Source organism: Polaromonas sp. P3_B1, assembly GCF_056402935.1.
Map to the genome: position 1 here is coordinate 1 of NZ_JBFUGK010000031.1, position 55,874 is coordinate 55,874.

At 64.2% G+C, this 55,874-nt stretch carries 55 protein-coding genes and 1 pseudogene; 33 read left to right on the top strand and 23 right to left on the bottom strand.

Annotation, left to right across the window (positions count from 1 at the left end; genetic code table 11):
- From AC1DXS_RS17385 to flgL, 4 genes are all read left to right on the top strand, one after another.
- On the top strand, window positions 1-472 hold a 472-nt coding region (locus AC1DXS_RS17385), incomplete at its 5' end, for a methyl-accepting chemotaxis protein (RefSeq protein ID WP_477738725.1).
- Window positions 473-595: 123 nt separating this feature from the next.
- Window positions 596-958, top strand: coding sequence for a methyl-accepting chemotaxis protein (locus AC1DXS_RS17390; RefSeq protein ID WP_477738726.1), 363 nt, complete (start codon window positions 596-598; stop codon window positions 956-958).
- A gap of 495 nt (window positions 959-1,453) precedes the next feature.
- On the top strand, window positions 1,454-3,439 hold the full coding sequence (flgK, locus tag AC1DXS_RS17395) for a flagellar hook-associated protein FlgK (protein WP_477738727.1): 1,986 nt from the start codon (window positions 1,454-1,456) through the stop codon (window positions 3,437-3,439).
- 10 nt (window positions 3,440-3,449) lie between these two features.
- Window positions 3,450-4,667 (top strand): flagellar hook-associated protein FlgL, encoded by a 1,218-nt coding sequence (gene flgL / locus AC1DXS_RS17400; protein ID WP_477738728.1) that lies wholly within the window; start codon window positions 3,450-3,452, stop codon window positions 4,665-4,667.
- A 15-nt stretch (window positions 4,668-4,682) separates the two neighbouring features.
- Here flgL and AC1DXS_RS17405 read toward each other — a convergent pair whose 3' ends face one another.
- From AC1DXS_RS17405 to fliF, 19 genes and pseudogenes are all read right to left on the bottom strand, one after another.
- The gene (locus AC1DXS_RS17405) at window positions 4,683-5,198 is read right to left on the bottom strand and encodes a hypothetical protein (RefSeq protein ID WP_477738729.1); all 516 of its coding nucleotides are present in this window, start codon (window positions 5,196-5,198) and stop codon (window positions 4,683-4,685) included.
- 84 nt (window positions 5,199-5,282) lie between these two features.
- Window positions 5,283-11,912: a calcium-binding protein gene (locus AC1DXS_RS17410; RefSeq protein ID WP_477738784.1), complete on the bottom strand. Its 6,630-nt coding sequence runs from the start codon at window positions 11,910-11,912 to the stop codon at window positions 5,283-5,285.
- A gap of 384 nt (window positions 11,913-12,296) precedes the next feature.
- Window positions 12,297-12,575, bottom strand: a pseudogene (locus AC1DXS_RS17415) (DUF6973 domain-containing protein); the annotation flags it as partial.
- Between the two features lie 3 nt (window positions 12,576-12,578).
- On the bottom strand, window positions 12,579-13,079 hold the full coding sequence (locus tag AC1DXS_RS17420; protein WP_477738730.1) for a hypothetical protein: 501 nt from the start codon (window positions 13,077-13,079) through the stop codon (window positions 12,579-12,581).
- Between the two features lie 72 nt (window positions 13,080-13,151).
- On the bottom strand, window positions 13,152-13,451 hold the full coding sequence (locus AC1DXS_RS17425) for a hypothetical protein (RefSeq protein WP_477738731.1): 300 nt from the start codon (window positions 13,449-13,451) through the stop codon (window positions 13,152-13,154).
- Entirely contained in the window at window positions 13,451-14,071 is a 621-nt protein-coding gene (locus tag AC1DXS_RS17430) for a hypothetical protein (RefSeq protein ID WP_477738732.1), read from the bottom strand. The genes AC1DXS_RS17425 and AC1DXS_RS17430 overlap by 1 nt, the downstream gene beginning before the upstream one ends.
- Window positions 14,072-14,325: 254 nt before the next feature.
- Entirely contained in the window at window positions 14,326-15,120 is a 795-nt protein-coding gene (gene fliR / locus AC1DXS_RS17435) for a flagellar biosynthetic protein FliR (protein WP_477738733.1), read from the bottom strand.
- Window positions 15,121-15,142: 22 nt separating this feature from the next.
- The gene (fliQ, locus tag AC1DXS_RS17440; protein WP_477738734.1) at window positions 15,143-15,412 is read right to left on the bottom strand and encodes a flagellar biosynthesis protein FliQ; all 270 of its coding nucleotides are present in this window, start codon (window positions 15,410-15,412) and stop codon (window positions 15,143-15,145) included.
- 161 nt (window positions 15,413-15,573) lie between these two features.
- On the bottom strand, window positions 15,574-16,350 hold the full coding sequence (fliP, locus tag AC1DXS_RS17445; protein WP_477738735.1) for a flagellar type III secretion system pore protein FliP: 777 nt from the start codon (window positions 16,348-16,350) through the stop codon (window positions 15,574-15,576).
- Window positions 16,347-16,823, bottom strand: a complete 477-nt coding sequence (gene fliO / locus AC1DXS_RS17450; protein WP_477738736.1) for a flagellar biosynthetic protein FliO — start codon at window positions 16,821-16,823, stop codon at window positions 16,347-16,349. Before fliO ends, fliP begins: the two co-directional genes overlap by 4 nt.
- Entirely contained in the window at window positions 16,820-17,260 is a 441-nt protein-coding gene (fliN, locus tag AC1DXS_RS17455; protein ID WP_477738737.1) for a flagellar motor switch protein FliN, read from the bottom strand. The genes fliO and fliN overlap by 4 nt, the downstream gene beginning before the upstream one ends.
- Entirely contained in the window at window positions 17,253-18,257 is a 1,005-nt protein-coding gene (gene fliM / locus AC1DXS_RS17460) for a flagellar motor switch protein FliM (protein WP_477738738.1), read from the bottom strand. Before fliM ends, fliN begins: the two co-directional genes overlap by 8 nt.
- Before the next feature lie 21 nt (window positions 18,258-18,278).
- On the bottom strand, window positions 18,279-18,767 hold the full coding sequence (fliL, locus tag AC1DXS_RS17465; protein ID WP_477738739.1) for a flagellar basal body-associated protein FliL: 489 nt from the start codon (window positions 18,765-18,767) through the stop codon (window positions 18,279-18,281).
- Window positions 18,768-18,880: 113 nt separating this feature from the next.
- Window positions 18,881-20,257, bottom strand: coding sequence for a flagellar hook-length control protein FliK (locus tag AC1DXS_RS17470; protein WP_477738740.1), 1,377 nt, complete (start codon window positions 20,255-20,257; stop codon window positions 18,881-18,883).
- A gap of 20 nt (window positions 20,258-20,277) precedes the next feature.
- Window positions 20,278-20,736 (bottom strand): flagellar export protein FliJ, encoded by a 459-nt coding sequence (fliJ, locus tag AC1DXS_RS17475; protein WP_477738741.1) that lies wholly within the window; start codon window positions 20,734-20,736, stop codon window positions 20,278-20,280.
- 62 nt (window positions 20,737-20,798) lie between these two features.
- Window positions 20,799-22,217: a flagellar protein export ATPase FliI gene (gene fliI, locus AC1DXS_RS17480; protein ID WP_477738742.1), complete on the bottom strand. Its 1,419-nt coding sequence runs from the start codon at window positions 22,215-22,217 to the stop codon at window positions 20,799-20,801.
- Window positions 22,210-22,971, bottom strand: a complete 762-nt coding sequence (fliH, locus tag AC1DXS_RS17485; protein ID WP_477738743.1) for a flagellar assembly protein FliH — start codon at window positions 22,969-22,971, stop codon at window positions 22,210-22,212. The genes fliI and fliH overlap by 8 nt, the downstream gene beginning before the upstream one ends.
- Window positions 22,964-23,959: a flagellar motor switch protein FliG gene (gene fliG, locus AC1DXS_RS17490; protein WP_477738744.1), complete on the bottom strand. Its 996-nt coding sequence runs from the start codon at window positions 23,957-23,959 to the stop codon at window positions 22,964-22,966. Before fliG ends, fliH begins: the two co-directional genes overlap by 8 nt.
- Window positions 23,949-25,676: a flagellar basal-body MS-ring/collar protein FliF gene (fliF, locus tag AC1DXS_RS17495; RefSeq protein WP_477738745.1), complete on the bottom strand. Its 1,728-nt coding sequence runs from the start codon at window positions 25,674-25,676 to the stop codon at window positions 23,949-23,951. The genes fliG and fliF overlap by 11 nt, the downstream gene beginning before the upstream one ends.
- A 347-nt stretch (window positions 25,677-26,023) precedes the next feature.
- Here fliF and fliE point away from each other — a divergent pair, with 347 nt between their 5' ends.
- From fliE to AC1DXS_RS17590, 19 genes are all read left to right on the top strand, one after another.
- Window positions 26,024-26,347 carry a flagellar hook-basal body complex protein FliE gene (fliE, locus tag AC1DXS_RS17500; RefSeq protein WP_477738746.1) on the top strand — a complete coding sequence of 108 codons (324 nt, stop codon included), beginning with the start codon at window positions 26,024-26,026 and terminating at the stop codon, window positions 26,345-26,347.
- 158 nt (window positions 26,348-26,505) lie between these two features.
- Complete coding sequence (locus AC1DXS_RS17505; RefSeq protein ID WP_477738747.1) at window positions 26,506-27,816, top strand: FliC/FljB family flagellin; 1,311 nt, start codon at window positions 26,506-26,508, stop codon at window positions 27,814-27,816.
- 137 nt (window positions 27,817-27,953) lie between these two features.
- Window positions 27,954-28,325 (top strand): flagellar protein FlaG, encoded by a 372-nt coding sequence (locus AC1DXS_RS17510; RefSeq protein WP_477738748.1) that lies wholly within the window; start codon window positions 27,954-27,956, stop codon window positions 28,323-28,325.
- A gap of 102 nt (window positions 28,326-28,427) precedes the next feature.
- Entirely contained in the window at window positions 28,428-29,873 is a 1,446-nt protein-coding gene (gene fliD, locus AC1DXS_RS17515; RefSeq protein ID WP_477738749.1) for a flagellar filament capping protein FliD, read from the top strand.
- 16 nt (window positions 29,874-29,889) lie between these two features.
- The gene (gene fliS, locus AC1DXS_RS17520; RefSeq protein WP_477738750.1) at window positions 29,890-30,411 is read left to right on the top strand and encodes a flagellar export chaperone FliS; all 522 of its coding nucleotides are present in this window, start codon (window positions 29,890-29,892) and stop codon (window positions 30,409-30,411) included.
- 3 nt (window positions 30,412-30,414) lie between these two features.
- Window positions 30,415-30,762, top strand: coding sequence for a flagellar protein FliT (locus tag AC1DXS_RS17525; RefSeq protein ID WP_477738751.1), 348 nt, complete (start codon window positions 30,415-30,417; stop codon window positions 30,760-30,762).
- Window positions 30,759-32,099: a flagellar hook-length control protein FliK gene (fliK, locus tag AC1DXS_RS17530; protein WP_477738752.1), complete on the top strand. Its 1,341-nt coding sequence runs from the start codon at window positions 30,759-30,761 to the stop codon at window positions 32,097-32,099. Before AC1DXS_RS17525 ends, fliK begins: the two co-directional genes overlap by 4 nt.
- Complete coding sequence (locus tag AC1DXS_RS17535; protein WP_477738753.1) at window positions 32,092-32,397, top strand: EscU/YscU/HrcU family type III secretion system export apparatus switch protein; 306 nt, start codon at window positions 32,092-32,094, stop codon at window positions 32,395-32,397. The genes fliK and AC1DXS_RS17535 overlap by 8 nt, the downstream gene beginning before the upstream one ends.
- A gap of 239 nt (window positions 32,398-32,636) precedes the next feature.
- The gene (gene flhD, locus AC1DXS_RS17540) at window positions 32,637-32,984 is read left to right on the top strand and encodes a flagellar transcriptional regulator FlhD (RefSeq protein ID WP_477738754.1); all 348 of its coding nucleotides are present in this window, start codon (window positions 32,637-32,639) and stop codon (window positions 32,982-32,984) included.
- Window positions 32,985-33,029: 45 nt separating this feature from the next.
- Window positions 33,030-33,659, top strand: a complete 630-nt coding sequence (flhC, locus tag AC1DXS_RS17545) for a flagellar transcriptional regulator FlhC (RefSeq protein ID WP_477738755.1) — start codon at window positions 33,030-33,032, stop codon at window positions 33,657-33,659.
- 54 nt (window positions 33,660-33,713) lie between these two features.
- Window positions 33,714-34,577 (top strand): flagellar motor stator protein MotA, encoded by an 864-nt coding sequence (gene motA, locus AC1DXS_RS17550; RefSeq protein WP_477738756.1) that lies wholly within the window; start codon window positions 33,714-33,716, stop codon window positions 34,575-34,577.
- A gap of 33 nt (window positions 34,578-34,610) precedes the next feature.
- Window positions 34,611-35,543 carry a flagellar motor protein MotB gene (motB, locus tag AC1DXS_RS17555; protein ID WP_477738757.1) on the top strand — a complete coding sequence of 311 codons (933 nt, stop codon included), beginning with the start codon at window positions 34,611-34,613 and terminating at the stop codon, window positions 35,541-35,543.
- On the top strand, window positions 35,543-35,923 hold the full coding sequence (locus tag AC1DXS_RS17560) for a response regulator (RefSeq protein ID WP_477738758.1): 381 nt from the start codon (window positions 35,543-35,545) through the stop codon (window positions 35,921-35,923). The genes motB and AC1DXS_RS17560 overlap by 1 nt, the downstream gene beginning before the upstream one ends.
- A gap of 37 nt (window positions 35,924-35,960) precedes the next feature.
- On the top strand, window positions 35,961-38,033 hold the full coding sequence (gene cheA, locus AC1DXS_RS17565) for a chemotaxis protein CheA (protein ID WP_477738759.1): 2,073 nt from the start codon (window positions 35,961-35,963) through the stop codon (window positions 38,031-38,033).
- A gap of 249 nt (window positions 38,034-38,282) precedes the next feature.
- On the top strand, window positions 38,283-39,206 hold the full coding sequence (locus AC1DXS_RS17570) for a hypothetical protein (RefSeq protein ID WP_477738760.1): 924 nt from the start codon (window positions 38,283-38,285) through the stop codon (window positions 39,204-39,206).
- A 13-nt stretch (window positions 39,207-39,219) separates the two neighbouring features.
- The gene (locus AC1DXS_RS17575; protein WP_477738761.1) at window positions 39,220-39,675 is read left to right on the top strand and encodes a hypothetical protein; all 456 of its coding nucleotides are present in this window, start codon (window positions 39,220-39,222) and stop codon (window positions 39,673-39,675) included.
- A gap of 313 nt (window positions 39,676-39,988) precedes the next feature.
- Window positions 39,989-41,767, top strand: a complete 1,779-nt coding sequence (locus tag AC1DXS_RS17580) for a cytochrome c biogenesis protein DipZ (protein WP_477738762.1) — start codon at window positions 39,989-39,991, stop codon at window positions 41,765-41,767.
- Between the two features lie 15 nt (window positions 41,768-41,782).
- Complete coding sequence (locus tag AC1DXS_RS17585) at window positions 41,783-41,914, top strand: hypothetical protein (protein WP_477738763.1); 132 nt, start codon at window positions 41,783-41,785, stop codon at window positions 41,912-41,914.
- A 286-nt stretch (window positions 41,915-42,200) separates the two neighbouring features.
- On the top strand, window positions 42,201-42,626 hold the full coding sequence (locus tag AC1DXS_RS17590) for an organic hydroperoxide resistance protein (RefSeq protein WP_477738764.1): 426 nt from the start codon (window positions 42,201-42,203) through the stop codon (window positions 42,624-42,626).
- A 64-nt stretch (window positions 42,627-42,690) separates the two neighbouring features.
- Here AC1DXS_RS17590 and AC1DXS_RS17595 read toward each other — a convergent pair whose 3' ends face one another.
- The 3 genes from AC1DXS_RS17595 to AC1DXS_RS17605 all read right to left on the bottom strand — a co-directional run bounded on the left by AC1DXS_RS17595 (window position 42,691) and on the right by AC1DXS_RS17605 (window position 45,364).
- The gene (locus AC1DXS_RS17595) at window positions 42,691-44,028 is read right to left on the bottom strand and encodes an ATP-binding protein (protein WP_477738765.1); all 1,338 of its coding nucleotides are present in this window, start codon (window positions 44,026-44,028) and stop codon (window positions 42,691-42,693) included.
- Window positions 44,025-44,768 (bottom strand): response regulator, encoded by a 744-nt coding sequence (locus AC1DXS_RS17600; protein ID WP_477738766.1) that lies wholly within the window; start codon window positions 44,766-44,768, stop codon window positions 44,025-44,027. Before AC1DXS_RS17600 ends, AC1DXS_RS17595 begins: the two co-directional genes overlap by 4 nt.
- Window positions 44,769-44,830: 62 nt before the next feature.
- Window positions 44,831-45,364 (bottom strand): thioredoxin family protein, encoded by a 534-nt coding sequence (locus tag AC1DXS_RS17605; RefSeq protein WP_477738767.1) that lies wholly within the window; start codon window positions 45,362-45,364, stop codon window positions 44,831-44,833.
- Between the two features lie 271 nt (window positions 45,365-45,635).
- Between AC1DXS_RS17605 and AC1DXS_RS17610 the strand changes: the two genes are divergently transcribed.
- Together AC1DXS_RS17610 and AC1DXS_RS17615 are read left to right on the top strand one after the other, a co-directional pair.
- Window positions 45,636-46,199 (top strand): RNA 2'-phosphotransferase, encoded by a 564-nt coding sequence (locus AC1DXS_RS17610; protein ID WP_477738768.1) that lies wholly within the window; start codon window positions 45,636-45,638, stop codon window positions 46,197-46,199.
- A gap of 62 nt (window positions 46,200-46,261) precedes the next feature.
- Window positions 46,262-46,807, top strand: a complete 546-nt coding sequence (locus AC1DXS_RS17615) for a DUF4291 domain-containing protein (protein ID WP_477738769.1) — start codon at window positions 46,262-46,264, stop codon at window positions 46,805-46,807.
- Between the two features lie 8 nt (window positions 46,808-46,815).
- Here AC1DXS_RS17615 and AC1DXS_RS17620 read toward each other — a convergent pair whose 3' ends face one another.
- On the bottom strand, window positions 46,816-47,532 hold the full coding sequence (locus AC1DXS_RS17620) for an NUDIX hydrolase (RefSeq protein WP_477738770.1): 717 nt from the start codon (window positions 47,530-47,532) through the stop codon (window positions 46,816-46,818).
- Window positions 47,533-47,652: 120 nt separating this feature from the next.
- Between AC1DXS_RS17620 and AC1DXS_RS17625 the strand changes: the two genes are divergently transcribed.
- The 8 genes from AC1DXS_RS17625 (at window position 47,653) to AC1DXS_RS17660 (ending at window position 55,776) form a co-directional block, all read left to right on the top strand.
- On the top strand, window positions 47,653-48,708 hold the full coding sequence (locus AC1DXS_RS17625) for an SPFH domain-containing protein (RefSeq protein ID WP_477738771.1): 1,056 nt from the start codon (window positions 47,653-47,655) through the stop codon (window positions 48,706-48,708).
- 24 nt (window positions 48,709-48,732) lie between these two features.
- The gene (locus AC1DXS_RS17630; RefSeq protein ID WP_477738772.1) at window positions 48,733-49,665 is read left to right on the top strand and encodes a diacylglycerol kinase catalytic domain-containing protein; all 933 of its coding nucleotides are present in this window, start codon (window positions 48,733-48,735) and stop codon (window positions 49,663-49,665) included.
- An 82-nt stretch (window positions 49,666-49,747) separates the two neighbouring features.
- On the top strand, window positions 49,748-50,611 hold the full coding sequence (locus AC1DXS_RS17635; protein WP_477738773.1) for a cysteine hydrolase family protein: 864 nt from the start codon (window positions 49,748-49,750) through the stop codon (window positions 50,609-50,611).
- A 70-nt stretch (window positions 50,612-50,681) separates the two neighbouring features.
- Window positions 50,682-51,173: an NADAR family protein gene (locus AC1DXS_RS17640; RefSeq protein ID WP_477738774.1), complete on the top strand. Its 492-nt coding sequence runs from the start codon at window positions 50,682-50,684 to the stop codon at window positions 51,171-51,173.
- 69 nt (window positions 51,174-51,242) lie between these two features.
- Window positions 51,243-52,436, top strand: a complete 1,194-nt coding sequence (pncB, locus tag AC1DXS_RS17645; RefSeq protein ID WP_477738775.1) for a nicotinate phosphoribosyltransferase — start codon at window positions 51,243-51,245, stop codon at window positions 52,434-52,436.
- 7 nt (window positions 52,437-52,443) lie between these two features.
- On the top strand, window positions 52,444-54,144 hold the full coding sequence (locus AC1DXS_RS17650; protein ID WP_477738776.1) for an NAD+ synthase: 1,701 nt from the start codon (window positions 52,444-52,446) through the stop codon (window positions 54,142-54,144).
- A gap of 15 nt (window positions 54,145-54,159) precedes the next feature.
- A complete protein-coding gene (locus tag AC1DXS_RS17655; protein WP_477738777.1) occupies window positions 54,160-55,218 on the top strand; it encodes an NUDIX domain-containing protein in 1,059 nt (352 codons plus the stop codon).
- A 78-nt stretch (window positions 55,219-55,296) separates the two neighbouring features.
- A complete protein-coding gene (locus AC1DXS_RS17660) occupies window positions 55,297-55,776 on the top strand; it encodes a nucleoside 2-deoxyribosyltransferase domain-containing protein (protein ID WP_477738778.1) in 480 nt (159 codons plus the stop codon).
- Window positions 55,777-55,874: the final 98 nt, after the last annotated feature.

Consider the following 55,874-nt stretch of genomic DNA (forward strand, 5'->3'; position numbering starts at 1 on the left):
AGGTCGAGGAGGGCAGCAGCCAGGTCGCCGAAGCCGGCAAGACCAGGTCGAGGAGGGCAGCAGCCAGGTCGCCGAAGCCGGCAAGACCATGGACGAGATTGTCGACAGCGTTAAACGCGTGACCGACATCATGGCCGAGATCACCGCGGCCAGCCAAGAGCAGACTTCCGGCATCGAACAGATCAACCAGGCGATCACGCAGATGGATCAGGTCACGCAGCAGAATGCGGCGCTCGTTGAGCAAGCTGCGGCCGCGGCTTCGTCGCTGCAGGAGCAGGCCGGCGGGTTGTCGGACGCGGTCAGTGTCTTCAAGCTGGAGGACGGTGTTGTGCCGCAGAACCCGCAGCCCACGCCGCGCGCGGCCAATCCTGTCCGCCCGATGTCAACGCCGAAGCAACCACCCCAGGCCCGGCAGGCCATCGCGCCTCCGCTGGCGGCCGGCGCGGCCGGTGGCAGCTGGGAAACCTTTTAAGGCATCCCGGAAAGAAACCTCAAGTTTTGCCAGGACAGGCCGATAAGCAGGGGGAGGCGTGCCGTGGGCAGAGCCTTTCCTGCAAGCCATTGGCCCAACACCATTGATTTCCAAGGAGTGCGCATGCACGCGACCACAAGCCATCCGGTATCCCATGTTGAAACTTCGCCGGGCGCCACATCCGGCACCGGCCCATTGCCGCCTGAAAAAATCGCCGATCTCATCGGCATGATCGACGGCATCGCGCTGCGTACCCGCGCACTGGCCCACGCGGCGGCCGAAGCCGCCCACGCGGGCGAGCAGGGCCGGGGTTTTGCCCTGATGGCCGCCGAAGTCAAAAGCCTGGCCCAGCGCAGCGCAGCGGCGGTCCGGGAAATCAAGGGCCTGATTGGCGACTCGGTGTACAAGGCCGGCCAGGCCGAGGAAGAGCGCCGGCAGCAGTTTGAGGAACGCGCCAAGCGGTGGCAACGCTCGCTGACGGCTTGAGCCGGGTCTTGCTCCCTCTCCCTCGGGGAGAGGGCAGGGGCTGAGCGCTGCGGCTCCGGATGCGCCTGCGCGCATCTGGACAGCGCGAAGAAGCCCAGGCTCTGCCTGGGCTGCGGTCTGCAAGACAGGGCCGGCGGCGTACCAAACATTAGCCATCTCTCCAGACCCGGAGAGCCCTCACCCTAACCCTCTCCCAGAGGGAGAGGGAATGGGGATGGGGAAAAGAGCGCGCGTGCGTGGCATTTGTGTCTTGCTCCCTCTCCCCCTGGGAGAGGGTAGGGGTGAGGGCCAGCGGCATACGAAACATGAGCCACCCCTCCAGACCAGGAGAGCCCTCACCCTAACCCTCTCCCAGGGGGATAGGGAACAAGAAGGCACTTGATTGGAAATAAAGCTCAAGTTCCTCCAGGCCCAGCCGTTATCTCTCTGTATATAGACATCCATGATGCGCCACCCGCATTCCCCAGGGGAGCGCCGCCGTGAAAGACCCGATTTATGTCCAATAGCATGTTTTACACCGGGCTGAGCGGCCTCAACGCCGCCCAGGCCGCGCTGGTGACCACCGGCCACAACACCGCCAACGTCAACACGCCCGGCTACAGCCGCCAGTCCGCGCAGGTCGCGACAGCCGGTGGCGTGTACCGCGCCAGCGTCGGCTTCTTCGGCAGCGGCGCCAAGGTGGTCGACGTGACCCGCAGCTACGACGCCTACCTGGCCTCGCAGCTCAACCAGGCGCAGTCGCTGAACCAGTCGCTCACGACCTACTACACGCAGATCAGCCAGATCGACAACCTGCTGGCCAACCAGAAGGCGGGCCTGGCGCCGCAGCTGCAGTCGCTGTTCACCAACATCCAGGCGGTGGCCAACACGCCGGCCGACCCTGCCGCGCGCCAGCAGCTGATCAGCTCCGCGCAGGCCGCGGCCAACCAGTTTCGTTCCATGGACCAGTACCTGAGCGGCCTGAACAACACGACCAACGACCAGATCTCGGGCACCGTCGACCAGATCAACAGCTATGCCGAGCAGATCGCCAGCCTCAACAAACAGGTGGCCCTGCTCAGCAATGCTTCTGGCGGCCAGGCCCCCAACGACCTGCTGGACCAGCGCGACCAGCTGGTGAACCAGCTCGGCTTGCTGGTGGGCACCAAGCTGGTGGTGCAGGACGGCGGCCAGTACAACATTTCCATCGGCAACGGCCAGTCGCTGGTGCTGGGCGACAGTGCCGCCAAACTCGCGGCGGTGCGCTCGGCCGCCGACCCCAGCCGCATGGCTGTCGCCGTGGTCAACGCGGCCGGCGTGGCGGTGCAGATGCCCGACAGCATGCTCAGCGGTGGCATGCTCGGCGGGCTGATGCAGTTCCGCAGTGAAACCCTGGCCCCCGCGCAGAACGCGCTGGGCCGCATCGCGATCGCGCTGTCGGACGCCTTCAACAGCCAACACAAGCTGGGCGTCGATTTGAATGGCGTGCTCGGCACCAACTTCTTCTCGCAGGCCAGCCCCAGCGTGTTGTCGAACAGCCGCAACACCGGCAACCTGGTGCTCACGCCAACGTTCTCCAACACCAGCCAGCTCACCACCAGCGACTACCGCCTGGACGTGGGCGCCGGCCCCAGCTACACGCTGACGCGCCTGTCGGACAACCAGGTGATACCGATGACCGCCGGCTTCCCGGGCGCCGCGCCCGCCAACACCACGACCTTTGACGGCGTCACGCTGACACTGGCCAGCGGCGCCGGCACGCCCGGCGATTCGTTTTTGATCCAGCCCACGCGCACCGGCGCGCGCGACCTCACGGTGCTGGTCAGCGACCCGGCCAAAATCGCGGCGGCTTCGCCCATCGTGACCGGCAACACGGCGGCCAACCAGGGCAGCGGCAAGATCAGCGCCGGCAAGGTGGACGCGGCCTACCCCGCCACGCCGCTGGCCGCGAAGGTGACGCTCACTTACGATGCGGCCACCAACCAGCTGTCGGGCTTCCCGGCCGGCGCGTCCGTCACCGTGACGCGCGCCGACGGCACGCCCGACCCGGCCAGCCCGTATGCGCCCGGCGCCTCCGTCAGCTACACACCGGGCGCGACTTTCAGTTTTAACGGCATCAGCCTCACGATCAGCGGCGCGCCGGCCAACGGCGACAGCTTTACCGTCGACAAAAACACCGGCGGTATCTCCGACGGCAGCAACGCGCTGCTGCTGGGCGCGCTGCAGAACAAAAAAACCATGGGCGGCGGCACGGCCAGTTTTACCGACTCGTACGCGCAGCTGGTCAGCAGCGTCGGCAACAAGGCCAGGCAGATCCAGATCGCCGGCACGGCGCAGACCAGCCTGGCCACGCAGATACGCTCGGCCCAGCAGTCGGTCTCCGGCGTCAACCAGGACGAGGAAACCGCCAACCTGCTGATGTTCCAGCAGATGTACCAGGCCAATGCCAAGGTCATACAGACGGCATCGACCATGTTTGACGCGGTCCTCGGGATCAACTAAGGAGCCCATGATGCGTATCAGCACCCAGTCTTTTTATGAACAAAGCCAGAGCGCCATGGGTTCGCAACAAAGCAGCCTGCTGCGCGTGCAGCAGCAAATCGGCGCCATGACCAAAATCCTCGCGCCCTCGGACGACCCGCTGGGCGCCACACGCGCACTCGCGGTTTCGCAGTCCATCGCGCTCAATTCGCAGTACGCCACCAGCCGCAAGCAGGCCGAGCAGATGCTTTCGCTCGAAGAGAACTCCCTGCAAAGCGTGACCACCGTGCTGCAGAACGTCAAAAGCCTGCTGGTCGAGGCCGGCAACGGCACCATGACCGACGCCGACCGCGCCACCCTGGCCACCACCTTGCAAAGCGCGTTTGACCAGTTGCAGGGCCTGGCCAACACCGACGACGGCAACGGCCAGTTTTTGTTTGCCGGCTTCAAGACGGGCAGCCCACCTTTTGTGAAACAGCCCGACGGCAGCATCCTCTATGCCGGCGACCAGGGCCAGCGCCTGATGCAGGTCGACGTCTCGCGCCAGATGGCCGGCAGCGACGACGGCCGCAGCATTTTCCAGAGCGTGCAGGGCGGTGCGGGTTATGTCACCCAGGCCCAGGCCGGCAACACCGGCAGCGGCGTGTTCGGCGCGACCTCGGTGACCAACATCGCCGACCCCAACTACGGCAAAGACTTCGTCATCACCTTCACCACGCCCACCACCTACCAGGTCGACACCAACACCGTGCCGCCGGTGGCCATCGTGCCCTCCACCACCTTCACCGCCGGCAGCCCCATCCAGTTCGGCGGCCTGCAGCTGAGCATCACCGGCACGCCCGCGGCCGGCGACAGCTTCCATGCTTCCACCGCGAAGAACGCCGGCACCGACGTCTTCGCCGCCATCAGCGACGCCATCACCGCGCTGCGCTCTCCGGTCGACGGCGCCGGCCCCGCCGCGCAGTCCAAGGTGCTCAACGCCTTGAGCACCGCCAACCGCAAAATCACCAACGCCCACGACAACGTGCTCACGGTGCGCGCCTCGGTCGGCACCCGCCTGCAGGAACTAGACGCCCTGGGCGACACCGGCGACAGCCGCGCCCTCTACGACAAAAGCTACCTCTCAGACCTGCAGGACCTGGACTACGCCAGCGCGATTGCCGAGTTCTACCAACGCCAGACCGCACTGCAGGCCAGCCAGCAGACTTTTGTGCGGATTCAGCAGATTGCTTTGTTTAACTACCTGTAGGCGGGGTAGTTTCGATCAGCTGGAAATAGCCTGGGCGGCCGCGCGGAACAATCTCAGCACCAGAACGAAAAAAGCCGCGGCCACCAGACCACCGACGCCGGCTTGCATCCAGAAGTCGGTGGTCAAGCTGCAGCTTTCAAGCTGAAAGGCCTTCGCGAGTGCAGACCCCACGGGGCCGGCTTTGCAAAATTCCTCCTGCGGGTTGTGAAGCAAGGCTGCAATCGCCAGAAAAAAAGCAAACGCTTGGGATAGCTCAATGGCCATCATGTCGGCCAGTGTTGGCCTTTTGCTGCTCAGTACGGCGATGACCAGGCAGATCGCCATGCCTATCACCACGGCCAGCAAGGCCGCAACAATCATTTCGGGCGATGTGACCAAACCAGGAAAGCGTGTGAACACCAACGTCAGCTCTACTTGAGGTAGCAGGCATAAGGATGCGAACGTCACGATGCCTGGCGTTAGCAACAGCGCCAGGCCCATGAAAAACAGCGGCTTGAGTGGCCCGGTGGGGCTATCTGGAGGTTTCGCCATGATCGATTCTTTCCCTTTTTCTTGGATTCAAGCGCTAGCTTGCTCCGGTTCTGAGTTCCCGGAGCGAGTCTTTCGCACGCGAGCCTAGTGCCAGTTTGCCGCCAACACCGGCGCGAGCGCCGTTTGCTGTGAAGCCGTCAAGCTGGTCTGGCCCATGGCCGGCGGCGCGAAGGCTGCCATGGCGCTCACCAGCTTGTCCACGTCGGTGTGCTGCAACACCTTGCCGTCGCCGCTCTTGACCTGCTCGACATGGTAGGGATCGCCCAGGTACCAGTTCTGCACGATGGCTTTGTCGGCCGTGCCGATGATGCTTACTTCCAGATCGTTGCCGGTGTGGCGGAACCACAGCTGGTCGTTGGCGATGCCGGCGCCGAAGGACAGCACGTCGGTGTTGCCTGCGGTGGCGTCGTTTTCAACAATGCGGTCTTGAGCCATGCCGCGGTAGGCCACATACGTATCGCTACCGCCGCCACCGGCCAGGGTGTTGTTGCCGGCATTGCCGCCGAGCACATTGGCGAGGGCATTGCCCGTGCCGTTGATGGCGGTGCTTCCTGTCAGCGTGAGGTTTTCGACATTGGCGCCCAGCGTATAGCTGACGCTGGCCTGCACGGTATCGCTTCCTTCACCGGCCAATTCGGTCACCACGTCACCCGCGTCATCCACGAAGAAACGGTCATTGCCCAGGCCGCCCACCAATTGGTCCGCGCCCTGGCTCAGCAGGGGAACGTCGCCGGGCCAGGTTTGCGTGCCACCCGTGAGCCAGCTTTGCTGGATGGGATGGAACACAAAGGTGTCGAGGTCCAGCAGGCGCGCGTCAGTGAGGCCATTCAAGCCAATGCTGCCGTCGGCAAAATACAGGCGGGTGTCCGCATCGGACACGGTCACCATCGCGCTTTCACTCTGCCCCGCCGGCAGACCCGCAATACGGGTGAAGGTATAGGTACCCAAGTCCTGGTCAATCGTCTGGCTATAGTCCGCTAGCTTCCCGTTCAAGTAGATGCGGTCCCCTGACGCAACAAGGTTGCTGGCGTCCATCTGGCTGCCCGGAGTGACATACACCTTGACAGGATTGATACCGTTTTTGACCGTCAAGGACTGGCCTGCCGATACGCCGGGCACAATGCCGTCCGCGAGCGAAAACACAGTAGCCGGCCCACCGTTCACGGAATATTTCGCGACCGCAGCACTCGTCATATACACCACCACCGACGCACCCAATGCCGGAACGAGGCCATCAAGCACATCGTCGCCGTCACCGCCTATCAAAGTGTCCGCACCGAAGCCGCCTATCAGCACGTTATTGCCGCTGTTGCCGGTCAGTGTGTTGTCCAGAGCATTGCCGGTGCCGTTAATGGCGGCCGCGCCCGCCAGCGAAAGATTCTCGACATTGGCCGTCAGGGTGTAGTCCAGGAAGCTCGTGACGGTGTCGGTCCCTTCATTGAGATTTTCCACTACCACATCGCCCGCATCGTCCACAAAGAAACGGTCATTGCCCAGGCCGCCCACCAGCCGGTCGGCACCCTGGCTCAGGAGAGGAATGCTGGCGGGCCAGGTTTGCGCGCCGCTCGTGAGCCAGCTTTGCTGGATGGGATGAAAAACAAAGGTATCGAGGTCCAGCAGGCGTGCGTCGGTGAGGCCGTTCAGTCCTATGCTGCCGTCGGAAAAATACAAGCGTGCATCCCCATCTGACACCGACACCATGGCACTTTCGCTCTGCCCGGCCGACAGGCCTGCGATGCGGGTGAAGGTGTAGATACCCCCGTCCTGGTCAATCGTCTGGCTGTAGTCCGCCATTTTCCCGCTCAGGTAGATGCGGTCTCCGGTCGTCATAAGTGCACTGGCGTCCACCCGGCTACCGGGCGTGACATACACCTTGACGGGATTCACGCCGGTGTGGATTTTCAGCTGCTGGCCGGTTACGACCGCGGGGAGGATGCCGTCCGTGAACGCAAGAGAGCCGGTAAGCCCACCGTCCACGACATACTTAGCGCTGGTGGTGCCCATGACAAACAGTGTGATGGAGGTAGCTGCGATAAGACTGTCGAGCACATCGTCTCCTCCCCCGCCTGTCAAGGTGTCCGCGCCGAAACCACCCGTCAGCAAGTTGTTAGCGCTGTTGCCGGTGAGCGTATTGGCCAGCGCATTGCCGGTTCCGTTGATTGCCACCGCACCGGCCAGGGCGAGGTTCTCGACGTTGGCCGGCAAGGTGTAGTCCACGAAGCTGGTGACAGTGTCAAGGCCTTCGTTGAGGTTTTCGACAATCATGTCGCCCGCGTTGTTGACGGTATACCCGTCATTGCCGGCCAGGCCTTCGAGGCGATCCACGCCTGCGGTGCCGGCCAGTGTGTCGGCGCCCGCTGTGCCGAGCATGCGGTTGACCGCTGCGGTGGCTGCCGAGTTCAGGTTCTCCACAAAGCCAAAGCCATCGGTATAGCGGACAGTCACGCGTATGCTCTGGCCAGCCAGGGTGGGCGTGAGCCCGAAGCTGCTGGCGGTGGCGCCGCTGATCGCGCTCCAGTTGAGGCCGTCCACCGAGCTTTGCCATTGGTAGCTCAGCGCGCCCAGGCCATCGGCATCGGCCAGGGTGCTGGCGATGCTCAGGGTGTCGCCTTGCTGGACGGTCGTGACGGTGTTAAGAGCGACGCCGCCTCGCTGCAGGGTAACCGCGCCGGTAGGGGCGTCGTTGATGTTTGCAACTGCCGCGGTGGCTGCGCTGGTCACGCTTTCCCCAGTCCCCTTCAGGTCGGTGTAGCTGGCTTTGACGCTGATGGTCTTGCCCACCTCCGCCTGGGTAAGGATCAGGCTGGAACTGTTGGCGCCCGCAATGGCCGTACCGCCCGCAAGCCACTGATAGCTGATCGTACCGAGGCCGTCCACGTCGAGCAGTGTATTGGTCGCTGTCAAGAGCTGTTTTTGGATTGGCGTACCGCTGATCGTTACCGCCCCTGTGGGCGCATCATTGACCGAAGTGACATCGAAGGCCAGCGTGTTGGGTACTACGTCAAAGGCACCGAATTGGTCTTTGGTTGAGAACGTCAGGCTCGCGTAGTTGTAGCCGTTGGTATTGGCGGCCGGACTGAACACCAGCCTACCAGCCACCAGGTCGGCAGCACTGACGACTTGAGCCGTCGTGACATTGATGCCATTGAGTTTCAAGCTACCGGCTCCTGGCAGGCTGTCGATGCGTACCGCGCTCAGGCTGTCGCCGGGATTGGCATCGCTAAAGCCCAGGTCGATAGCGGTGATGGCATAGCTGCCATCTTCGTTGAAGGTCAGCGTTTTGTTGGCGCCGGTAGGGGCTACGTTCAATAAACCATTGAGCCAGGCGGCATCTTTCACGCTGCCATCGGAAAACTCAAATTTCTCGACCGCGTAGCTATTGATGGCCGGCGCGGCAAAGCTCACGCTATCGCCAAGTGCTGCGGACAGGGTGACTTGGCCATTGACCATGCTGGCGGTGATCTGCGCAGCGCCAATCCCAGTACCAAACACAATACGGTCATTGCCGCTGGTGTCCACAATGGAGTCCTTCCCACTACCCGGACTGAAGCGATATCGGTCGTCCCCGGCACCGCCACTCAGCGTGTCCGCACCCCCGCCACCGTCCAAGGTGTCATTGCCCTGCCCGCCATCCAGCACATTGGCCGCACCGTTGCCAATCAGAACATTGTTCAATGTGTTACCGGTGCCATTGAGGGCCGCAGCGCCGGTCATGGTCAGGTTCTCAACATTGGCGCTTAGGGTGTAGCTGATGCTGGAAAGTACCGAATCCGTACCTTCATTGGCGTTCTCCAGCACGCTATCACTCGCGCTATCGACCACGTAAAAATCATCGCCGACGCCGCCGCGCATTGTGTCTCCACCGGACCCACCGTTGATCACATTCGCCGCCGCCGTGCCCGACAAAATATCTGCGCCCGCTGTACCAAACACCAAGTCTTCAATGGCGTACTTCTGCCCATCGGAGAACTCCACGGACTCGATGCACGCCTTGCTATTGGTCTGGTTTTCCAGTGTGATTCGGTCACCGCTCGCTATGCCGTTGTTGGCGATGCTGAAAATCCAGTCGGAGCCGGTAGTCGTCAACGCCAAGTCTTCCCGGCCGATACCCGCACCAAAGCGTAAGGCGTCCTGGCCGGCATCGATTTCTACTTCTGTCGTGCTAGTCGTTTCTGTTGTCCGGCTGGCCGTGGTGTATTGCCAATAGCGGCTGGATCCCAAAACCATCGTAAGAATCTGAGAATAAGCCGCGCTCCCGACGGGCTCTGCGCCAAGAATCCTGACTGCCTGGTCAAGACTTTGCTGGTAAAGAGCGTTTCCAACTACCGGCCCCGCCAACACGGCCACCGGGTAATACTCGACCCGTGTGGTGACGGTCGTAGCCATCGTCGTAGCTGCGTCGACGATCGTGTCGTTGCCGTCGCCTCGATTGAAAACGTACACATCGTTGCCTCGTCCGCCTTTAAGCGTGTCATCGCCGGTGCCGCCATACAGCAAGTCGCCTGCTACGCTGCCAGACAAGCTGTCGCTGCCAGCCCCGCCGGCCAGAATCACCCGGCCTGTGCCGCTGGTACGCAGGTTGTCATTGCCGGCGCCGCCTACTGCTGCTTCTATGCCCGCCGCTCCCAGGTCCAGTGTCACGGCGGTGTTGCCGGCCACCACCGTCATATCGAAGCCTGACCCGCCGTTGAGGTTGGCTTGCGCATCCTGCGCGTCGATCACCAAGGTATCGTCGCCGTCGCCGCCGGATAGCGTGTCCGAACCGGCGTCCCCCGCCAGCCAATCATCGCCGGCACCGCCGGTGAGTTTGTCGTCACCCGCGCCACCTTCCAGCAGCACGGCTATCTTGCTGCCGGCCGATAGTGTGTCGCTGCCGGTGCCTCCTATGGCTGCGTCCAGGCCCTGTGCGCCTAAGTCAAGGGCAAGCGCATTGTTGCGTGCAATGCCATAAACGAGGCCACCGCTTTCCGTCATGCGTAACAGGTTGCTTTCCACGCTGGCCTTCCAGCCCTGGGTGTCATAACCGAGCCCGACGTCTGCAGCCCAGCCTCGCGTGTCGTTGGTTTTTTCGTAAGTGGCAAAGCCAGCCACGCGGTTACCGCCGCTGCTCCAGTCGGTTTGAGCCACACTGAGGCCTATGCTTTTGATACTGGCCTCGGCCAGGGTCTTGAGCTCGCCCGCGTCGCTCACGCCGTCGCCGTTCTTGTCCTGCCACACCCTCAGATCGACGAAGCGTGAATCTTGGGCATCGAGTTTCTGGTCATGGTTGGTGTCGAAGGCCGTCCTGAGGGCTTGCAAGTCAGTGTCACCGGTATCCGCCGTCCACATCGCAAAAGACAATTCCCGGGCATCCGTGATCTTGCCGTCGTGATTTTCATCAATGGCCAGGAGCGCGTCGTCGCTGCCGATCCAGCCGATGTTGCGCCGGTAACCATCACCCTTGACGTCGTACCACGCATGGCTGTCCTCCTGGGTTACCAGCTCAACACCGTCGCCGTCCATATCCAGTGCGACGGGCCACCAACTGCTCCAGCCATAGTCGTAGCTGCCGTAGTTGTAGGCGCTGTAGTCATAACTGTCATAGGTATAGCTGCTGTAGCTATAGGCGCTGGTATCGTAGGTATAGCTGCTGGCATAGTCGACCACGCTGGTGTCATAGCCCCAATCGATGTAGTCGATGCCACCGGCAGAGTTGTTCAGGTAGTTCCAGCTGGCAGAGGCATCGCTGCTGATGCCGTCCAGCACGCTCGCGCCGTTGCCAAGGTCAAACCCGCCTAGCAAGCCCAAGCCCTGGGTTTCCGGGTTGTCGAGCTGCAGGGGAATAGCGGCGCCAGTCTGGATATCGTGGTGATGGCGATAGTAGTCACCCAGCGTGCTGTCTCCCAGCGTCAGCAAGCGGGCGCCGCCCCAGGCCTCGCCTTCGCCCTGGGAGCCGCTCAGGGTGCGCAGTTCGGCTGCATCCAGTACCAGGTCATCCAGATCACCCGTCGCACCGCGCAGGCTTTGCAGCATGTTGGCCAGACTGTCATTGGTGGGAGAACCGTCCGACTCATTTAGCGTCTTGCTGCGTCCGGTTAGAGTTCCGCCGCCGTCATAGAAACTGCTGGTTTCTACGCCGCCCAGTTTCTCTGTCACCAAAACAGGATTGATTTCGGCCGTCAAACTGGCTTGATGACCGGTGAAGTCAAGCGTCACGTTGCCTTCCTCGTCGGTACTGATTTGGCGAACGGTATAGCCTGCGTCTGCGTCGGCCTTGCGCTCATAGATCGTCTTCCCACCTTCTGCATTCGAGACGGTTATGTGGTAATCATTCAAAGCGACGCTATTGTTGGTGACAAAGAATTGGGTAACTTGTCCATCGACCGTAGCGTTTAGTACACCGCTGTTGCTGCTGTAGTTGAGCTGACCTGCACTGTAGTGGGTATCGTTGCCGTCTTTGCCAATTACAAACCCGGCGCCATTAGCATCGATTTGTGCAACCATACGTCCGGTATTGAGGTCATACACCTGCCTTGATGTGCCGACATCAAAGGCTATCGTGTTGTTTTGTGCGACGGAGTAATTACCACCGCTGGCAACAGGATTGCCTTCAGCGTCTTTGAGTTGGTATGTGGTTGTGCCCGTTGAAGTTTGAGTGGTCGCAATGACGCTGTAACCAGATGAGGCACCTTCAGCGCCGAGCTGAAAGGTTTCGGTCGTAGATGCGTCAACCATTGCAGGTAGGTACGTGCTTTCCGTTTCGAATCGATTAATTAAATCTGAGATGGTCCAATTACCCCAGCGGAGGACGAATTGCTTGGAGGCAGGGTCCCACTCAAAATTCGGCCTTTCAGCTTTCTCGTCCCAAGCTGTATCAGAAGGAAATTTTGGAGGTCCCCAGTTTGCTAGCGCAATTGGCGCCTCTACTCCACCAATAACAAATTTCGGATTGACTTTCCAATCCGACTGATTGGTGGCCCACGTAGCGCCTCCATTAGGACTAGGTAGTGAATTTACATTTTGGACATCCGTAAGGTTCGGGTTTGAATATGCTGCGAGTATTAGTGATCGTGCTCCTTGAACCACTTCATACCAAGTACCTCCGGCTTCTCGAATCTTCATGCCTAACTTAATACCCAACTCGTTGTTGTGATAGTCAATTGCATGTTGTGCGGCGTTTTGAGGAGCAGTCCCAAAATCCATGAACTCATGCCCATCGAGAACTGCTCTTGCTAACGGCTGTCCAAGCCGTCTTGTTAGTTCTGCCGCCCAAAGCAGATGTCGATATGCATCTGCAGGACCATCTGTCCGTCCAGGTAGCCCTGAGTAGGACATTTCTTGGATGGACTGCTTGGCTGCGGGGGTAAGAACCGTTAGATATTTATCAAAGATTGCCATCTTCTACTCCAAAAAATTATTGGTTGGTTTAGTAGCGCACTTGAGCGCCTCTTTAGAACCGGAGAAATCAATAATTCCTCCAGTTGCGCTAGACCGCTCGATCTCCTCGTTATTCATCAATATTCGCCAAGTCGGCTTCGCTTGGGTCTGTGCAGAGATTGCGACTTCCGGATGTGCTGCATCAGAAAAGCGCAACACATAGAACGTCAACGCGTTTGGCGTTAGTGACGGCTCTTCAGTAACGCCCGACACGGGTGTGTAGAAAACAAGAATAAACTTGCCTCCTGGCTCTGTACGAATGGAGTGCAGTCGCATGCCACAGGTGCCATCTGCGCGTACAGTAAAAACATATGAATACCTGAGCGCCAGCCACATCGAGTACAACAACGCTGCAGTAGCTAGGTAAAGAAGTAAATATCCTGATTTGCGCTTCATACTCATTTGAATATCATCCTGTTGTGAAAAAAATGTTTGAAGTGTCTCGATACTTAGCGGGAAGAACACGCCAGGGCTAGCCGTCAGTGCTTGTGCTTGGTATCAGGCTTCGCGGCCCTGGGATGCGTACTCGACCCCAGGTCATTGGCAATGGCAGTCGTCCTGCGGCACCAGTACGCCGACCTGCATCTCGTGTCGCTTGATGGGACCCGGCATTCCCATCGCTGGAGGGTGGCGCTCTTCGTAGCACAGCGTGGTTTTTTCGAGCCGGTGGCCTGGCGGCACAGCGCTTGTTTGTGCTGCGGCGGGTTTGTTGTCTGGCCGGCTGGCCTGCTCGTTGGCGAGCGCCGGTAGCGCCGGTAGCGCCGGCAGCACCGGCAGTGCCACAAGAACCCGTGCCACATTGATCGCCGCGCGGATCAGGATTTTGTGCAGCTTCATCAGACGCGCTCCCCGTGGGTGCGCACTGGAGTTGGCGTGGGGCAGCCAAACAAGGTCAGGTCCAGCGGGTTCACCAATGTGCTGAGCGGTGTGTAGGACCGGTACTTTGCCGTCACGTCCCGAAGGACGCGGTCCAGGGCCTCATCAGCGCTGTTGCCGGGTAGCCAGCCATTGACCAGCAGGGTGTCGTTGCTGTTCTTGCCCAATACGGCGGAGACTGCGTAGAGCGTTTGCGCGGACTTCCTGGGCGAGCCCGGATGGCCGACGAGGCACGTGCCTAGCGGCAGGACGATGTCCGTCACTGTGGTTTGTGCAACCGCGTAGCCTGGATATTTCTCAAGCGCCAGGCGCGTGAATATGCCGGTCACTTCGTCCACGCCGGCTGCGGATTGCACGGAGTGAACCAATCTGAAAGTGAAGTCCTGCACGCCTTCGCGCAGGACGGCTGAGACCAGGTAGTGGGTTTTGGGTGCGGCTTTTGTTGGGGGTTTCTTTTTGTCGGGGCGGGCTGTCCGGCCGACACCCGGCAGGGCCAAGCCCATGCCCAGGCAGGCCGCATGTGCGAGCCAGACTCGCCTGGAGTTTGTGGCTTGTTCCCCGCTGCTTGTGTTTTTCCTCATGGCTCCCCTGTTTCTCGGAAAACTCCCGCCAGCTTTGCCGCTGGGCAGAGCCCATGACGATCAGGTGTAGGGGAGGTGTTTGCGCGGTGCCAATGGCTGTCCGCCGTGTGGGCGAGCCAAGCTTCTAGTGGCGACGCTGAACGGTATGCGAGCTCGCAGGGGAAATCCGCGCGGATTGTCCGCGCGTGGGCATTGTCTGTGGGATTTAGGCTGTTAAAGCCTGGTCCGTGCTCGCGGACACTGCCTGCCGCCCGCTAAGGCCGCAAGCCCTGCAAAACCCCCAGCGTCCCCGCAAACGCCGCCGCGAAGCGTGGCTCGAGAAAAGGCGCGAGGTATTGCATCAGCAGCTGCAGCATGGCAATGCCGGCCAGCAGGGTGATGGGGAAGCCGACGGCAAAAATGCTGAACTGCGGTGACACACGGTTCAGGATGCCCATGGCGAGGTTGAGGGTCAGCAGGGTGGCGATCAAAGGCAGGGCCAGCATGAGGCCGCCGGCCATGATCTCGCCGCCGGCGTTGGCCAGCAGGAACCAGCCGCCGGCCGCCAGGGGCGCGTCGGAGATCGGCAAGGCCTGGAAGCTTTCGGCCAGCACCATGACCAGCATCAAATGGCCGTCGACCGCCAGAAAAATCAGCATGGCCATGACGTTGAGCAGGCGCGCGACGACCATGGTGTTGCCGCCGCTGGTGGGGTCGAAGAAGGACGCGAAAGACAAACCCATTTGCAGGCCGGCGTATTCACCGGCGGCCTGCACGGCCGCAAAGACGATGCGCATGGAAAAGCCCATGGCCGCGCCTATCAGGATTTGCTGGACCAGGATCCAGAAGCCGGCCGCGGAAACGATGGGCACGGCCGGCATGGCGCCCAGCGTGGGCGCGACGACGATGGCCAGCAGCGCGGCCAGGGCGACCTTGGCGCGGCGCGGTACGGCGTGTTCGCTGAACAGGGGCGCAGTGCTGACCAGGGCCAGCATGCGCACAAAAGGCCATAAAAAAAACACCAGCCAGAGATTGAGCTGGCCCGAGGTGGCCGAAAAAACCGGCTGCATGGGTTTCTTTGCTTGCCTGGCCTCAGCCCACCAGCTGCGGGATGGAGGAGAACAGGTTGCGCATGTAGTCCAGCACGATGCCCAGCATCCAGGGCCCGGCGATCACCAGGGTGGCGAAGACGGCGAGCAGCTTGGGGATAAAGGACAGCGTCATTTCATTGATCTGCGTGGCGGCCTGGAACAGGCTGATCAGCAGGCCGGTGACCAGGGCCACCAGCAGCAGCGGCGCGCCCAGCAGCAGGGAGAGCTTCATGGCCTCATAGCCCAGCGCCATGACGGATTCGGGGGTCATGTGGTTTCTTTGCGTGAAGCCCCAACCCGTTCGGGCTGAGCTTGGCCTGTCCTGAGCCTGTCGAAGGGTCGAAGCCCTTCGACAGGCTCAGGGCGAACGGTGGTGGGCACAGGCTCAAGGCGAACGGTGGTGGAGGTGGCCATGGTGTTGCTGGGTGCTCGCTAGAGATAAAAGCTCTGCGCCAGCGCGCCTATCAGCAACTGCCAGCCGTCGACCAGCACAAACAGCATGAGCTTGAAGGGCAGTGAGATGGTGGCGGGCGGCACCATCATCATGCCCATGGACATCAGCACACTCGCGACGACCAGGTCGACGATGAGGAAGGGGATGAAGATGGTGAAGCCGATCTGGAAGGCGGTCTTGAGTTCGCTGATCACAAAAGCCGGCAGCAGGATGCGCAGCGTCACCTGCTCGGGGCCTTCAAGTTTCTCGATATGGGCGAGCCTGGCGAACAGGGCCAGGTCGGCCTCGCGGGTCTGTTTGAGCATGAACTGCTTGAAAGGCTCAACGCCACGCTCCAGGGCCTGCTCGGCGCTGATCTTGTTTTCGGAAAAAGGTTGGTAGGCGGCGCTGTGCACCTTGTCGAAGACCGGCGACATGACAAAAAAGGTCAGGAACAGCGAGAGCCCGACCAGCACCTGGTTGGGTGGCGAGGACTGCGTGCCTATGGCGGTGCGCAGCAAGCCCAGCACGATGAGGATGCGGGTGAAGCTGGTCATGGACAGCAGCAGTGCCGGCAGGAATGACAGCGAAGTCAGCAGCACCAGGGTCTGCACGCTGAGCGACCAGGTCTGGCTGCCGCCCGGGCCCTTGGTGCTGGTGATGCCGGGCAGGCCCTGGGCCGAAGCCAGCGCGGGCAGCAGCATGAAGGCCAGCAAAAGCAGGGCCGGCAATAAGGCATCCGCGCGGCGGCGCAGGCCGGAAAGATTCGACTTCATCCCTCGCGCTTCTTGAGCTTGTTCAGGGATTCGAGCAGCTTGCCGGAAAACACGCCCGCAGCCGCGAAACCCGGGACAGTAGCCGCCGTACCGGGATCGGAGACAGCCTGCGCGGGCATGCTGTGCAGCGCATTGACCCGGCCCGCCGCCACGCCCAGCACCAGCCATTGGCCGCCCACTTCAACCACCACCACACGTTCGCGCTGGCCAACCATGGCGCTGCAAACCACTTTGAGCAGGCGGCCGTTGCCGCCGGGCTGCAGGCCGAAACGCCGCACCAGCCAGGCGCAGCCAAAAATCATCGCGAGCACCAGGCCCAGTCCCAGGCCGGCCTGCAGCAGGCCCGCGGCGCCGAAGGAGGTATGCACCGGTTCGGCGGCGGCCGTGGGGACGGTGGGCAGCGTGGCGGCAGCGGACAGGCAGCTGCCGGCCAGCAGCAAAGCCGCCAGACCACGCGAAAGAAGCGCTCTCATCGGTTGAGCTTCTGCATGCGTTCGGAGGGCGTGATGATGTCGGTCAGGCGTATGCCGAACTTGTCGTTGACGACCACCACCTCGCCCTGGGCGATCAGGTAGCCGTTGATGAACACATCCATGGGCTGGCCGGCCAGGCCGTCGAGTTCGACGACCGAACCCTGGGACAGCTGCAGCAGGCTTTTGATGGTGATGCGTGTGCGGCCCAGCTCGGTGGTCAGTTGCACGGGCACGTCGAGTACACGGTCTATGTCGCCGCGCGCAATGTCAAAAGCGGCGTTGCCTTGCAGCGGCTGGAACACGCGCTCGCCGGCCGCGGTGGAGGGCGGCGCGGGCGCTGGAGCAGGGGCCGGTGCGGTGGATTGCGCCTGCTCGGCCAGCGCGCTGCCCCAATCGTCAAGCTCGGCCGGCGGCGGCGCTTTGCTGTCGTCACTCATGGTCTTTTCCCTTGCTGGAGTCGCTGTCCTGGTGGTGGATCATTTTTTCCACGCGCAGGGCGTAGTGGTTGTTGGAGGTGCCGTAGCCGCATTCCATGACGGGCACACCGTTGACCTTGCCGATGATGGTTTCGGGGATCTCCACGGGCAGCACGTCGCCGGCCTTCAGCTTGAGCAGCTGGCCTATGCTCGATTGCAAAGTCAGGAAGTGGGCGCGCAGCTCGACCTCGGCGCTCTGCACCTGCTGCGACAGCTGTTTGACCCAGCGCTTGTCGACCTCGATCGCGTCCTGCAGCGGGTTGGACAGCAGGTCGCGTATCGGCTCGATCATGGAATAAGGGATGCAGACGTTGAGCGCCCCGCCCAGGGGGCCGAACTCGATCTGGAAGGTGGTGTTGACCACCACCTCGTTGGGCGCGACGATGTTGGCCAGCTTGGCATGCATCTCGGCGCGCACGTATTCGAACTCCAGCGGGTAGACCGGCTGCCAGGCGCCGCCGTAGCTTTCGAGCGTGAGGTTGAGCAGGCGCTTGATGATGCGCTGCTCGGTTTGCGTGAAGTCGCGCCCCTCGATGCGCACGTGGTAGCGGCCGTCGCTGCCGAACAGGTTGTCGACCACCAGGAACACCAGCTTGGGGTCGAACACGAACAGCGCCGTGCCCCGCAGCGGCTTCATGTGCATCAGGTTGATGTTGGCCGGCACCGGCAGGTGGCGTATGAAGTCGCCGTATTTCTGGATTTGCACCGAGCCGACCGAGATGTCGGCGCTGCGCCGCATGAAGGTCAGCAGCGCGCCGCGCAGGTGGCGCGCGAAACGCTCGTTGATGACCTCCAGCGTGTGCATGCGGCCGCGCACGATGCGCTCGTCCGTGCCGAGCTTGTAGGCCGGCGGGCCTGCGGGTGCGGGCGCCCGCGGGCTGGGCGCGGCGGCGTCGCCGGTGACGCCCTGCAGCAGCGCATCGACCTCGTCCTGCGAGAGCTGTGCTTCATAGGCCATGGGCGGGATTCTGGGTGCCGCTTACTGCAGCATGAAGGTGGTGAACATCACGCTGGAAATCTTCAGCGAAGGCAGGTTGGCCACCAGGGGCTGGTTCAGCGACGCCATGATGTCGGCGGCGAGTTTGGCTTTCTCCTCGGGCGTGATCAGCGCGTCGGAGGCGCGGTTGGACAGCACCGTGAGCAGGCGGCTGCGCACTTCGGGCAGGTACTGAGTGACCAGGGCTTGCGATTTGGCGTCCGGCACTTTCAGCGTGACGGCGGCATGCAGGAAGCGGCTGCGTCCGCCCGGCTGCAGGTTCACGGTCATGGGCTCCAGCGCCACGAACAAGGGAGCGGCCGGTAACGCGGCAGCGGGTGCGGTGTCGGCGGCGCGCCGGCTGCTCAGGTACCAGGTCGCGCCGGCAGCCGCGGCGGCGGCCAGCACCAGCAGGGAGAGCATCAGGGCGATGAGCCTGGGCGAGGGCGGGCGCGCGCTCGGGGGCTTCGCGGGAAGTGTGCTGGTAGCCATGGCTGTGTGCGATTGGGTTGGTCAATGGATTGTTGGATAAAAGGCCTGCCGGGCATCGCTGAAGCAGCAGGGGGAAAACGCTTCAACTTCGGCATTTGGCCCAGAGCGTTCGCTCAGGCGTAGGTATCTACCTTGCCGCGACGGGGTGCGGGCGCTACGGCCGCGGGAGTAACGCTTGCCGCATCGGCCGCGAGGTAGCCGGCCTGGCTGCGCTGGCCCGATGGGCCGGACTGGGCCTGGCCGTTCTGGCCCTGCTGGCCCTGTGCAAAGGCCGGCTGCTGCTGGCTGCCGGAATCGACCGAGGTGTTACCCAGGCTGATGCCGTTGTCGGCCAGCGTGCTGCGCAGCTGCGGCAGCGCGGCTTCGACGGCGGCACGCACCGAGGAATGCGCCGACACAAAAAATGCCTGGACCTGGTTGTCGTGAAGGCTGAGCGTGACCTTGAGCGGACCCAGCCCAGGCGGGTTGAGCTGCAGCTCGGCCACCGGCTCGCCGGCCTTGCCCATGTGCAGCATCTGCCGGCCCAGGGCTTGGCCCCATTCGCCGCTGCCGACTTCGGGGCTGAGTGCTGCCTGGTTGGGCGCGGCCGCTGCGGCCGGGCTGGCAGGCGCGGCACTGGCGTGCACTGTGGGGGCTGTTGCGCTGAGGGTGATGCCTGGGGTTGCGGCCGGCGTGCCGGCTTCGTGGTGGCTTGTGCCGGGGGCTGAAACCGGGGCCGCGTTGCCGGCTGCTTCGTCGGGTGCGTCCTTGGTGGTTGTGGTGGCGACCGCTTTGGCGGCAACGGGGTTTTGTTCCGCGCGCGTGTCCGTGCCCAGGATTTCGTGCGCCTCGGCGCCGGGCCGCTGTTCGTGTCCTGAAGAGGGTTCGGACTGGCCCTCATGTGTTGCGCCGGCAGGGAGACTCATTTTTCCGGCGGGCAGGGTGATGGCTGTTTCGTCGCCCGTGGCGGAGGGCGCGGTGGGCTCGGAGCTTTCCCGGCCTTTGGTGGGCGCGGCAGGCAAACCGGATGCGAACAGGGTTTGCGGCGCCTGCGTGTCGGCATCACCGGCGAGAGTGGCATCGCTTGCAGCCGTGGCCGTCGCTGCGGTGGATGCGGCGGGGTCCGCGGGCAGTTCCGCCGAAGGTGTGGCGCTGAGAGTCGAAGCCGTGGCGCCGGTCGGGGCGGGAGCGGCTGTGCCGCTGTCGGCACTGGCTGCCCTGGCGATACGCGTTTCGAGCGGCACAAAAAGCAGCGCCGCAGTGTTGATCACTTCAGCCGCGTCGGTTTTTTCATCGGCAAGGCGCTTCACGGGCACGGACGCGACTGGCTTGCCGCCGGGTTTGGCAGGTGACTCGCCCGAGGCCGCGAGCGAGCGCGAGAGCACGTCGCCAAAACTTTCGCTGTCGCCCTGGCTGGTTTCGTCGCCACGCGTGGAGGCTGCGCAAGAAGCGCCGCTGCTTGGGGCCGAAGCGGGAGTGGGGGAGGAGAGGGCGGGGGGTAAAAGTGACATGGCGGTTTCCAGTCCTGGATCTAGTGGCCCAGCAGGCCGGCGCGCGGATAAAAAGACTGGCGCGCGCTGCGTTCGTCGCTGTCGCGCTGTTCGCGTTTGTGCAGCATGGCCATTTCCTGCAGGCGCACGCGGCCGGCCAGTGTGTCGAAGGAGTTGAGGCGGCGCCGGCTGGTCTGCCAGTCGCCGCGCCCTGTGGCCAGCCTCGTGTCGGCCTGCTCGGTGATGGCGCGCTGCTGCTCGATGGCGCTGTCCAGCGTGGTGATGAAGTTGCGGAAATTGCGCATTTGCGCCGCTGATACGCCGGCGCCCATCTGTGCCTGCAGCTGGTCCAGGTATTCCTGGCGGTAGCGCTGCAGCATCTCGAGCTTGTCGGCCGCGCTGGTGCGCGCGGCCTGCAGCTGGCCGAGGCGGCGTGTGGCCTCGTCGGTCTTGTTCTGCGCCAGTTCAATCAGCGTGGCGAGCGGGAGCTTGGTGGCCATGATGGGGTTCCTGGTGTTGGGGATGTGGGTGGTGGTGAAAGACGGGCGATTCAAAGAGTGGATCAAGCCTGGAAGATGGCGTTGAGTTGCCCGGTCGCGGCGCCGTGGCTCACGCGCTCTTCCATGGTCTGCTGCAAAAACGCTTCCATGCGCGGATAGAGGGCAATCGCCTGGTCGAGCTGCGCGTCATGGCCGGGGGCGTAAGCGCCTACGCTGATCAGGTCGCGGTTGCGCTGGTAGCGCGACAAGGCCTGCTTGAAACGGCGCACTACCTGGAACTGCGCGGGCGTGATCAGCGCCGTCATGGCGCGGCTGATGGAGGCTTCGATGTCGATGGCCGGGTAGTGGCCTGATTCGGCCAGGCTGCGCGAGAGCACCACATGGCCGTCCAGGATGGCGCGCGCCGAGTCGGCGATCGGGTCCTGCTGGTCATCGCCTTCGGCCAGCACGGTGTAGAAGGCGGTGATCGACCCGCCGCGGCCTTCAGCGTCGCGCGCGCCGTTGCCGGCGCGCTCCACCAGCGCGGGCAGCCTGGCAAACACCGAGGGCGGGTAGCCCTTGGTGGCCGGCGGCTCGCCCACGGCCAGCGCGATCTCGCGCTGCGCCATCGCGTAACGCGTGAGCGAGTCCATGATGAGCAGCACGTTCTTGCCTTCGTCGCGAAAATGCTCGGCCAGGCAGGTGGCATAGGCCGCGCCCTGCAGCCGCAGCAGCGGCGAGGTGTCGGCCGGCGCGGCCACCAGCACGGCACGCGCCATGCCTTCCTCGCCCAGGGTGTTTTCGATAAAGTCCTTGACCTCGCGGCCGCGCTCGCCGATCAGGCCGACGACGATGACGTCGGCGCTGGTGTAGCGCGCCATCATGCCCAGCAGCACGCTTTTGCCGACGCCGGAGCCGGCGAACAGGCCCATGCGCTGGCCGCGCCCCACGGTCAGCAGCGCGTTGATGGCGCGCACGCCGACGTCGAGCACGCTGTCGATCGGTGCGCGGCTCAGCGGGTTGATGGGCTTGGCGGCCAGCGGCACCTCGCGTGTGAAGTCCAGCGGGCCGCGCCCGTCCAGCGGCCGGCCGGCGGCATCGACCACACGGCCCAGCATGCCGGCGCCCACCGGCAGCCGTTTGGTGCGCGGCCCCAGGCCGCCGGCATGGCCCGTGGGCGAGTCCAGCGCATAGACGCGTGCGCCGGGCAGCAGGCCGTCGACCTCGCTTTGCGGCATCAAAAAGATGCGGTCGCCGGAAAAACCCACCACTTCAGCTTCGGCGGTTTTTTGCGGGTAGCCGGGCGGCAGCTCGATCAGGCAGTCGCTGCCGACGGGCAGGCGCAGGCCGACGGCTTCGAGCACCAGCCCGACGGCGCGCGTGAGCCGGCCGTAGCTGCGCACCGGCACGCTTTGCGCGACTGCGCTGCGTGCGTCGTCGAGCACACTGTGCCAGGCGCGCAACGGGGGGGCAGCGGCAGTGGCGGCGCTTTGCTCAACCATGGACAAGGGTGGGGGTGTGCATGGCGGTCTTGACCAGGGCCGCGGTGACGCGCTCCCAGCGGCCGGGAATGCTTGCGTCCTGCTCGCCGCTGGCCGCCAGCACGCGGCAACCGCCGCGCTGGCAGGCGGCGTCGCTGCGTATGCGCCAGCCGGCGGCCTGTAAATCTTCGGCCAGGTGCTGCTGCACCAGGGCCGCGTCGTCGGGGTGCAGCACCAGCTGCGGCGCGCCGCTCAATGCCGGCTCGGCCTGCAGCAGCTCGCGCACCACCGGCAGGATGGCGCCGCTGTCGAGTGCCAGCGCCTGGCCCAACACCTGGCGCGCGATGTCCAGCGCCAGCGCCAGCAGGTTCTGGGCGATCTCGTTTTCGGCGCCGCGCAGCGCGTCGGGCAGGGTTTGCGCCAGCGCGCGCAGCTGCCGCGCTTCGGCCTGCACTTCGGCCATGGCGTCGGCGCGGCCCTGCGTACGGCCCTGGGCGTAGCCCTGGCGAAAGCCTTCGGCCTCACCGGCCTGCAGGGCCTGCAGGCGCAGCTGTGCCAGCTCGACGTCGTTGATCAGCACTTCGGGTTTGAGCGGCGCGACCACGGGCGCCGGCTTGGGTTCGGGGGGCAGGGCGGCCGGTGAAACCGGCTCTTGCCCGATGGCTGTCATCTCCCAGCGTTCCCAGGCGGTGAGCGCTTCCTTGGCGCCGTTGGCGCGGCGCGCGAAAGGCGGCCCGGACCGTGCTGCCGGAGTGTTGGCGGGCTTGTTATACATAGGAGTCGTTGCCCTGGCCGCCGAGCACGATCTCGCCCGCATCGGCCAGGCGGCGCACGATCTGCAGGATGCCTTTTTGCTCGGCCTCGACCTGCGACACGCGTACCGGGCCGCGCATCTCGATGTCTTCCCGCAGCATTTCGGCGGCGCGCTGCGACATGTTCTTGAGGAATTTGTCGCGCAGCTCCATGGGCGCGCCCTTGAGCGCGACGATCAGCGATTCCGATTCGACTTCCTTGAGCAGCAATTGCACGCTGCGGTCCTCGAGATCGAGCAGGTTCTCGAAGAGGAACATCTCGTCGATCATCTTCTGCGCCAGCGCTTCGTCATGCTCGCGCACGTGCTTGATGACGCTTTCCTCCTGTGCGCTGCTCATCATGTTGACGATCTCGGCGGCCGCGCGTATGCCGCCCAGGCGGCTGCGCTTGACACCCTCGCCGGACAGCATGTCGGTGAGCACGTCGGTCAGCTCTTTCAGCGCCGCCGGCTGCACGCCGCCGAAGGTGGCCACGCGCAGCACGGCGTCATGGCGCACGCGCTCGGGCAGCTGCTCCAGCACCTCGGCGGCCTTGTCGCGGTCCAGGTGCACCAGCAAGGTGGCGATGATCTGCGGATGCTCGTCGCGGATCAGCTCGACGACCTCGGTCGCTTCGAGCTGGTTCAGGCGGTCTATGCCGCTGGTCGAGCTGTCGGGCTGGGAAATGCTTTCCAGCAGGTCGGCCGCGCGGGTGTTGCCCAGGGCCTTGTTGAGCACGGCGCGCAGGTAGCTGCCGGCGTCCACGTGCGTGGCCGAGTACTGCTCGGTTTCCTCGCGGAACTCGCGCAGCACCTCGCTGACTTCGTCGCGCCTGACTTGCGCCAGGCCCGCCATGGCCTTGCCCAGGGTCTGGACCACATGCTGCGGAAGATGCTGCAGCACGCTGCCGGCGCCGGCCTCGCCCAGCGACATCAACAAAATGGCGCTTTTGCGCGTGCCTTCATCCACCATGCTTTTCCGTCCAGTGTTTGATCAGCATGGCCACCATGGCGGGTTCGGTGTTCGCCATTTCCTGGGCGTACTGAAGATCCGCCTGGTGCCGTTGCTTGCGCCGTTCCTGCTCTTCCCGGCTCAGGGCCTGCGCCTGTTCGTCGGCCGCTTCGCCGGAAGTTTCCCCGTCCGCACTGGCCGCATACGCCGCCGGCGATGGCTGCAGGTGCTTGCGCAGCAGCGGCCGCAGCACGGCCAGCCAGAGGTAGAGCGCCAGCAGCCCGAGCAGCAAGTACTTGCCCGATGACTTGGCGATCTCGATGCTCTCGGGCTGGCGCCACAGCGGCAGCTCGGGTGTATCGGCGTCGGAGGCGAAGAGGCTGTTGACCACGTTGAGCGAGTCGCCGCGCTCGGCGCTGAAGCCCATGGCCTGGCGCGCCAGGTTGCGGACCTGCTCGAGCTCGGCGGCCGTCAGGGCCGCGCGCTTTCCCGCGCCGCCGCCACCGGTTGCGCCGCGGTAGTTGACCACCACCGCGACCGACAGGCGCTTGATGCCGCCCGCGCCCTGCTGCGTGTGGCGTATGGAGCGGTCCACCTCGTAGTTGGTGGTGACGTCCTTGCGCGAATTTCCACTGATGCCTGCTGCGCGCGGCGAGGCGCCGGCGGAGCCGAGTTCGGCGCTCATTTTGAGCTGGGCCGCGGGCGCGGCGCCTGGCGGGCTTGCCTGTTTGGTTTGCGCCGGCGCCGTGATGGGCGCCACCGGCTCGGGCGGCGGCTGGTTGGTCAATGCGCCGGGCACGCCGGTGGCCGGGCCGCCGCTTCCTTGACTGGATTCGCTGGACTGCTGGCTGCGGATGGCGGCACTGCCCGGCTCCTGGTTGGGCCGGTATTTTTCGTCGGTGTTCTCGACGACGGAAAAGTCGATGTCGGCCGCCACCTGCGCATGCACATTGCCCGCGCCCAGGATGGGCTGCAGGATGGCCTCGATGCGGCGTATGTAGCCCTGTTCTATTTCCTGCGTGTACTTGAGCTGGCTCACGTCCAGCCCGCGCGCGCCGGCGTTGGCCGCCGACAGCAGGTTGCCGGCCTGGTCGACCACGGTGATGCTTTTGGCCGAGAGCTCGGGCACGCTGCTGGAGATCAGGTGCACGATGGCGCTGACCTGGCCCTCGTCGATGCTGCGGCCGCGGTGCAGGCTCAGCACCACCGAGGCGCTGGGTTTCTTCTGGTCGCGCACGAACAGCGACGGCTTGGGCAGCGCCAGGTGCACGCGCGCCGACTCGACGGCGGAAATGGCGTTGATGGAACGCGCGAGTTCGCCTTCGAGGGCGCGCTGGTAGTTGACCTGCTCGGCGAACTGGCTGGTGCCGAACTTCTGCGCGTCCATCAGTTCAAAGCCGACGGTGCCGCCCTTGGGCAGTCCCTGGGCGGCCAGACGCAGGCGCGCCTCGGGCACCTTGTTGGCCGCCACCAGCAGCGCGCCGCCGCCCTCGGTGAACTTGTAGGGAATGTTCATCTGCTGCAGCGAGGCGATGATGGCGCCGCCGTCGCGGTCGGACAGGTTGCTGTAGAGCACACCGTAGTCCGGTGCGCGGCTCCACAGCCACAGCGCCGCGATGGCGGCCACCGCGGCCGAGGCGCCCACCATCAGCGGCAGGCGCGGGGCGGCGCGCAGCTGCGCCAGCCATGGCGGCGCCTTGGGCAGGGACGTGCCTGCGCCCGGTGCGGCGGAGCTCATGGGGTCACCCGGCAACGGCCGTCATGCCGCATGCAGGGGCGGCGATGAAGCGAAGGCTGGGTGGAGGCCGGCGATGTGCGAAGGGCGCGGTGGCCGAATCAACGGTGGACATACAACAGGTCTTATTCAAAGGCGAAAGTGCAAGGGCGACTGGCGACTGGCGACTGGCGGCTGTCATGCGGGCATGTGCGGGCTGGTCCCTGGGAGGAATTGTCAGAGCCGGCCCGGCTTCCCTATCGGCTGAATAGCCGGGGCTTTTGCCGTCTTTTGGCCTGATGCGCGCGTGTGCCCGGCCGCTACGCTTCAGGCCGTCATCCAACAGGGCGCACGCGCCTGAAAGAAACACCATGGCCATTTCTTCGATCGAGTCCGTGCTGCAGCAAATGCGCGCGCTGGCCCAGGCGTCGGCGCCGTCCGCGGCGCAAGGCGGCGAGGCCGCCGCCGCCACCGGGGGCTTCGCCGGCGAGCTCAAAAAATCGCTGGACCGCATCAGCGAAACGCAGCAGAACGCCTACAGCCAGGCCGAGGCCTTCGAGCTCGGCAAACCCGGCGTGGCGCTCAACGACGTGATGGTCGACATGCAGAAGGCCAACATCGGCTTCCAGATGGGCCTGCAGGTGCGCAACCGCGTGGTCGCGGCCTACCAGGAAATCATGAACATGCCGGCCTGATGAGGGACGGGCGCGAATTATTTTGCGCCGCGGGTTAAAGATTTTCCGGAGCCGGCCGATAAGCTGGACAACGGTGGCTTGCAGACTGTCATGGCCCGCAAGGCCAGCGTGACGGCAAGTTAGCCGGAGTCCATAACCCAAGTAATCAGGAGTCCCTCATGGCCCAAGTCATCAATACCAACTCGCTTTCCCTGCTCACGCAGAACAACCTCAACAAGTCGCAGTCGTCGCTGAACACCGCGATCCAGCGCCTGTCCTCGGGCCTGCGCATCAACAGCGCCAAGGACGACGCGGCCGGCCAGGCCATCGCCAACCGCTTCACCGCCAACATCAAGGGCCTGGCCGTCGCACAGCGCAACGCCAACGACGGCATCTCGCTGGCGCAGACCACTGAAGGCGCGCTGACCGAAATCAACAGCAACCTGCAGCGCATCCGCGAACTGGCCGTGCAATCGGCCAACGGCTCCAACTCGGTCGCCGACAAAGCCTCCATCCAGGCTGAAATCACCCAGCGCCTCGAAGAAATCGACCGCACCTCGGCACAGACCGACTTCAACGGCGTGAAGGTGCTGGCCGCCAACAACAAGCTGAGCATCCAGGTCGGCGCGAACGACGGTGAGACCATCGACATCAACCTCAAGCAGATCGACTCCGCCAGCCTGAAGATGACGGGCTTCTCGGTTGCCAGCAACGCGCTGAACGTCAGCGCCGCCGCACTCACGGTCGATCCAGGCGCCGGCGCACCCGTCGCCACCGACCTGAGCGCCGTCGCCACGGCCCTGACCGCGGCCACCGGCTCCACGGTCAGCGCTTCCAACCTGTCCCTGCACAACGTGCTGACCGCCGCGGGCGCCCCGACGGCCAACTGGGTGGTCAAGAGCGGTGACGACTTCTACGCGGCTTCCGTGGCTCCCGCCACCGGCGCCGTCACGCTGAACACGGCCACGGTCGATTTCACCGACCCCGCCAACGGCGTCGCGGCTGCCGTGACCCTGACGACCCAGCCCGTCAAGGTCGGCACCGACGCTGCCGGCACCGTGACCGCCTTCGTCTCCATCCAGGGCAAAAACTACGGCCTGGCCGGCATCCAGGCCGCGCTGACCGACACCGGCGCCGCCGGCAGCAACACGGTTGACGGCACCGACATCATCCTGAGCGGTGCAACGCCCACGGCCGAATTCGCCGGTGCCGCCACCGGCAACGCGCTCAAGAAGATCGACGCCGCCCTGAAGGTGGTGGACGACCTGCGCGGTTCGCTGGGTGCGGTGCAAAACCGTTTTGACTCGGTGATCTCCAACCTGGGCACCACGGTGACCAACCTGTCTTCCTCGCGTTCGCGCATCGAAGACGCGGACTACGCGACCGAAGTGTCCAACATGACGCGCGCCAACATCCTGCAGCAAGCCGGCACCTCGGTGCTGGCCCAGGCCAACCAGACGACCCAGGGCGTTCTGTCCCTGCTGCGTTAATCGCGCAAGGCGCGCTTCCTCCGGGAGGCGTGCCTGTCTTTTTGTGCAAGCCAGGCGGCTTGGTCCGCCTGCGCTACGCACTCCCGCCTGGGCTTGCAGGCGTGAGTGCGTAGCGATTTTCCGAGGAGAGCACCGCAATGACCATTCCCGCAACTGCCGCGCCCGCAACCGCCGCCGCGTGGCGCGATGCCGCCGCGCCCGCACCCGCCCTGGTGAGCCGCGCCGCTGTGGCRCGCGAACTGCCGGCCGGAACAACAGGCAGCGCCGTGCCCGAACGCGAGCGCGAGCGGGTCAACGAGCGCAGCGCGCTGGCCGAGGTCAATGAGTCCTTGAGGATGTCCTCCATCGGCGTGCAGTTCGAGTTCGACAAGGAAGCCGACACCATGGTCGTCAAGGTGGTCGACGTGGAAAGCGGCGAGCTGATACGCCAGATGCCTTCGGAAGAGGTGGTGCGGATTTCAAAAGCGCTGGGCAAGTTGCAGGGCCTGCTGGTCCACCAGGCCGTTTAGTTCCGCGCAAAAACCCTCCTGGCGTTGTTGCGTCGCCTGGCCGGGACCGATCGCCGGGTTTTGTGAGCAGCACTTTCATTTAAGAAGATTGAGGAGTATTTCATGGCATCGGTTTCAAGTCTGGGCGTCGGGTCCAATCTCAACCTGAACGACCTGCTCACCGATTTGAGCAAGGCGGAAAGCCAGCCGCTGGTGTTGCTGCAACAGCAGCAGGTCAGCTACACCGCCAAGCTGTCGGCCTACGGCACGTTGAAGAATGCCCTCAGCACCTTGCAGACGGCGGCCGCAAAGCTGTCCGATGCCAACCTGTTCCAGGGCGTCAAGACGACGTCGAGCGCGAGCGACGTGCTCACGGCGACGGGCCAGGCCACTGCGTCCGCGGGTACTTACACGGTGGACGTGACCCGGCTGGCCAGCGCGCAGTCGCKGGCCGCGGCCGGTGTCTCCAGCACCAAGGCCGCGGTGGGCAAGGGCACCGTGACCATTGATTTCGGCACCATCTCGGGCGGAACGTTCAACGACGCCAGCGGCACCTACAGCGGCGCGAGCTTCACGCCGGACGCCGCGCGCGCCGCGAAGTCCATCGTGATCGACGACAGCAACAATTCGCTCGAGGGGCTGCGCGACGCGATCAACAAGAGCACCGACATCGGTGTCACGGCCAGCATCGTCAACGACGGCGGCGCATCGCCCTATCGCCTGGTGCTGACGTCCAAGGAAACCGGCGAGGCTTCCAGCATGCGCATCTCCGTGGCGGGCGACGCCAGCCTGCAGGGCATGCTCAACCACGATCCCTCCGGCGCGCAGGCCCTGCGGCAGACGGCGGCGGCCGGCAATGCGGCGCTCAAGGTCAACGGCATCCCGGTGACCTCCAAAACCAACACGGTGGTCGATGCCGCGCCCGGCGTCACGATGACGCTGGCCAAGATCGGCACCAGCACGCTGGCGGTGAGCCGCGACACCTCGGCGGTGGAGGCGGCCATCAGCGGCTTCGTCACCGCCTACAACAGCCTGCAGACCACGGCGGCGCAGCTGACCAAATACGACACCGAAAAACAGACCGGCGCGGCGCTGGTCGGCGACTCGACGCTGCGCACCATCCAGACGCGCATACGCGCGGCGCTCAACACGCCGCAGGCCGGTGAGCTCAAGGTGCTGTCGCGGGTGGGTGTGAGCTTCCAGAAGGACGGCACGCTGGCCTTCGACGCGAGCAAGCTCAAGGCCGCGTTTGCGGGCAACCAGGGCGCGGTGGCCGAGCTGTTCGCCGGTAGCGGAACGACGGGCGGCATCGGCAAGCAGGTGTCGTCGCTGCTGGACGGCTTCACCAGCAGCACCGGCATGATCAGCGCCGCCACGACGGGCGTGCAGACCACGCTGAAGTCGCTGGACAGCCAGTACAGCGCGACCCAGACCCGGGTCGAGGCCACGATGGCGCGCTACAAGGCGCAGTTCACCCAGCTGGACATGCTGGTGTCGCGCATGACCTCCACCGCCAATTACCTCACCCAGCAATTCGCCAACATGAGTTCGGGCAATTCAAACAAATAAGCCTGCCGGTATTTCGATGCACACCCAACCCCCCACCCAGCCGCCTACCCAGCCGCTTACCCTGCCTCTGACCCAGCCGTACACCTACCAGCCCGGCGCAAGTGCCTACGCAAGGGTCGGCACCGAAAGCGCGGCCATGAGCGCCTCGCCGCACCAGCTGATCACCATGCTGTTCGACGGCGCCAAGACCGCCATCGCGATGGCGCGCCACCACATGGCCAACCACGACATCAGCGCCAAGGGCCGGGCCATCTCCAAGGCGATCAACATCGTGGACAACGGCCTGAAGGCCAGCCTGGACGCGGAGGCCGCGGGCACGGCCGGCGCCCAGCTGGTGGCGGACCTGTCGGCGTTTTACGCCTACGTGACGCAGCGCCTGCTGTATGCCAACTTGCGCAACGACCCGGCGCTGCTGGACGAGGCCGACCGGCTGCTGGACAGCGTGAGCTCGGCCTGGCGCGAGATCGATCCGCTGCGCAAGCCGGCGGCGCAGGCGCCCGGGGCATCCGCGGCATCGCGTATTTCCACGGGAGCCTGAGCCATGGGATCGCAAAGTGAAGTCATGCATTGCTACGAGCAGATCGCACCGCTGACCGAACGCATGCTGGTGCTGGCGCGCGCCAAGCAATGGGGCGAGCTGCCGCGGCTGGAAGGGCAGTGCAGCAGCATGGTGGAGCGGCTCAAGGACATCGAGCCGCTGAGCACGCTGGACGAGGCGCAGTCGGCGCGCAAGTATGTGCTGCTGGGCCGCATCAGCGCCAATTCGAGTGAGATCGTGGGCATGATCGTGCCCCAGCTGAACAAGCTGGTCGGCGTCATGAAAAGCCTGGACCGCCAGCGCAGCCTGCACAAGGCCTACGGCCAGACGGACGACGCCTGCCTGCCATGAGCGGTGTCACGCCTTTGGTGGATACCTTGCTGGCCACGCGGCTGGGGCAGCGCATGGACCTGGTGCCGCTGAAGGCGCAGCTGGAAATCGCCGGCCCGGGCGCCGTGGCGAAGGTGGAAAAAGCCGGCAACGACGTGCGCCTGCCTTCGCGCGAGGCGCTGCAGCGCCAGCTGGGCGTGGGTCTTGCCGGCCGGGGCGGCGCTTCCATGGGCCTTGTCCAGGCAGGGGCCGACGGCGCCGTCATGCTGAGCGCTGTTGCGCGCACGGTGAGCGCGCTGCTGAAGTTTCCGGCGGGAAGCACGCCCGCCGTGCGGGGGCTGGCGGCGCTGCAGCCGGATATGCGTGTCCCCGCGGCGCCGGTGCTGGCGGCTGCCCTGGCGCGCGCCGTGGCCGAGTCAGGCCTGTTTTACGAATCGCACCTGCAGCAATACGCCGCCGGCCAGCGCACGCTGGCGCAGCTGGCGCGTGAGCCGCAAGCCGGGCTGGCCGCGCCGGCCGCCGGGACCCGGACGGTGGAGGTGGGCCTTCCCGCACCGGCCAGCGCGGCCAGCGCTGCACTGGCGTCCCTCGCGGCGCTGCTGGAGGGGGTGTCCGCATTGCCGCCTCTGCCGCCGCCGTCGCTCCCGTCACAGCCCTTGCCTGCCTTGCTGCTGGAGGGCGGGCCGGTGCGGGACATGCCGGCGGCAGACATCGCGGCGCTTCCGGCGTCGGGCGCCGCAGCGCCGTTCGCCGATCAAGCCGAACCCGGCGGCCGCCCTGCAGCCACCTACGGCCGAAGCGGCCTGCCGGAGGCGCTCCCGCCCATCCGGCACGATTTTTCGGTGCCCGATGCGGGCCCGTCCGCTTCCCCCGACACCGCGCGCGCCGCGCAGCCGGCGGCGAACATCCATCCTGATGCGGTGGGGCTGGTGCGCCAGCAGATCGAGATACTGGCGCAACCGGTGTTTCGCTGGAGCGGCGAGGGCTGGCCCGGTATTTCCATGCAGTGGGAAATTCGCCAGGAAGACAGCCGGCAAGAGCATCAGGAACAAGGCCATGGCCGGGAGGGCGGTGGAGGTCCTGAGTCGGCGCCGGCCGCCTGGGTCACCCGGCTGACGCTGGAGCTGCCCAGGCTGGGCACGGTGGGTGTGCGCCTGGGGCTGGCCGGCACGGCGTTGCAACTGCGGCTTGACACATCGCGGCACGGTACGGCGGCCGTGCTGAGCGAGGCCGGTGCTGCACTGTCGCGGCGCCTGGGCGCTGTGGGGCTGGCGCTGACGGAGCTGCGCGTTGACAGCCCCGTGAACCCGGCGAGTCAGGCGGAGCAGGGGCCGCGGAAGGGTGTTGGCGATGCTTGACAAACCCGCTGAAGCAGGCGACGGGGAGGCCCTGCGCACCGGCGCCGTGGCGCTGTCCCTGGACCCGGCCGGCCAGGCGCCTGTGGTGGTGGCCAAAGGCTATGGGGCGGTCGCAGAGGCCATTGTCCAGCGTGCAAAAGAGAGCGGTTTGTACGTTCACGCCTCTTTGGAGCTCGTGAAATTGTTAATGCATGTAGACCTAGACAGCCGGATTCCACCCAATTTGTACGTAGCTGTTGCAGAAATGCTCAGCTGGATTCACGATTTGGAGACCGAAAAATCAATACCCAAGAACTAAAAATGCCGGAATTTCTAAAACTTAAGTATCAATTATCCATGTAAACTTTGTAATTAGTTAATAATTTTTCCTATTTTATCGCTTTGTTGCTACTTAATTGATAAATTTGATTCAATCGCGTAATTGTCAATTCAATGTGTTAAAAATTGCAATTGAGAAGAAGTCGTACGACAGACATCTCAATAAATCAGTATTGGGTGACGAAATTGATGGTGATGGATCCCGCAGTCGCCGCTGACATGCAAATTTTGAAAGAACAGGAACGCAACGTGATTGACACTGGTACCGCCAACGACATTGGCGATTTGAATTTGGCCTACCTGCTGCTCGCCAAGCGGCTGGTGACGGAGGACATTGCACTGGCGATGTACCGGCTGGGTATGAGCCGGGAACTGGCTGACCTGCTGGGCAGCCTGTCGCTTTCCCAGATCGTGAAACTGGCGGGCTCCAGCCTGTTGCTGTGCCGTTTCCGTTTTGACGACCATCCCATGCTGTCGGCGCTGACGCTGGAGGGCAAGAACCCGGCGCTGCAGCAGGCGCATGCCTCGATTTTGCTGTCGGGCCAGCAGCTTGAGGCGGTGCGTTGATGGCTCACATTCCCGCCCCTGTGCATTCCTCGCCCGAAAACCGCCATGGCCGGTAAAAGCGTCATCGTGGAGGCCAGGGAAATCCACCTGGCCATGGACCTGATCAAGCTGGGCGCCCGCCTGCAGTTCCTGGAGGCTGAAACCAGCCTGAGCCGGGACCGCCTGATCAAGCTCTACAAGGAGCTCAAGGGCACCTCGCCGCCCAAGGGCCTGCTGCCGTTTTCCACGGACTGGTTCATGACCTGGCTGTCCAACATCCACTCGTCGATGTTCTACAACATCTACCGCTTCATGGTGGTCCACGGCGGCTGCACGCGCATCAACGCCATCATCAAGAGCTACCGGCTGTACATCGAGCAGGTGCAGCAGCAGGGCGGCGAGCCGGTGCTGGACTTCACGCGGGCCTGGACGCTGGTGCGCTTCTTCGACAGCGACATGCTGCAGCTGAGCACCTGCACGCGCTGCACCGGGCTTTTTGTCGCCCATGCGCATGACTCGCAGAGCAACTATGTGTGCGTGCTGTGCCGCCCGCCTTCGCGCGCCGGCAAGACCCGGCCCGCAGGCGCCAGGCGTGAAGGCAGCGGCGACGGCGCCCCCGCCGCCGCCGGCGCAACGCCCGCGATTTCTTCTTCGCAGTGGCTTGCCAATGTGATGAACAGCTCGCGCACCGCCTGAGCGGCGGGGCGGCTTTTTTCTTTTACCGGTCCGAACCGATCCGCAGGAATCTCCATGCTCGTCATCATTGGCTACCTCGTCGTCCTCGCGTCCGTCTTCGGCGGCTACGCCATGATGGGCGGGCACTTCGGCGTGCTCTACCAGCCGCTGGAGCTGCTCATCATCGGCGGGGCCGCCGTGGGCGCCTTCGTCGCGGGCAACGACGGCCGCACCATACGCGCCACCTTGAAAGAGCTGCCCAAACTGCTGGCCAGCTCGAAGAAGCACGACAAGGCGCTCTACATGGAGCTGCTGGCCCTGCTCTACGTGCTGCTGTCCAAGGGCCGCAAGGACGGCATGATGGCGCTGGAGTCCGAGATCGACGACCCGCACAACAGCCCGCTGTTCGCGCCCTACACGGTGATCCTTGCCGACGCCCGTGTGCTGGAGTTCCTCACCGACTACCTGCGCCTCATCGTGAGCGGCAACACCGACCCCTTCGAGATCGAGCAGCTCATGGAGCACGAGCTTGAAACCTACAAGCACGAGGCGGAAGTGCCGGCCCACAGCCTGGCGCGCGTGGGCGACGCGCTGCCGGCCCTGGGCATCGTGGCGGCCGTGCTGGGCGTGGTGCATGCGTTGGCCTCTGCCGACCTGCCGCCCGCCGAGATGGGCCAGCTGATTGCGCACGCCATGGTCGGCACCTTCCTGGGCATCCTGCTGGCCTACGGTTTTGTGTCGCCGCTGGCCACGCTGATCGAGCACAAGGTGGCGGAGTCGCTGAAGGCCTACCAGTGCGTCAAGGTCACGCTGATGGCCAGCCTCAACGGCTACGCGCCGCAACTGGCGGTGGAGTTCGGCCGCAAGATTTTGTATTCGACCGAGCGGCCGTCCTTCATCGAGCTGGACGGCCACGTGCGCGAGGTCAAGGCGCGCTGAGGCGGCCGGTGAACGCAAGTCAATGGAATCTCCATGAGCGAGACCGCGCGAAGAATCATCGTCATACGGCGTCCCGTGAAGGCGGCGGCTCATCACGGGGGCGCGTGGAAGATCGCGTTCGCCGACTTCATGACGGCCATGTTCGCCTTCTTCCTGGTGTTGTGGATCCTGAGCATCTCATCGCCCCGGCAGCTCGAAGGCATCGCCGACCAGTTCAAGATGCCGCTGAGGGTGGCCTTGGCCGGGGGCAAAAAAAGCAGCAACAGCACCAACGTGATTCCCGGCGGCGGCTCCGACTACAGCCGATCGGACGGCGAAGTCCGGCAGGCCGCGAACGAGAGCGACAAGGACCCGAACGACGTGGAACGCCTCGAAGCGCTCAAGGAGCGGCTGGACAACATGATCGAGTCCAGCCCGGTGCTCAAACAGTTCCGGCCGCAGCTGCTGATCGACATCACGCCCGAAGGCCTGCGCATCCAGATCGTGGACAGCAACAACCGCCCCATGTTCGACCGCTCCAGCGCCGTGGTGGTGGCCTACATGCGCAGCATCCTGCGCGAGATCGCCCCGGTGCTCAACGAGCAGCCCAACAAGCTCACGCTCTCGGGCCACACCGACGCCACCGTGTACTCGCAGGGCGACAAGTCCTACAGCAACTGGGAGCTGTCGGCCGACCGGGCCAATGCCTCGCGGCGCGAGCTGACGGCCGGCGGCATGCAGGACGGCAAGATCCTGCGCGTCATGGGCGTCTCCTCCAGCGTGCACCTCAACAAGGATGACCCCTATGCGGCCGTCAACCGGCGCATCAGCATCCTGGTGCTGAACAAACGCGCCCAGGCCGACATCGAAAGCGGCAATGCCGCGACCGCCACTGCGCCCTATCTTGCAGGCGGCAAAACCGCCGGGGGCGCGGGCAGGCCGCAGGCGCTGAACCCGGCGCCCGCCAAACCTGAAAGCCGCAGCTGATGAACAAAAAAACCATCCTGGTGGTCGATGACTCGGCCGTGATGCGCCACCTCAATTCCGCCGTGCTTGAAGAAGGCGGCTACCAGGTGCTGCTGGCCGGCGACGGCCAGGCCGCGCTGGAGCAGCTCGCGGGCAAATCCGTGGACCTGGTGCTGACCGACTGGACCATGGTGCCCATGGACGGCTGCGAGCTCACGCGCCGGCTGCGCGCGTTGCCCGATTCCGCAGGCCTGCCCATCCTCGTGCTCAGTACCCTGAGCAACGAAGCCAGCAAGGCCGACGCCCGGCAGGCCGGTGCCACCGGCTGGCTGTGCAAACCGATAGAGCCCGAAACCCTGCTGGCCGTGGTGGGCAGCCTGATGAGCCCGGCGCGGGCCTGAGGCCGGCGCGGCACTCAACGAAAAAGAAACCTTTCCCATGGACATCACCCAGTTCTACCAGACATTTTTTGAAGAAGCCGACGAGTTGCTGGCCGAGATGGAGCAGCTGTTCCTGGGCCTGGACCTGGAGGCGCCGGACGGCGAACACCTCAACGCGGTGTTCCGCGCCGCGCATTCCATCAAGGGCGGCGCGGCCACTTTCGGTTTTGTCGCGCTGACCGACACCACCCACCTGCTGGAGAACCTGCTGGACAGGGCGCGCCACGGTGAACTCAAACTCAATACCAAGATGATGGATGCCTTTCTGGAGACCAAGGACGTGTTGCAACAACAATTGAGCGCCTACCGGGCCGGCACCGAGCCCGAAGCCGGCATGGTGGCCGAGATTTGCGCGGTGCTGCAGCAGCTCGCGCTGGAAGCCGGCGGCACGCCGCCCGCGCCGCCTGTCATTGCCGCACCGCCGGCGCCCGTGGCAGTGAAGCAGGCCGAGCCCGCGGCGGAGGCCGGACCTGCGGTGGAACGGACTTTGAAGGTGCGCTTTTCCAAAGTGTCCGAGAACGACTGCAAGCTGCTCAGCGAAGAGATGGCCAACCTGGGCCAGGTGACGGCGCAGACCCAGGAGGAGGGCAGCCTGACGATCTGGCTCAAGACCGCCTGCGACGGCAACGACGTCATCGCGGTCTGCTGTTTCATCATCGAGGCCGAGCAGATCGATATTCATGAAGAGGGCGCGCCCACCGCATCAGCCCAGCCGGTCGCGGCACCGCAAGTTGAACCTGCCGTGCCTGCGGCGCAGGGCCAGGCCTTGCCCGCATCGGCCGCCGCAAACGCCGGCGCTCCGGCCGCCGCCGTGCAGAACAAAGAGTCGAGCTCCATACGCGTGGACGTCGAAAAAGTCGACCAGATCATCAACCTGGTCGGCGAACTGGTCATCACCCAGTCCATGCTGACGCAGACCGCGTCCCAACTCGACCCGGTGCTGCACGAGCGCCTGCTCAGCGGCATGGGCCACCTCGAGCGCAATGCGCGCGACCTGCAGGAATCCGTCATGTCGATACGCATGATGCCCATGGACTATGTGTTCAGCCGTTTCCCGCGCCTGATCCGCGACCTCTCGGCCAAGCTCGGCAAGCAGGTGCAACTGGTGACCGTCGGCAAGGAAACCGAACTCGACAAAAGCCTGATCGAGCGCATCATCGACCCCATCACCCACCTGGTGCGCAACAGCCTGGACCACGGCATCGAGGGGCCGGAACGCCGCGCCTATGCCGGCAAGGACCCGGTCGGACGCCTGACGCTGTCGGCCCAGCACCAGGGCGGCAGCATCGTGATCGAAGTCAAGGACGACGGCGGCGGCCTGGTGCGTGAAAAGATTCTGGCGAAGGCCCTGCAGCAGGGCATGGCCGTCAGTGACAGCATGCCGGACGAGGACGTCTGGCAGCTGATCTTCGCGCCGGGTTTTTCCACCGCCGAAGCGATCACCGATGTGTCGGGCCGCGGCGTCGGCATGGACGTGGTCAAGCGCAACATCCATGAAATGGGCGGCCATGTGGAGATCGCCTCCGTGCAGGGCAAGGGCACGACCATACGCATCGTGCTGCCGCTGACGCTGGCCATCCTGAACGGCATGTCGGTCAAGGTCGGCGAGGAGGTCTACATCCTGCCGCTGAACTACGTCATCGAATCGCTGCAGCCGGTGGAAAAGGACGTGCACTCCATCACCGCCGACGAACACGTCATGCATGTGCGCGGCGAATACCTGGCCCTGCTCGAGCTGCACAAGCTCTTCGACGTGGCCGGCGCGGTCTGCGTGCCCACCCAGGGCATCGCCGTCATCGTGCAGGCCGACGGCACGCGCTTCGCGCTGCTGGTCGACCAGCTGGTGGGCCAGCACCAGGTCGTGGTGAAAAACCTGGAAACCAACTACCGCAAGGTGCCCGGCATTTCCGGCGCGACCATCCTGGGCGACGGCAATGTAGCGCTCATCATCGACGTGGCGGCCGTGCAGCGCGCCAACCGCGACAAGGCGGCCCAGCGCAGCCCGGGCCGCCCGGCACTTGCAGCGGCCGCGGCTGCATCGCGCGCCATTGAGGCGGCCATGGCGGCTTGAGCCTGCGGCCTGGCAAACGCAAGCCCGCTGCAACCGGGCTTTGAAATCCTCCGCGCCGCGAAACTGGTGAATAGTGCCCACTTTCGGCGCCGGCCCGGTGGCCGAACTGCAGGAATGCCGCAGCGGCACGCGTTGCCGCGCGCGTGGAAGCGCTGTGCAGCATAGCCGCATCCTCAATATGCATTACTCGCAAACCCCCGTACGCAAGGGGCGTTGAAGTCCCAAACTAAAGCCAGGAGGGACTTCAACATGACATTGCATTACGCCAGGGTGCTGCTTGCACTTTCGCTTTTTCCGTTCTTCACGGCATGCTCGAACCTCAAGCCGGTGGCGACTTTCGGCACCGGCGCTTCGGCGCTCGCGGCGTCTTACCGGCCTTTTGTCGACGGGATGGAGAAGACCTGCCTGAAGACCAAGGCGGGGGAAACGCTTTTGCACACCGGCCCCTACGACTACAAGGCGCTGCAGGAGAAATCGGTCGTGGAGTGCAAGCCGCTGGCCGACAAAAAGGAAACCGCCCTGGAGTTCGCGACGGTAGTGGACGGCTACGGTGCGGTGCTGGTGGAGCTCGCCGGCTTGAAGGCCGATGCCCTGTCGGCCGACATCGGCACCTTGGCGGACACCGCGGCCAAACTCAAAACCAAAGGGGGTGACGAAATCTTCAATGCCAACGCACTGGGGGCAGCCGGCAAGCTTGCCTCGGGCATCGTGGAGCTGGTGCTGGGCCGCAAGATCACCAAGGTCAGCAAGGAGGTCCTGGTGGAGGCGCAAGAGCCGCTGGCCGTCACGGTCGGGGCCATGAAGACGTATGTGACGCGCCTGTATCCGTCCATCCTGACGGACTACAAAAACGACACCACCCGCATCGAACAGTTCCTAGTCAGGGAGTCGACCTATGTGCTCGTCCCGAATGATGCCGTGGCTACGGCGGCCAACCGCAGCCGGGCCGTTCCCTATCGGCTTTTGCAGCCGCAGTACCGCGCCAACATGCAGGAAATCGCGGCCGAAGAAGACAAGATCGCCAAGTTCGGGGCGGCCAGCGATGCGCTGGTGCTCGCGCACAAGGAGCTGATCGACAACTTCGATGCGAAAACCGAGCCCGACAAGCTTGCGGCGCTCAAGGACTTCATCAAGAAGGCCCGTGACCTGCGCAACAGCATCAACAAAATCTGACTAGGAGCCTGCCATGCCCAACGCAACGCAACAAGAACTGGAAGCCTACATCGCGCTCAGCGAAGCGGTGGTCGAAGCCAAAAAACAGCTGCAGGACTACCTTGACGCCAATCCGGGCGATCCGGACACCGTGCGATTGCAGAACCTGGTGGTCCAGCTGGGGGCTGCCAACACCTCGCTGGTCGCGCACAGCATAGGCTTGCTGGGCGAAGACACCGCTGCGGCCGTCGCCAAATTGAAGGCAGCGTCGAAAAAAGGCAAGGACTTCATCAAACAGATCAACAAGATCAAGAAGGGCCTGACCGTCGTCACCAGCCTGTTGACCCTTGCGGGCTCCGTGTTGATCGGCGATGCCAGGGGTGTGCTGGGCGCCCTCAAAGGCCTGAATGACGCCATCAAGGCCGACCGCAAGGCGGACGCCCCGCCGGCGGGAGCGGCTGCGCCGGCTCCGCCACCACCTCCTCCTTGATGCGAAGGCGCCGCCGCGCGCCGCCGCCATGACCGCGGGTTTTCTGTTTTCAATCTGCGCAAATCTGTGAAATCTGTGGATAGAAAAATTCATCCGCAGATTACGCAGATTTGCGCAGATTAAAAACACTCAGGATTGCGCGCACTGATGTGGCGCACAGGCTTGATCCGCTTTGTAGCTCAGGGATTTGTATGTCTATGTATCCGCCCGGTCTGCGGATACAGCCGCATGCCATAAGGCGGCCGCGCCGACACAGCGGAGATACGCCGCGGCGGTTCAATCACGGGGTGCCCACTCCTGAAACCGCCCGACCATGAGCTTTCTCATTCTTGCCTTTGCCGCCGGCGTGCTGACCATCGTCAGCCCCTGCATTCTTCCGGTGCTGCCCTTTGTGCTGGCGCGCGCCGGCCGGCCTTTTCTGCAAAATGGTTTGCCCATGCTGCTGGGCATGGCGCTGGCCTTCACCGCGGTGGCCACGCTGGCGGCAGTCGGTGGCGGCTGGGCAGTCGAGGCCAATGAGTACGGCCGTTTCGCGGCGCTGGGGCTGCTCGCCGCGTTTGCCTTGACGCTGATGTTTCCAGGGCTGGCTGACCGCGCAGCGAGGCCGCTGGTGGCGCTGGGCGCGCGCATCGCTGAATCCCGTGACGGTGAAGCAGCCAGGGACGGGTCTTTTGTTTCATCGCTGGTGCTGGGCGTGGCCACGGGTTTGCTGTGGGCGCCTTGCGCCGGGCCTGTGCTGGGGCTGATCCTCACCGGCGCGGCCATCCAGGGCGCCAACGCAGGCACCTCCCTGTTGTTGCTGGCCTATGCGGGCGGCGCGGCCACCTCGCTGGCCTTGTCCCTGCTGGTCGGCGGGCGTGTGTATGGCTTGCTTCGGCGTTCGCTGGGCGTGAGCCAGTGGGCGCGGCGCGGCATGGGCGCGGCGGTGCTGGCCGGTGTGGCGCTGATCGCCACGGGGCTGGACACCGGACTCTTGAGCCAGCTGTCGCTCGGCAGCACCTCAAGGATTGAGCAAACGCTGATCAATGTCTTTCAAACGCAGGCGCCGCGCGATGGGCTCATGACTGTGACCGACGCCGTTCCGCTCGCCGCCGCAAAAGCCGAAACTGCGCCGGCCCCCGCAGCCTGGCAGGACAGCACCTTCGCACCGCTGGCCGGCGCGACCGGCTGGATCAACACGCTGCCGCTGGCGAGTGCGGACCTGCGCGGCAAGGTGGTGCTGGTCGATTTTTGGACCTACTCGTGCATCAACTGCCTGCGCACGCTGCCCTACATCCGCGCCTGGGCCGACAAATACCGCGATGCCGGCCTGGTCGTGCTCGGTGTGCATTCGCCGGAGTTCGCGTTTGAGAAAAACGAAAACAATGTGCGCAGGGCCGTCAAGGATCTGGGCATCAGCTACCCCGTCGCCATCGACAGCGGGCATGCGATCTGGCGCGGTTTTGAGAACCAGGCCTGGCCCGCCCTGTATTTTGTCGATGCCCAGGGCAAGGTGCGGCACCAGGTGTTTGGCGAAGGGCAGTATGAAGCCTCGGAGCGCCTGATCCAGAAGCTGCTGGCCGAGAGAAACGGCAAGGGCCGCGGTGACGGCGGGCTGGTCGAAGTGCGAGGCGAGGGCGTGCAGGCCGCGCCCGGCGACCGCGTGCTGTCCGGCGAAACCTATGTGGGCCATGAGCGCGCCGTCAACTTCGTGCCCGCCGGCGGTCTTGTGCCCGACCGTGCTCAGCGCTATGAGCCGGCCGCGAGCGTGGCGCTGAACCACTGGACGCTGGGCGGGCACTGGACGGTGGAGGCCGAGCGCGCCGCGGCGATGCAGGCGGGCGCGCGCCTGGCCTACCGCTTTCGCGCGCGCGACCTGCACCTGGTGCTGGGTCGCCAGGCCGGCGCGGGGCCGGTGCGCTTTCGTGTGCGGGTCGATGGGCAGCCGCCGGCCCAAAGCCACGGCACCGACATCGCGGCGGACGGCAGCGGCGTGATTGACGCGCACCGGCTGTATCAGCTGGTCAGGCTGCCGGCCACGGCGGGCGACCATCTGTTCGAGATCGAGTTCCTGGATCCCGGCGCGCATGTGTATGCCTTTACGTTTGGCTGAACCGATCCCACGAGCATGAAAAAACTCTGGATGGCCTTGACGTTTTTGGCGGGTGGCTTTGCGCATGAGCTGCGCAACCCGATCAACTGCCAATGCATCAGTTCTCGCCCGGCCGTCGTCTGGCGCACGGGCCGCAGGCAGGGCTGAGCGCCGCCAGCCCCCATCCCCACCTTCCCCCAGCGGAGGAAGGAGCAATTCACCTGCACTCTTGCTCCCTCCCCTCACTGGGGGAGGGCGGGGGTGGGGGCCAGCGGACCTCAGAACACCGGGCCGGAGATTTGTACCGCAGTGTGTCCAGCAGCCCTGCGCGTACAGAACATTGCGTTGCGAAGATATCGCCGACAAACCGGCGCCTTGTAATTCATCTGTGCTTCGCGAATGCCAGGGGCGCTTTTCTCGACGCATTTTTTTTAACTTCCAAAAGGAAAACACCATGACCACCATCAACCTGCTCGACAAAGTCCTCTACACGGGCAAGACCCACACCACCGGCGGGCGCAACGGCGAATCCCGCAGCGCCGACGGCCGTCTGGACATCAAGCTCTCGCCACCCGGCAGCGCAGGCGCGGGCACCAACCCCGAACAGTTGTTCGCCGCCGGCTGGTCTGCCTGCTTTATAGGCGCCATGGGCCGTGCCGCCGCCGCGCAGAAAGTCAGCCTGCCGGTGGGCGTGGCCGTCGATGCCGAGGTCGACCTGGGTACGGCTGGCGAGGCCTTCTTCCTGCAGGCGCGTCTGAATGTCATGCTTCCGGGGCTGGACAGCGCGACGGCGCGCAGCATCGTGGATGCCGCCCACCAGCTGTGCCCCTACTCCAAGGCCACGCGCGGCAATATCGATGTGGAGATCAACCTGGTTTAAACCTGCATAGTGCGCACGGCCAAGCCGGCCTGCCTGAGTGATCGGCAGGTCGGCTCTTTTGATGTCAGGGTTCAGCGGGCGAAGAAGCGGGCATCACCAGCCGCGCAGCCAACCCGCCGCCGGTGCGGTTGGCCAGGCTCAGGTGGGCTCCTATCGATGCGGCCAGCTGCTGCGCAATGGCCAGGCCCAGGCCGGTGCCGCCGGTATCGCGGTTCCTGGAACTTTCCACGCGATAAAACGGCTGCAGCACCGCCTCGAGCTCAGACTCCGGGATGCCGGGCCCGCGGTCCAGCACCGAGATCTCAATGGCCTGGTCGGCCTTGACTTGCACGGCCAGCTCGACTTCCTTGCCGAACTTGAGCGCGTTGTCGCTGAGATTGGTCAGGATGCGGCGCAGCGCCAGCGGCCGGCTCATCACGGGTCGGCCGACCCGCCCGCTCACCGTGACTTGTTTGCCGGCGTCCTCGTAGTCGCAGCGCAGGGTGTCCAGCAAGGCATCAAGGTCCACCTTGCGTGCTTCCTCGTCGGCGCCATGCAGGCTGCGCGCATAGGCCAGCGCCTCGCGCACCAGGGCCACCATTTCATCGAGGTCGTGCTGCAGCTTGCCGCGCTGTTCTTCGTCGTCCATCAGGTCGGTTCGCAAGCGCATGCGCGTGATGGGCGTCTGCAGGTCGTGCGAAATGGCGGCCAGGATTTGTGTGCGCTCGGCCAGGTAACCGGCAATGCGCCGCTGCATGGCGTTGAAGGCGCTGGAGGCGCGCGCCACCTCGGTCGGGCCGCCTTCGGGCAGCGTCGTTCCCTTGAGGTCAGGACCCAGCGCATCGGCCGCATGGGCCAGGCGCCGCAGCGGCTGGGTCGCGATGCGCACCGCAAAAAAAGCGCAGACGGCCAGCAGCGACAGCTGCAGCAGCAGCAGCGCCGGCAGCCAGGGCGAGATCGGCGTGGCCGCGGCCCAGAGGTTGATGGTCACCGGCGCGCCGTCACTCAGGCGCAGGTGGATGTGCACGCGCTTCGGGTCGCCCGGGATCGCATTGACCGTGACCTGGTAACGCTTGTCCACCGCATTGGCGATCGATGCGCTGACGCGCGCGACGATCTCGTTGTCGCCGCCGGGCTCGGTGATGCCGCCGTCCAACTGGTAGCGGTAGTTCTTGCGGTCTATCAGCGGCAGCCAGTTGGGGCGCTCGGCCGGCGGCACGCGGTCCAGGATGGCGACGGAGCTGGTGATGTCTTTTTCGAGGTTGTCCAGCATCAGGTCGCGGCCCACCAGGCCGCGCTCATACATCACCAGCAGGTAAGACATGGCCTGGGCCGCCAGTATGCCCAGCAGCAGGATCAGCATCAGCCGCGCGAACAGGCTGTGCGGCCAGCGCGGCCGGGCGCCTGGGTGGGCTGGCGTCATGCGGACTCCGCCCGGCCCTGCACCGCGGCGCTGAACACATAACCCTCGCTGCGTACCGTCTTGATGTAGCGCGGCTCGCGCGCCCCGTCGCCCAGGCGCTGGCGCAGCCGGCTCACCAGCAGGTCGATGGAGCGCTCGAACAATTCGGCGTCGCGCCCCTGCGTGAGGTTGAGCAGCTGGTCGCGGTTCAGCACGCGCTGCGGATGGTCCAGGAAGACGCGCAGCAGCCGGTATTCGGCGCCGCTGAGCGGCACCAGCGTGCCGCTGGCGTCCAGCAGGTGGCGGCCGGTGGTGTCGAGCTGCCAGTCGCCGAAGCTCAGCAGGTGGGACGGTTCCTCCACCTGCAGGTTGGGCGGCAGCATGCGCGTGCGGCGCAGCACCGAGCGTATGCGCGCCAGCAGTTCGCGCGCCGCGAAGGGCTTGGCCAGGTAGTCGTCCGCGCCCATCTCCAGGCCCAGGATGCGGTCGGCTTCCTCGTTGCGCGCGGTCAGCATCAGGATGGGAATGGCCTTGTGCTTGCCGGCGCGCAGGTCGCGGCACAGGGTGAGGCCGTCCTCGCCGGGCAGCATCAGGTCCAGCACGATCAGGTCCACGGCAGCGTTCTCCAGCGCGGCGCGCATGTGCCGACCGGATTCCACCTTGGTCACGCGCAAGCCGTTTTTCTCGAGGTAGCTGCCCAGCAACTCCCGGATTTCACGGTCGTCGTCAACAATGAGGATGTGGTCTGGCTGCTGCTGCATGGCTGTCCTGGAAAAAATCCCAACCCCGGCATTGTGCCCCCGGGGCCGGTAAGGCGCTGGCCTTATTGGGCCAGCAGCGCCTGTATGGTCTTCTCGGTCTCGGCGTAACGCCCTTCGCCGAAATGGCTGTAGACGACCATGCCCTTTTTGTCGATAAGGTAGATGGCCGGCCAGTAGTTGTTGCTGAAGGCGCGCCAGGTGGCGTAGCTGTTGTCCTGCGCCACGGCATGCTGTATGCCCAGGCGCTCCATCGCGGCCTTCACGTTCTTCGTCGATTTTTCATACGCGAACTCCGGCGTGTGCACGCCCACCGTGACCAGGCCCTTGTCCTTGTATTTCTCATGCCAGGACTTCACGGCCGGCAGGTGGTTCAGGCAGTTGATGCAGGTGTAGGTCCAGAAATCGACCAGCACCACCTTGCCCTGCAGCTCGGCCATGCGCAGCGGCGCCGAACTGAGCCAAGTGTCTATGCCCGCGAACTCGGGCGCCGCCGTGGGCGTGCGCCCCAGCGAAAAGAAAGCCGAAGCATCAGGCATGGCAAAGGCGGCGGCTGTGGCGGCGGCAGCGGTGGCCAGAAATTGGCGGCGAGCGGTCATGGTCAGTCCTTGGGTAGTGAGGGATGAAACGCGGCATTGGAAGAATCCAGCTGCCCATGCAGGCATTGGAAGGCCGCGAGGTATCCCTGGTGTATCTTGCCCGGGCCGGTGCGTATGGCCGGGTATCGGAGGGATGCGCGGATACAGTGGAATACAAAAACCGATGGGAATTGGACAAATGTTTGCGGCTTGTCTTGTTTGGTTGTATTATGCAACCATATAGGTTGTTCAAGACAACCTATCCGTGAAAATAACAATAAAAGGAAATCGCATGACATCACAACAACTCACCGCGGCCAGCAAGTTCCTCAGCCTGGTGCTGCGGCACAAACCGTCCACCATAGCGCTTGAGCTTGATGCCGCCGGCTGGGCCGGTGTCGACGAACTGCTCGCCAGAGCCTCGGCTGCGGGGCACACGCTTTCCCGTGCCTTGCTCGAAGAGGTCGTCAGAACCAGCGATAAAAAGCGTTTCGCGTTCAGCGAAGACGGGCTGCGCATACGCGCCAACCAGGGCCACTCCGTCGAGATTGAACTGGGCTTGCCGCCTGTAGCGCCGCCGGCCAGGCTGTTTCACGGAACCGCGTCGCGTTTCCTGGAGGCAATACTGGCCGAAGGCCTGAGCAAACGCCAGCGCCATCATGTGCACCTGAGCGAAAGCAGTGAGACCGCTACTGCCGTGGGCCGGCGCTACGGCCAGCCGGTGCTACTCGCCGTTGACGCCCAGCGGATGGCGGCCCAGGGTTTTGCGTTCTTTCGATCGGACAACCATGTGTGGCTGACCGACCACGTGCCGGCGGTCTACCTCCGCGTCGTCGAAGCCGGGAGCCTTGAGTGAAGCTGGCTACCGCTCCCCACATAGAACAGCGGCGCTTATGGCCAACTGAGGGACAGCATGTATTGGCGCACCACGACGCGGAGACCATCGTCGTTTACCAGGCCTATCGACCCAGCACGACCGTATACGCCATCAAGCATGGGCAGCTGGGCGGCCCGGACTTCAGCTTCAGCCGCATGAGCTGGATCAAGCCCAACTTCCTGTGGATGATGTACCGGTCAGGCTGGGGCACCAAGGACGGGCAGGAGGGGGTTTTGGGTTTGAGGCTGAGGCGAACGTTCTTCGACTCCTTGCTCGAGGCTGCCGTGCCTTCCACTTTCGACAGCGGGACTTACGCCAGCCCGCAGGATTGGCAGGCTGCCGTGGCGGCTTCGAACGTCAGGCGCCAGTGGGATCCGGACCATGCACCATCGGGAGCGAAGCTGGCCCGCCGGGCTATCCAGCTTGGTTTGCGCGGAGAAGCTCTACGTGCCATGGCCACGGACGAACTGCTGGAGGTGATCGACATGAGCGACTTCGTCGCATCACAGCGCCCGCATGCCACGGATGATGACCCGACCCTGCTGCTGCCGGTCGAAACGGTTTATGCCAGCCGAGCCGCACGCTGAATGCCTGCCTAGCTGCGCGGACTGAAGGTCCTCGGGAAATACATCACCGCGCTGCGGTCCTTGAGCCGGTAGCCCATGGCGGGCCGGGGCGAACCGACGTCCAGGGACCCGTCTTCCTTTAAAAAATCCGCCGCGAGGGCGCGGGTGCGAAAACCGCTCTTGTCGATGGGCCGCCCCAGCACCACTTCATACATCTTCTGCAGCTGCGGCAGCGTGAAGGGCTCCGGCAGGAGGAAGGCCGGCAGCGAGGTGTATTCCACCTTGCTTCGCAAGCGCTCCAGCGCGGCCTGCAGGATGTCGCCGTGGTCAAAGGCCAAGCGCTTGCGCGGCGACAGTTCATCGACCGGATGCCATTTGGCGGGTTTGGCCTCGTCCTGCACCAGCTTCACGGAATCGGCGGGCAGCAGCGCAAAGTAGGCATGMGTGGCCGACCAGCCGCGCGGGTCGCGCGTCTTGCCGCCCCAGCTGCCCAGCTGTTCGAGGTAGGGGCTCTTGACCCCGGTCTTGTCGAGCAGCTTGCGTTTGGCGCAAGCCAGCAGCGAATCATCCTTGTCCACGTCCACAAAACCGCCCGGCAGGGCCCAGGCATTCGGGTAGGGCTCTTCAGGCCCACCCGGGCGCTGGACCAGCAGGACCTGCAATTGCTCGTCGAGCACCGTGAAGATCACGATGTCCACGGTGGTCAGCGGTCGCTCAAAGCTCAGGGTGCTCTTTTTGGTGGCCATGTCTGCATTCCTGTTTGACAAACTTGAATTAAGTTGTATTATGCAACTTATAAATAGGTTGTTCAGTACAACTTACTGACGATCAAGTAGCGAATCAGTCAACCAGAAGGAGAATGCACCATGTTAGGTATCCGGTTCATCAAGTCACAGCCCACGGTCCATTTGATCCAGTTCAAAAAGGGCAAAGTGGTCCGGGAGGGCGCGGGCCAGTCTTTTTATTACTACGCACCCACCTCCACCGTGGTCGCGGTGCCCGTGGCCAGCGCCCACCACCCCTTTATGCTGACCCTGGTGACTTCCGACTTCCAGAACGTCACGGTGCAGGGCCAGGTCACCTACCAGGTCAAAACCCCCCAGCTGACGGCCCGCCTGATGGATTTCTCGCTCAAGGCCAACGGCCAGGGTTATGCCTCGGATGATCCGCTCAAGCTGGGCGACCGCGTCGGCATGCAGGTCCAGGTCATCATCCAGCAGAAAGTCCAGGCGCTGGCGCTCAAGGAAGCCTTGCTGTCCTCGGCCGAAATCGCCCGCCATGCCGAAGCCAGCCTGGGCGCGCAGCCTGAGATTGCCGCGCTGGGCCTGCAGGTCCTGGGTGTTTCCATCCTGGCCATCAAGCCGACGCCGGACATCGCCCGCGCCCTGGAAGCCGAATCGCGCGAGGCCAACCTCAAGGCCGCCGACGACGCGATCTACCTGCGCCGCATGGCCGCGGTCCAGAACGAGCGCTCCATCCGCGAGAACGAGCTGGACACCGAAGTCGCCGTGGAAGACAAGCGCAGCCAGATCGAGGACGCCAAGATGGCCGCCAAGGCTTCGGTGATGCGCAAGGAAAACGCCCTGCGCACCGAGCAGATGGATTCGGATGTCGCGCTCGAGGAAAAGCGCAAGCTCTACGTGAACGGCCAGGCCGCCAACTCGCGCACCCTGGCCGAAGCGGAAGCCGCCCGGCTGGACGCCATCATGAAGACCTTCCAGGCGGTGGACCCTCGCACCATCCAGGCGCTGGCCTCCGCCGGCATGGACCCGGCCCAGCTGATCGCCCAGGCCTTTGGCGGCATTGCCGACAAGGCCGAGAAGATAGGGCAGCTGAATATGTCGCCCGAGTTGCTGAACTCGCTGCTGTCCGGTGTGAACAGCGCAGCCCGTTCCGCGCAGGTGGCAGCGGCCCGTAAGTAATCGAAAGCAGGAAAGGAAAGCAGCATGTCCGCAGCCGAGAACCGCAAGGTGGTATTGGTCACACGCCAGACCCGGCTCGAAGAGCTGGTGGCGCGCTACCAGACCCTGGGCCAGGCGCAGTTCTACCTGGAGCACCTGGGCGCCGACTTCAGCGACTACCTGCGCGAGAACGAGGCCTATGCCCGCAGTCTGCGGGTGGTCGCTGAAGCGCTGCAGGCCTGGGGCCGCTACCAGATCATCGATCGGGCGCATTTGACCAACTACATCTTTGCGGCCGACGACATCGTGGTGACGCTGGGCCAGGACGGTATGGTCGCCAACACCCTGAAGTACCTGAACGGCCAGCCGCTGGTGGGCGTCAACCCGGAGCCCAAACGCTGGGACGGTGTGCTGCTGCCGTTTGAGCCCTCGCAGCTTGCTTCGGTGCTGCCCGGGGTTGCCAAGGGCAGCCGCGCCACCTCGCTGGTCACCATGGCGGAGGCCAGGCTGTCCGACGGGCAGGTGCTGCGGGGCGTCAACGACCTCTTCATAGGCCCGAAAAGTCACACCTCGGCGCTTTACGACATCGAGTTCCGCGGCACGAAGGAAGCGCAGTCGTCTTCAGGCCTGATTGTCTCGACCGGGCTGGGCTCCACGGCCTGGCTGAAAAGCATCGTCACCGGCTCCGTCGGCATTGCCAATGCCGCGGGCTATGGGCACGGCGAGGGCTACGAGCCCATGCCGCGCGACACCGACCACCTGATTTTCGCCGTGCGCGAGCCTTTTGCCAGCCGGGCCACCCAGACTTCCTTGCTCTATGGGGCGATCGAGGAGACGGAGGTGCTGACTTTGCGCTCGCGCATGCCGGACAACGGCGTGATTTTTTCGGACGGCATGGAATCGGACTTCCTGCGGTTTACTGCCGGCATGGAAGCCCGCATCGGCGTTTGCGCCACCCGGGGCGTCCTGGTGGAATAACGGTAAACCGGCTGCTGCGAGAATCAGCGGCACTGTACCAATCAACCCCAATCAGCCTCAATCAATCCCAACGGAGGACACCATGAAGAAAAACATCCAGCTTCTGATCATCGACCCGCAAAACGACTTCTGCGACCTGCCGGCCGACTGGCTGCCCGTCGATCCCGTGACGGGGCAAACCACATCGCCGGCCCTGCCGGTGGCGGGCGCCCATGCGGACATGCTGCGCCTGGCCGGGCTGATCCGCGAAGGCGCCTCCGGCCTCTCCGCCATCGCGGTGACGCTGGATTCCCACCACAGGTTTGACATCGCCCACCCGACCTTCTGGCAAACCGGCGCCGGTGCGGCCGTGGGGCCGTTCACGGCAATTACCGCCGCGCAGGTGCGCAAGGGCGACTATGTGCCCAAAGACACGGCCATGCTGCCCCGGGCCCTGGCCTATATCGACGAGCTCGAGCGGCGCGGCCGCTACACCTTGATGGTCTGGCCGGTGCACTGCGAAATCGGCAGCTGGGGCCACAATGTGCACCCCGCCGTGAAGGCCGCCTACAACCGCTGGGAAGACAGCCGACTGGCCATGGTGCAAAAGATCAGCAAGGGCAGCAACCCCTGGACGGAACACTACAGCGCCATGCAGGCCGAGGTGCCGGATGCGGAAGACCCGGCAACGCAGCTCAACACGACCCTGATCGCGTCGCTGGACCAGGCGGACACGCTCATCATCGCCGGTGAAGCCAGCAGCCACTGCGTGAAGGCGACCACCGAACACATCGTCGCCAACCTGCCCTCCGGCAAGCCAGGCAAGGTGGTGCTGCTGACCGACTGCATGAGCCCTGTCGGCGGTTTTGAAGCGCAGCACCAGGCCTTCCTGGACGACATGGCCGCCCGCGGCGCGGTGCTGTCGACCAGCGCGGCCATGCTGGCCACCCTGCAAGCCAACGCATGAACGGGGCTTTCTTCCTCGTGACAAAGCCCTTCATGCAAGCTGATCTATAGCCGATTCAAGAAAGACAACTATGCGAACTGTTGCAGGCATGACTCTCTTCTGGAGAACGAACGAGGTGTTCAGCAACTGGAACCGGGGCGACTTCGTCGTCGATGGCCGGACCTTCAACTGCAGTGAGCAGTACATGATGTTTGCGAAGGCAATGCTGTTTGAGGACCTTTCAACCGCGGAGCTCATCATGGCTGAGACCAACCCCCGCAAGCAGAAGGCGCTTGGCCGCCAGGTCAAGGGCTACGTCGAGGCTGTCTGGCAAGCTCAGGCGGAAGACCTGATGTTCCCGGGCCTGCTTGCCAAGTTCTCTCAGGATGCAGAACGCAAGGCAGCCCTTCTGGCCACCGGCGACACCCTCCTGGTCGAGGCAGCTCCCGATGACGCCATATGGGGCATCGGCCTGGAAGAGTCCGACCCTCGTTGCCTGGACCCCCAGCAATGGCAGGGTCAAAACAAGTTAGGCCGTGTGCTCACCCGAGTCCGGGATGCTCTGAAGGCTATGCCGGCGTGAGCGGCGCGAAAATCCTGAAAACCCTCCAAGCCGGCGCTTGAGTAGCCCCTTTCCACAAACAAAGCCACTATGCAACCCATCATCCAAAGCCTGCTCGATACCGACCTCTACAAGTTCACCATGTGGCAAACCATGCTGCACAGGCATCCGCAAACCGAGGCGGAATACACCTTCGTCTGCCGCAACCAGCCGGGCTATCCACTGAGCGAGTTGCTGGGCGAAGTCAACGCGCAGCTTGACCATCTCTGCACCCTGCGCTTTCAGCCCGAAGAGCTGGCTTACCTGCGAGGGCTTCGCTTTATCAAGAGCGACTTTGTGGACTTTCTGCGCCTCTTTCAGTTCCAGCGCGAATTCATCACCGCCACGGCCGAGGGCCCTACGCTGGTGATCAAGGCCGTGGGCCCGCAGGTGCACACCATGGCTTTTGAAATCTTTGTGCTGGCCATCGTCAACGAGCTGTACTTCCGTCGCTTCGACCAGGCCGCCGCACTTGTGGAGGGCCGCAAGCGCCTGCAGGACAAGATAGACATCCTGCGCGCCTTCGAAAAAGAACCTGCGCTGCGCAACCCCTTCGAGTTTTTTGACTTCGGTGTGCGGCGCCGCTTCTCGCGCGACTGGCAGACCGAGGTGGTCACCACACTCAAGCGCGAAATTCCGCAGTACTTCAAGGGCACCTCCAATGTGCTGCTGGCCAAGGAGCTCAGCCTGGTCCCCATAGGTACCATGGCCCACGAATACCTGCAGACCTACCAGGCCCTGGGCATGACGCTGCGCGACTTCCAGCGCGCCGCGCTGGAAGACTGGGTGCAGGAGTACCGCGGCGACCTCGGTGTGGCGCTGACGGACGTGGTCGGCATGGACGCCTTCCTGGCGGATTTCGATCTCTATTTCGCCAAGCTGTTCGACGGCTTGCGCCATGATTCGGGTGACCCGTTTGCCTGGGGCGAAAAAGCCCTGGCCCACTATGCCAAGCTGCGGGTCGATCCGCAGAACAAGCGCCTGGTATTCTCGGACGGGCTCGATGTGCCGACCGTGCTCAAGCTGTACCGCGCGTTTGCCGCGCGCACCCAAACCGGCTTCGGCATAGGCACCAACCTCACGAACGACGTCGGGCTGACGCCGCTGAACATCGTGATGAAGCTGACCGGCGCCAATGCCAGGCCGGTAGCGAAACTCTCGGACAGCCCGGGCAAGACGCTGTGCAACGACCAGACCTTCCTGGCCTATTTGCGCCAGGTTTTCCGTTTCCCCGCGCAGGTTTAAGGACGCCATGCTCAAAATCACCGCTGCCCAGCTGAACTTCACCATCGGCGACCTTGCCGGCAATGTGTCCAAAATGGTCGCGGCCGCCAGCAAGGCCTGGACCGACCAGTCCGACATCGTTGTCTTCTCCGAGATGTCGCTCACGGCCTACTACCCGGGCGACATGCTGGAAGAAGAGGGCTTTATGGACCGCGTCGATGCGGCCCTGCAGGACCTGCTGCTGGCTTCGCGCCAGATCCCGAATCTTTATTGGGTGATAGGCCTGCCCGCACGCCGCGAAGCGCCGGGCAAGAAGCTGCGCAACAGCCTGTGTGTGATCAAGGGAGGCGAGGTGCTGCTCGAATACGCCAAGCAGCTGCTGCCCACCTACAACATCTTCGACGAGCGCCGGCATTTCGAGCCCGGCCAGGACGTGGCCAAGGTCTTGCGCATACGCGACGCCAAGGTGGGCGTGCTGATCTGCGAAGACGGCTGGAACGACGACGGCCTGGACTATGCGATCAACCCGTTCGACCGCATGCGCGATGCCGCGCCCGACCTGGTGATCTCCATCAACGCCAGCCCGTCCAACATCGGCAAGCGCGAGCAGCGCCACCAGATCTTCGGTGCCGCCAGCAAACGCAACCAGCTGCCCATCCTCTATGTCAACCAGGTGGGCGGCCATGACCAGCTGGTGTATGACGGCGCGTCCTTCGCAGTGGAGCCGCAGGTCGGCGTGGTGTTTGAGGCCGGGCGCTTCGCCGAAGACGTGACCACCCTGCGCTTTGAGAACGGGCGCTTTCTGACGCTGGCCGGGGACGCGCCCGCCGCCGTTCCGATGGAGGGCCTTTCGACCATGGCGTTTTACCGGCGACAGATTGTGCTGGGCCTCAAAGACTATGCGCGCCGCTGCGGCTTCAGCCGTGCGGTGATCGGCTCGTCGGGCGGCATTGATTCAGCCTTGACACTGGCACTGGCTGCTGAAGCCTTGGGCCCCTCCAATGTGACGGCCATCACCATGCCGTCACGCTTCTCGTCGGCCGGCTCGGTCGACGATTCTGAAATCCTGTGCCGCAACCTGGGGGTGGAGCTGCTTCACCACCCCATCGCCGGCATCGTGAACGAATTTTCCGGCGGCTTTGAAAGCGCCTTCGGCCAGGCGCTGCAGGGCATCGCGCTGGAGAACCTGCAGGCGCGTGCGCGCGGCACCATCCTGATGGAATACTCCAACAGCTTCGGCCACCTGCTGCTGACCACCGGCAACAAGTCCGAGATCTCCGTGGGCTACTGCACGCTGTACGGCGACACCAACGGCGGCCTGGGCCTGATCGGCGATCTCTACAAAACCGAGGTCTTCGCCTTGTCCAGCCATCTCAATGAAGCCGCGGGCACCGAAATCATTCCGCAGGCCATCATTGACAAGGCCCCCTCGGCGGAACTGGCGCCCGACCAGAAGGACGTGGACAGCCTGCCGCCTTACCCGGTGCTCGACGAAGTGCTCAAGCTTTTGATCGAGGGCCGGCGCCTGGCCGCATGGGAGTATGAGAAAGCTTTTGCCTTTGTTGCACAGCTTCGCAATGAGCCCGAGGGTTTCGCGATGGTCGAACGCATCAAGGGCATGATCGCCCGCAACGAATACAAGCGCCGTCAGGCGCCCCCCATCATCCGTTTGCGCGCACGGGCTTTCGGCTCAGGCCGCCAGATGCCGATTGCCGCCAAATTTAATTAGCTTGACCAGGCTCCCATGACATCAACTTCCAAACAACACGAGGTCTCGGTCTACATCGGCCGCTTCCAGATTTTCCACAACGGTCAACTTGCGCTGCTGCGCCGGGCGCTGGAAGTGGCACCGCTGTGCATCGTGGTGCTGGGCTCGGCTTACCAGGCACGCACGCCCAAGAACCCCTTCACCTGGCAGGAGCGGGCGGAGATGATTCGCCTGGCCTTGCCCGAGGCGGACAGGGACAGGGTCCGTTTTTTGCCGGTGCGTGATTACTATGACCCCGAGCGCTGGGTATCGGCGGTCAAGCACGGCGTGGCGGAACTGGCCGGCGACAAGGCTGGGTCCCCTGTGCTCGTCGGGCATTTCAAGGATGCGACCAGCGAGTACTTGAAGAATTTCCCCGGCTGGACGCTTGATGCCGTCGAATCGCAAGGCCGGATCGACGCCAGCGCTTTGCGTGACGCCTATTTCGGCAATGCCGGTGCGGCGCTGGAACCGGCGCTTGCCGCCCTGGTGAGCCAGGCGCCGGCCAGCACCGTTGCATTTCTTCGCACCTGGGCGGCCTTGCCTTATTTCCATGAACTCGCGCAGGAGTGGGAGAGCCTTAGACAGGAAAAGGCCAAGTGGGCAGGCGCGCCCTATGCGCCGGTTTTTGTGACGGTGGATGCGGTCGTCAAATGCAGCGGCCGTGTGCTGCTGATCCAGCGCGGGCGTTCCCCCGGCAAGGGCTTGTACGCGGTGCCGGGCGGGTTCATAGAGCAGCGCGAAACCGTGTACCAGTCAGCCCTGCGCGAACTCGAAGAAGAAACCCAGCTGCGTTTGCTGGCCGGCGACATGAAAAACGCCTTGAAAGCCGTCCATGTGTTTGACCACCCGGACCGCAGCCTGCGCGGCCGCGTGATCACACACGCGCATTTCTTCGACCTAGGTTCGCGCAGCCTGCCTGAAGTGCAGGCCGCGGATGATGCGGCGGCGGTGGAGTGGGTGCCGATCGAGAAACTGGCCGCCATGGAGGATCGCTTTCATGACGATCACTTCCATATGCTGGATTTCTTCTTTTCGTTGACGGACCGCATTTGAACGGTGCCGCGCGTGGCAATCTCTTCCATGTGCGTTGGTCTTTGGCCTTCACTAGCGCCTGACGACTCTTGACGATTAATGCAGCTCATCCAGCCACCCACCCCTCTTGCAACCCTGCCTCTTGACAAGGCGGTGTTCCTGGCCGGCTCCATCGACCTGGGGCACAGCGTTGACTGGCAAGCGGAACTGGCCTTGTCTCTTGCGGATTGCCCCGGAATTTTGCTCAACCCTCGCCGGGCGCAATGGGATTCAAGCTGGTTGGCGGAAGCCGGCTTTCCACCGTTTCGCGAACAGGTCGAATGGGAGCTGGCCGCGATGGAAGCGGCGGGGATGATCGCGTTCTACTTTGCCCCGCAATCACAAGCCCCCGTCACCTTGCTGGAACTCGGCCTCGCGGCCCGGGGACGCAAGGCGGTTGTCTGCTGCCCTCCGGGTTACTGGCGCAAGGGAAACGTCGATGTTGTGTGTGAGCGCTACAACATCCCCATGGTCGCGGCGCTTGAAGACCTTGGTCGGGAAATCCGGGCTTATTTGTCTTCGCGTCACGCGTTGGAATAGCTGTCTCTATCAGCTACGGGCAGCAAGAGTCGGCAACGCCCGGTTTTGATAGGGCCCTAATGATTCGCACGACATTGGCCTAAAAACCAACACTTGAG

What these genes read in the sequence shown, in the direction of transcription:
- fliG (WP_477738744.1), bottom strand. Translation starts at nt 23,959, where the DNA reads ATGGTGGATGAAGGCACGCGCAAAAGCGCCATTTTGTTGATGTCGCTG.
- fliH (WP_477738743.1), bottom strand. Translation starts at nt 22,971, where the DNA reads ATGTATAACAAGCCCGCCAACACTCCGGCAGCACGGTCCGGGCCGCCT.
- AC1DXS_RS17605 (WP_477738767.1), bottom strand. Translation starts at nt 45,364, where the DNA reads ATGACCGCTCGCCGCCAATTTCTGGCCACCGCTGCCGCCGCCACAGCC.
- pncB (WP_477738775.1), top strand. Translation starts at nt 51,243, where the DNA reads ATGCAACCCATCATCCAAAGCCTGCTCGATACCGACCTCTACAAGTTC.
- AC1DXS_RS17595 (WP_477738765.1), bottom strand. Translation starts at nt 44,028, where the DNA reads ATGACGCCAGCCCACCCAGGCGCCCGGCCGCGCTGGCCGCACAGCCTG.
- fliJ (WP_477738741.1), bottom strand. Translation starts at nt 20,736, where the DNA reads ATGGCCACCAAGCTCCCGCTCGCCACGCTGATTGAACTGGCGCAGAAC.
- fliE (WP_477738746.1), top strand. Translation starts at nt 26,024, where the DNA reads ATGGCCATTTCTTCGATCGAGTCCGTGCTGCAGCAAATGCGCGCGCTG.
- AC1DXS_RS17405 (WP_477738729.1), bottom strand. Translation starts at nt 5,198, where the DNA reads ATGGCGAAACCTCCAGATAGCCCCACCGGGCCACTCAAGCCGCTGTTT.
- AC1DXS_RS17560 (WP_477738758.1), top strand. Translation starts at nt 35,543, where the DNA reads ATGAACAAAAAAACCATCCTGGTGGTCGATGACTCGGCCGTGATGCGC.
- AC1DXS_RS17610 (WP_477738768.1), top strand. Translation starts at nt 45,636, where the DNA reads ATGACATCACAACAACTCACCGCGGCCAGCAAGTTCCTCAGCCTGGTG.
- fliI (WP_477738742.1), bottom strand. Translation starts at nt 22,217, where the DNA reads ATGGTTGAGCAAAGCGCCGCCACTGCCGCTGCCCCCCCGTTGCGCGCC.
- fliS (WP_477738750.1), top strand. Translation starts at nt 29,890, where the DNA reads ATGCACACCCAACCCCCCACCCAGCCGCCTACCCAGCCGCTTACCCTG.
- AC1DXS_RS17430 (WP_477738732.1), bottom strand. Translation starts at nt 14,071, where the DNA reads ATGAGGAAAAACACAAGCAGCGGGGAACAAGCCACAAACTCCAGGCGA.
- AC1DXS_RS17630 (WP_477738772.1), top strand. Translation starts at nt 48,733, where the DNA reads ATGTCCGCAGCCGAGAACCGCAAGGTGGTATTGGTCACACGCCAGACC.
- AC1DXS_RS17635 (WP_477738773.1), top strand. Translation starts at nt 49,748, where the DNA reads ATGAAGAAAAACATCCAGCTTCTGATCATCGACCCGCAAAACGACTTC.
- AC1DXS_RS17625 (WP_477738771.1), top strand. Translation starts at nt 47,653, where the DNA reads ATGTTAGGTATCCGGTTCATCAAGTCACAGCCCACGGTCCATTTGATC.
- AC1DXS_RS17585 (WP_477738763.1), top strand. Translation starts at nt 41,783, where the DNA reads ATGAAAAAACTCTGGATGGCCTTGACGTTTTTGGCGGGTGGCTTTGCG.
- flgK (WP_477738727.1), top strand. Translation starts at nt 1,454, where the DNA reads ATGTCCAATAGCATGTTTTACACCGGGCTGAGCGGCCTCAACGCCGCC.
- AC1DXS_RS17575 (WP_477738761.1), top strand. Translation starts at nt 39,220, where the DNA reads ATGCCCAACGCAACGCAACAAGAACTGGAAGCCTACATCGCGCTCAGC.
- AC1DXS_RS17535 (WP_477738753.1), top strand. Translation starts at nt 32,092, where the DNA reads ATGCTTGACAAACCCGCTGAAGCAGGCGACGGGGAGGCCCTGCGCACC.
- motA (WP_477738756.1), top strand. Translation starts at nt 33,714, where the DNA reads ATGCTCGTCATCATTGGCTACCTCGTCGTCCTCGCGTCCGTCTTCGGC.
- cheA (WP_477738759.1), top strand. Translation starts at nt 35,961, where the DNA reads ATGGACATCACCCAGTTCTACCAGACATTTTTTGAAGAAGCCGACGAG.
- fliM (WP_477738738.1), bottom strand. Translation starts at nt 18,257, where the DNA reads ATGGCCTATGAAGCACAGCTCTCGCAGGACGAGGTCGATGCGCTGCTG.
- motB (WP_477738757.1), top strand. Translation starts at nt 34,611, where the DNA reads ATGAGCGAGACCGCGCGAAGAATCATCGTCATACGGCGTCCCGTGAAG.
- AC1DXS_RS17655 (WP_477738777.1), top strand. Translation starts at nt 54,160, where the DNA reads ATGACATCAACTTCCAAACAACACGAGGTCTCGGTCTACATCGGCCGC.
- flhC (WP_477738755.1), top strand. Translation starts at nt 33,030, where the DNA reads ATGGCCGGTAAAAGCGTCATCGTGGAGGCCAGGGAAATCCACCTGGCC.
- AC1DXS_RS17425 (WP_477738731.1), bottom strand. Translation starts at nt 13,451, where the DNA reads ATGAAGCTGCACAAAATCCTGATCCGCGCGGCGATCAATGTGGCACGG.
- fliR (WP_477738733.1), bottom strand. Translation starts at nt 15,120, where the DNA reads ATGCAGCCGGTTTTTTCGGCCACCTCGGGCCAGCTCAATCTCTGGCTG.
- fliK (WP_477738752.1), top strand. Translation starts at nt 30,759, where the DNA reads ATGAGCGGTGTCACGCCTTTGGTGGATACCTTGCTGGCCACGCGGCTG.
- AC1DXS_RS17390 (WP_477738726.1), top strand. Translation starts at nt 596, where the DNA reads ATGCACGCGACCACAAGCCATCCGGTATCCCATGTTGAAACTTCGCCG.
- fliF (WP_477738745.1), bottom strand. Translation starts at nt 25,676, where the DNA reads ATGAGCTCCGCCGCACCGGGCGCAGGCACGTCCCTGCCCAAGGCGCCG.
- flgL (WP_477738728.1), top strand. Translation starts at nt 3,450, where the DNA reads ATGCGTATCAGCACCCAGTCTTTTTATGAACAAAGCCAGAGCGCCATG.
- AC1DXS_RS17525 (WP_477738751.1), top strand. Translation starts at nt 30,415, where the DNA reads ATGGGATCGCAAAGTGAAGTCATGCATTGCTACGAGCAGATCGCACCG.
- AC1DXS_RS17410 (WP_477738784.1), bottom strand. Translation starts at nt 11,912, where the DNA reads ATGGTTGACGCATCTACGACCGAAACCTTTCAGCTCGGCGCTGAAGGT.
- AC1DXS_RS17660 (WP_477738778.1), top strand. Translation starts at nt 55,297, where the DNA reads ATGCAGCTCATCCAGCCACCCACCCCTCTTGCAACCCTGCCTCTTGAC.
- flhD (WP_477738754.1), top strand. Translation starts at nt 32,637, where the DNA reads ATGCAAATTTTGAAAGAACAGGAACGCAACGTGATTGACACTGGTACC.
- AC1DXS_RS17640 (WP_477738774.1), top strand. Translation starts at nt 50,682, where the DNA reads ATGCGAACTGTTGCAGGCATGACTCTCTTCTGGAGAACGAACGAGGTG.
- AC1DXS_RS17580 (WP_477738762.1), top strand. Translation starts at nt 39,989, where the DNA reads ATGAGCTTTCTCATTCTTGCCTTTGCCGCCGGCGTGCTGACCATCGTC.
- AC1DXS_RS17600 (WP_477738766.1), bottom strand. Translation starts at nt 44,768, where the DNA reads ATGCAGCAGCAGCCAGACCACATCCTCATTGTTGACGACGACCGTGAA.
- AC1DXS_RS17590 (WP_477738764.1), top strand. Translation starts at nt 42,201, where the DNA reads ATGACCACCATCAACCTGCTCGACAAAGTCCTCTACACGGGCAAGACC.
- AC1DXS_RS17650 (WP_477738776.1), top strand. Translation starts at nt 52,444, where the DNA reads ATGCTCAAAATCACCGCTGCCCAGCTGAACTTCACCATCGGCGACCTT.
- AC1DXS_RS17570 (WP_477738760.1), top strand. Translation starts at nt 38,283, where the DNA reads ATGACATTGCATTACGCCAGGGTGCTGCTTGCACTTTCGCTTTTTCCG.
- fliP (WP_477738735.1), bottom strand. Translation starts at nt 16,350, where the DNA reads ATGAAGTCGAATCTTTCCGGCCTGCGCCGCCGCGCGGATGCCTTATTG.
- AC1DXS_RS17505 (WP_477738747.1), top strand. Translation starts at nt 26,506, where the DNA reads ATGGCCCAAGTCATCAATACCAACTCGCTTTCCCTGCTCACGCAGAAC.
- fliL (WP_477738739.1), bottom strand. Translation starts at nt 18,767, where the DNA reads ATGGCTACCAGCACACTTCCCGCGAAGCCCCCGAGCGCGCGCCCGCCC.
- AC1DXS_RS17470 (WP_477738740.1), bottom strand. Translation starts at nt 20,257, where the DNA reads ATGTCACTTTTACCCCCCGCCCTCTCCTCCCCCACTCCCGCTTCGGCC.
- fliN (WP_477738737.1), bottom strand. Translation starts at nt 17,260, where the DNA reads ATGAGTGACGACAGCAAAGCGCCGCCGCCGGCCGAGCTTGACGATTGG.
- fliO (WP_477738736.1), bottom strand. Translation starts at nt 16,823, where the DNA reads ATGAGAGCGCTTCTTTCGCGTGGTCTGGCGGCTTTGCTGCTGGCCGGC.
- fliQ (WP_477738734.1), bottom strand. Translation starts at nt 15,412, where the DNA reads ATGACCCCCGAATCCGTCATGGCGCTGGGCTATGAGGCCATGAAGCTC.